This is a genomic window from Methylobacterium sp. 092160098-2 (assembly GCF_028920805.1).
Taxonomy (GTDB): Bacteria; Pseudomonadota; Alphaproteobacteria; order Rhizobiales; family Beijerinckiaceae; genus Methylobacterium; species Methylobacterium fujisawaense.
This window is the reverse complement of the sequence record NZ_JAQPZJ010000007.1, coordinates 1-53400: the sequence shown is the minus strand read 5'-3', so window position 1 is coordinate 53400 and position 53400 is coordinate 1. Positions and strand designations below refer to the sequence as shown.

53 protein-coding genes and 4 pseudogenes are annotated in these 53400 nt (G+C 67.3%); 32 read left to right on the top strand and 25 right to left on the bottom strand.

The window, feature by feature from the left end; genetic code table 11:
- Positions 1-34 precede the first annotated feature (34 nt).
- On the bottom strand, positions 35-3028 hold the full coding sequence (locus PQI07_RS37015) for a Tn3 family transposase (RefSeq protein WP_043075339.1): 2994 nt from the start codon (positions 3026-3028) through the stop codon (positions 35-37).
- 95 nt (positions 3029-3123) lie between these two features.
- Here PQI07_RS37015 and PQI07_RS37010 point away from each other — a divergent pair, with 95 nt between their 5' ends.
- From PQI07_RS37010 to PQI07_RS37000, 3 genes are read left to right on the top strand one after another with little or no spacing between them, the layout of a single operon-like run.
- Positions 3124-3744: a recombinase family protein gene (locus tag PQI07_RS37010; RefSeq protein WP_043075338.1), complete on the top strand. Its 621-nt coding sequence runs from the start codon at positions 3124-3126 to the stop codon at positions 3742-3744.
- Positions 3741-4292 carry a hypothetical protein gene (locus PQI07_RS37005; protein WP_043075337.1) on the top strand — a complete coding sequence of 184 codons (552 nt, stop codon included), beginning with the start codon at positions 3741-3743 and terminating at the stop codon, positions 4290-4292. The genes PQI07_RS37010 and PQI07_RS37005 overlap by 4 nt, the downstream gene beginning before the upstream one ends.
- A 52-nt stretch (positions 4293-4344) precedes the next feature.
- Positions 4345-4770: a hypothetical protein gene (locus tag PQI07_RS37000; protein WP_230368544.1), complete on the top strand. Its 426-nt coding sequence runs from the start codon at positions 4345-4347 to the stop codon at positions 4768-4770.
- Positions 4771-4821: 51 nt separating this feature from the next.
- Here the strand turns inward: PQI07_RS37000 and PQI07_RS36995 are convergent, their stop codons facing one another.
- A complete protein-coding gene (locus PQI07_RS36995) occupies positions 4822-5472 on the bottom strand; it encodes a SprT-like domain-containing protein (protein WP_127993405.1) in 651 nt (216 codons plus the stop codon).
- 334 nt (positions 5473-5806) lie between these two features.
- On the opposite strand from PQI07_RS36995, the gene PQI07_RS36990 reads away from it, so the two are divergent.
- Positions 5807-6022, top strand: a complete 216-nt coding sequence (locus PQI07_RS36990) for a hypothetical protein (protein WP_043075365.1) — start codon at positions 5807-5809, stop codon at positions 6020-6022.
- Between the two features lie 158 nt (positions 6023-6180).
- Here PQI07_RS36990 and PQI07_RS36985 read toward each other — a convergent pair whose 3' ends face one another.
- The 5 genes from PQI07_RS36985 to PQI07_RS36965 all read right to left on the bottom strand — a co-directional run bounded on the left by PQI07_RS36985 (position 6181) and on the right by PQI07_RS36965 (position 9498).
- The gene (locus tag PQI07_RS36985) at positions 6181-6480 is read right to left on the bottom strand and encodes a type II toxin-antitoxin system RelE/ParE family toxin (protein ID WP_043075364.1); all 300 of its coding nucleotides are present in this window, start codon (positions 6478-6480) and stop codon (positions 6181-6183) included.
- A complete protein-coding gene (locus tag PQI07_RS36980) occupies positions 6477-6740 on the bottom strand; it encodes a type II toxin-antitoxin system ParD family antitoxin (RefSeq protein WP_043075363.1) in 264 nt (87 codons plus the stop codon). Before PQI07_RS36980 ends, PQI07_RS36985 begins: the two co-directional genes overlap by 4 nt.
- Before the next feature lie 246 nt (positions 6741-6986).
- On the bottom strand, positions 6987-7805 hold the full coding sequence (locus tag PQI07_RS36975; RefSeq protein ID WP_043075362.1) for a helix-turn-helix domain-containing protein: 819 nt from the start codon (positions 7803-7805) through the stop codon (positions 6987-6989).
- 730 nt (positions 7806-8535) lie between these two features.
- Positions 8536-8832, bottom strand: a complete 297-nt coding sequence (locus tag PQI07_RS36970; RefSeq protein ID WP_127993403.1) for a ribbon-helix-helix domain-containing protein — start codon at positions 8830-8832, stop codon at positions 8536-8538.
- Positions 8833-8838: 6 nt separating this feature from the next.
- Positions 8839-9498 carry a ParA family protein gene (locus tag PQI07_RS36965; RefSeq protein ID WP_043075369.1) on the bottom strand — a complete coding sequence of 220 codons (660 nt, stop codon included), beginning with the start codon at positions 9496-9498 and terminating at the stop codon, positions 8839-8841.
- A 92-nt stretch (positions 9499-9590) separates the two neighbouring features.
- On the opposite strand from PQI07_RS36965, the pseudogene PQI07_RS36960 reads away from it, so the two are divergent.
- A pseudogene (locus tag PQI07_RS36960) lies at positions 9591-9764 on the top strand (IS66 family transposase); the annotation flags it as partial.
- 262 nt (positions 9765-10026) lie between these two features.
- On the opposite strand, the gene PQI07_RS36955 reads toward PQI07_RS36960, so the two are convergent.
- On the bottom strand, positions 10027-10353 hold the full coding sequence (locus PQI07_RS36955; RefSeq protein WP_043075367.1) for a metal/formaldehyde-sensitive transcriptional repressor: 327 nt from the start codon (positions 10351-10353) through the stop codon (positions 10027-10029).
- Between the two features lie 344 nt (positions 10354-10697).
- Here PQI07_RS36955 and PQI07_RS36950 point away from each other — a divergent pair, with 344 nt between their 5' ends.
- From PQI07_RS36950 to PQI07_RS36915, 8 genes and pseudogenes are all read left to right on the top strand, one after another.
- Entirely contained in the window at positions 10698-10922 is a 225-nt protein-coding gene (locus PQI07_RS36950; protein ID WP_043075366.1) for a hypothetical protein, read from the top strand.
- A 258-nt stretch (positions 10923-11180) separates the two neighbouring features.
- Positions 11181-11666, top strand: a complete 486-nt coding sequence (gene hisE / locus PQI07_RS36945) for a phosphoribosyl-ATP diphosphatase (protein WP_127993401.1) — start codon at positions 11181-11183, stop codon at positions 11664-11666.
- A gap of 22 nt (positions 11667-11688) precedes the next feature.
- Positions 11689-13365: an NRAMP family divalent metal transporter gene (locus tag PQI07_RS36940; RefSeq protein ID WP_127993400.1), complete on the top strand. Its 1677-nt coding sequence runs from the start codon at positions 11689-11691 to the stop codon at positions 13363-13365.
- 4 nt (positions 13366-13369) lie between these two features.
- Positions 13370-13627: a hypothetical protein gene (locus PQI07_RS36935; RefSeq protein WP_043075316.1), complete on the top strand. Its 258-nt coding sequence runs from the start codon at positions 13370-13372 to the stop codon at positions 13625-13627.
- A complete protein-coding gene (locus PQI07_RS36930; RefSeq protein ID WP_043075320.1) occupies positions 13624-15396 on the top strand; it encodes a Na/Pi cotransporter family protein in 1773 nt (590 codons plus the stop codon). Before PQI07_RS36935 ends, PQI07_RS36930 begins: the two co-directional genes overlap by 4 nt.
- 13 nt (positions 15397-15409) lie before the next feature.
- Complete coding sequence (locus PQI07_RS36925; protein WP_230368545.1) at positions 15410-15859, top strand: SLOG family protein; 450 nt, start codon at positions 15410-15412, stop codon at positions 15857-15859.
- A gap of 26 nt (positions 15860-15885) precedes the next feature.
- Positions 15886-16290 (top strand): hypothetical protein, encoded by a 405-nt coding sequence (locus PQI07_RS36920; RefSeq protein ID WP_043075315.1) that lies wholly within the window; start codon positions 15886-15888, stop codon positions 16288-16290.
- A gap of 99 nt (positions 16291-16389) precedes the next feature.
- Positions 16390-17928, top strand: a pseudogene (locus PQI07_RS36915) (outer membrane protein); the annotation flags it as partial.
- Between the two features lie 119 nt (positions 17929-18047).
- Here PQI07_RS36915 and PQI07_RS36910 read toward each other — a convergent pair.
- Positions 18048-18299 carry a hypothetical protein gene (locus PQI07_RS36910; protein ID WP_053609012.1) on the bottom strand — a complete coding sequence of 84 codons (252 nt, stop codon included), beginning with the start codon at positions 18297-18299 and terminating at the stop codon, positions 18048-18050.
- A 207-nt stretch (positions 18300-18506) separates the two neighbouring features.
- On the opposite strand from PQI07_RS36910, the gene PQI07_RS36905 reads away from it, so the two are divergent.
- From PQI07_RS36905 to PQI07_RS36890, 4 genes are all read left to right on the top strand, one after another.
- Positions 18507-19184 carry a recombinase family protein gene (locus PQI07_RS36905; protein WP_053609013.1) on the top strand — a complete coding sequence of 226 codons (678 nt, stop codon included), beginning with the start codon at positions 18507-18509 and terminating at the stop codon, positions 19182-19184.
- A gap of 17 nt (positions 19185-19201) precedes the next feature.
- Positions 19202-20848: a DDE-type integrase/transposase/recombinase gene (locus tag PQI07_RS36900; protein WP_164891434.1), complete on the top strand. Its 1647-nt coding sequence runs from the start codon at positions 19202-19204 to the stop codon at positions 20846-20848.
- The gene (locus PQI07_RS36895) at positions 20848-21819 is read left to right on the top strand and encodes an ExeA family protein (RefSeq protein WP_127993251.1); all 972 of its coding nucleotides are present in this window, start codon (positions 20848-20850) and stop codon (positions 21817-21819) included. Before PQI07_RS36900 ends, PQI07_RS36895 begins: the two co-directional genes overlap by 1 nt.
- A 672-nt stretch (positions 21820-22491) precedes the next feature.
- Entirely contained in the window at positions 22492-23037 is a 546-nt protein-coding gene (locus tag PQI07_RS36890) for a Ros/MucR family transcriptional regulator (protein WP_446721023.1), read from the top strand.
- Positions 23038-23079: 42 nt separating this feature from the next.
- Here the strand turns inward: PQI07_RS36890 and PQI07_RS36885 are convergent, their stop codons facing one another.
- From PQI07_RS36885 to PQI07_RS36870, 4 genes are all read right to left on the bottom strand, one after another.
- Positions 23080-24252: a YihY/virulence factor BrkB family protein gene (locus tag PQI07_RS36885; protein WP_144765841.1), complete on the bottom strand. Its 1173-nt coding sequence runs from the start codon at positions 24250-24252 to the stop codon at positions 23080-23082.
- Between the two features lie 229 nt (positions 24253-24481).
- Positions 24482-24730: a hypothetical protein gene (locus tag PQI07_RS36880; protein ID WP_144765838.1), complete on the bottom strand. Its 249-nt coding sequence runs from the start codon at positions 24728-24730 to the stop codon at positions 24482-24484.
- A gap of 3 nt (positions 24731-24733) precedes the next feature.
- Positions 24734-24985, bottom strand: a complete 252-nt coding sequence (locus PQI07_RS36875; RefSeq protein ID WP_144765836.1) for a hypothetical protein — start codon at positions 24983-24985, stop codon at positions 24734-24736.
- Positions 24986-25055: 70 nt separating this feature from the next.
- Positions 25056-25661 carry a recombinase family protein gene (locus PQI07_RS36870; RefSeq protein WP_144765834.1) on the bottom strand — a complete coding sequence of 202 codons (606 nt, stop codon included), beginning with the start codon at positions 25659-25661 and terminating at the stop codon, positions 25056-25058.
- Here PQI07_RS36870 and PQI07_RS36865 point away from each other — a divergent pair.
- From PQI07_RS36865 to PQI07_RS36855, 3 genes are all read left to right on the top strand, one after another.
- Positions 25660-27294, top strand: coding sequence for a TnsB C-terminal domain-containing protein (locus PQI07_RS36865; protein WP_274929353.1), 1635 nt, complete (start codon positions 25660-25662; stop codon positions 27292-27294). The genes PQI07_RS36870 and PQI07_RS36865 overlap by 2 nt on opposite strands.
- On the top strand, positions 27291-28103 hold the full coding sequence (locus PQI07_RS36860; protein ID WP_053608594.1) for an AAA family ATPase: 813 nt from the start codon (positions 27291-27293) through the stop codon (positions 28101-28103). The genes PQI07_RS36865 and PQI07_RS36860 overlap by 4 nt, the downstream gene beginning before the upstream one ends.
- 126 nt (positions 28104-28229) lie before the next feature.
- Positions 28230-28811 carry a recombinase family protein gene (locus PQI07_RS36855; protein ID WP_274929352.1) on the top strand — a complete coding sequence of 194 codons (582 nt, stop codon included), beginning with the start codon at positions 28230-28232 and terminating at the stop codon, positions 28809-28811.
- A 101-nt stretch (positions 28812-28912) separates the two neighbouring features.
- On the opposite strand, the gene PQI07_RS36850 is transcribed toward PQI07_RS36855, so the two are convergent.
- The 3 genes from PQI07_RS36850 to PQI07_RS36840 form a co-directional block, all read right to left on the bottom strand.
- On the bottom strand, positions 28913-29617 hold the full coding sequence (locus PQI07_RS36850; RefSeq protein ID WP_274929351.1) for a hypothetical protein: 705 nt from the start codon (positions 29615-29617) through the stop codon (positions 28913-28915).
- 336 nt (positions 29618-29953) lie between these two features.
- Positions 29954-33811, bottom strand: a complete 3858-nt coding sequence (gene mobF, locus PQI07_RS36845; RefSeq protein ID WP_274929350.1) for a MobF family relaxase — start codon at positions 33809-33811, stop codon at positions 29954-29956.
- Positions 33812-33833: 22 nt separating this feature from the next.
- A complete protein-coding gene (locus PQI07_RS36840) occupies positions 33834-34133 on the bottom strand; it encodes a hypothetical protein (protein ID WP_274929349.1) in 300 nt (99 codons plus the stop codon).
- Positions 34134-34412: 279 nt separating this feature from the next.
- On the opposite strand from PQI07_RS36840, the gene PQI07_RS36835 reads away from it, so the two are divergent.
- Both PQI07_RS36835 and PQI07_RS37825 read left to right on the top strand, forming a co-directional pair.
- On the top strand, positions 34413-34856 hold the full coding sequence (locus PQI07_RS36835) for a hypothetical protein (protein ID WP_274929348.1): 444 nt from the start codon (positions 34413-34415) through the stop codon (positions 34854-34856).
- Between the two features lie 41 nt (positions 34857-34897).
- Positions 34898-35104 (top strand): annotated as a pseudogene (locus PQI07_RS37825) (nucleotide-binding protein); the annotation flags it as partial.
- Between the two features lie 233 nt (positions 35105-35337).
- Here PQI07_RS37825 and PQI07_RS36825 read toward each other — a convergent pair.
- The 3 genes from PQI07_RS36825 to istA form a co-directional block, all read right to left on the bottom strand.
- Positions 35338-35967: a plasmid pRiA4b ORF-3 family protein gene (locus tag PQI07_RS36825; RefSeq protein ID WP_144765874.1), complete on the bottom strand. Its 630-nt coding sequence runs from the start codon at positions 35965-35967 to the stop codon at positions 35338-35340.
- A 61-nt stretch (positions 35968-36028) separates the two neighbouring features.
- Entirely contained in the window at positions 36029-36802 is a 774-nt protein-coding gene (gene istB / locus PQI07_RS36820) for an IS21-like element helper ATPase IstB (protein ID WP_274928827.1), read from the bottom strand.
- Positions 36799-38319, bottom strand: coding sequence for an IS21 family transposase (istA, locus tag PQI07_RS36815; RefSeq protein ID WP_274928828.1), 1521 nt, complete (start codon positions 38317-38319; stop codon positions 36799-36801). Before istA ends, istB begins: the two co-directional genes overlap by 4 nt.
- Positions 38320-38332: 13 nt before the next feature.
- Here istA and PQI07_RS36810 point away from each other — a divergent pair, with 13 nt between their 5' ends.
- Both PQI07_RS36810 and PQI07_RS36805 read left to right on the top strand, forming a co-directional pair.
- Entirely contained in the window at positions 38333-38851 is a 519-nt protein-coding gene (locus tag PQI07_RS36810; RefSeq protein WP_274929347.1) for a hypothetical protein, read from the top strand.
- A gap of 20 nt (positions 38852-38871) precedes the next feature.
- A complete protein-coding gene (locus tag PQI07_RS36805; RefSeq protein WP_274929346.1) occupies positions 38872-39675 on the top strand; it encodes a hypothetical protein in 804 nt (267 codons plus the stop codon).
- A gap of 51 nt (positions 39676-39726) precedes the next feature.
- Here PQI07_RS36805 and PQI07_RS36800 read toward each other — a convergent pair whose 3' ends face one another.
- On the bottom strand, positions 39727-40377 hold the full coding sequence (locus PQI07_RS36800) for a SprT-like domain-containing protein (protein ID WP_274929345.1): 651 nt from the start codon (positions 40375-40377) through the stop codon (positions 39727-39729).
- Between the two features lie 137 nt (positions 40378-40514).
- Between PQI07_RS36800 and PQI07_RS36795 the strand changes: the two genes are divergently transcribed.
- Entirely contained in the window at positions 40515-40979 is a 465-nt protein-coding gene (locus PQI07_RS36795; RefSeq protein ID WP_274929344.1) for a hypothetical protein, read from the top strand.
- A gap of 137 nt (positions 40980-41116) precedes the next feature.
- On the opposite strand, the gene PQI07_RS36790 is transcribed toward PQI07_RS36795, so the two are convergent.
- From PQI07_RS36790 to PQI07_RS36780, 3 genes are all read right to left on the bottom strand, one after another.
- On the bottom strand, positions 41117-41416 hold the full coding sequence (locus tag PQI07_RS36790; RefSeq protein WP_274929343.1) for a type II toxin-antitoxin system RelE/ParE family toxin: 300 nt from the start codon (positions 41414-41416) through the stop codon (positions 41117-41119).
- Positions 41413-41676, bottom strand: coding sequence for a type II toxin-antitoxin system ParD family antitoxin (locus PQI07_RS36785; RefSeq protein WP_274929342.1), 264 nt, complete (start codon positions 41674-41676; stop codon positions 41413-41415). Before PQI07_RS36785 ends, PQI07_RS36790 begins: the two co-directional genes overlap by 4 nt.
- A gap of 249 nt (positions 41677-41925) precedes the next feature.
- On the bottom strand, positions 41926-42756 hold the full coding sequence (locus PQI07_RS36780; protein WP_274929341.1) for a helix-turn-helix domain-containing protein: 831 nt from the start codon (positions 42754-42756) through the stop codon (positions 41926-41928).
- A 713-nt stretch (positions 42757-43469) separates the two neighbouring features.
- On the opposite strand from PQI07_RS36780, the gene PQI07_RS36775 reads away from it, so the two are divergent.
- The 3 genes from PQI07_RS36775 (at position 43470) to PQI07_RS36765 (ending at position 47799) form a co-directional block, all read left to right on the top strand.
- Positions 43470-44120 carry a ParA family protein gene (locus PQI07_RS36775; protein WP_053608721.1) on the top strand — a complete coding sequence of 217 codons (651 nt, stop codon included), beginning with the start codon at positions 43470-43472 and terminating at the stop codon, positions 44118-44120.
- A complete protein-coding gene (locus PQI07_RS36770) occupies positions 44120-44452 on the top strand; it encodes a ribbon-helix-helix domain-containing protein (RefSeq protein WP_053608720.1) in 333 nt (110 codons plus the stop codon). Before PQI07_RS36775 ends, PQI07_RS36770 begins: the two co-directional genes overlap by 1 nt.
- Positions 44453-45033: 581 nt before the next feature.
- Positions 45034-47799, top strand: coding sequence for an EAL domain-containing protein (locus tag PQI07_RS36765; RefSeq protein WP_274929340.1), 2766 nt, complete (start codon positions 45034-45036; stop codon positions 47797-47799).
- Positions 47800-47864: 65 nt separating this feature from the next.
- On the opposite strand, the gene PQI07_RS36760 is transcribed toward PQI07_RS36765, so the two are convergent.
- A complete protein-coding gene (locus tag PQI07_RS36760; RefSeq protein WP_274929339.1) occupies positions 47865-49544 on the bottom strand; it encodes a methyl-accepting chemotaxis protein in 1680 nt (559 codons plus the stop codon).
- A gap of 534 nt (positions 49545-50078) precedes the next feature.
- On the opposite strand from PQI07_RS36760, the gene PQI07_RS36755 reads away from it, so the two are divergent.
- From PQI07_RS36755 to PQI07_RS36740, 4 genes and pseudogenes are all read left to right on the top strand, one after another.
- Positions 50079-50624 (top strand): CYTH domain-containing protein, encoded by a 546-nt coding sequence (locus tag PQI07_RS36755; RefSeq protein ID WP_274929338.1) that lies wholly within the window; start codon positions 50079-50081, stop codon positions 50622-50624.
- Positions 50625-50928: 304 nt separating this feature from the next.
- The gene (locus PQI07_RS36750) at positions 50929-51225 is read left to right on the top strand and encodes a hypothetical protein (RefSeq protein ID WP_024827226.1); all 297 of its coding nucleotides are present in this window, start codon (positions 50929-50931) and stop codon (positions 51223-51225) included.
- A gap of 887 nt (positions 51226-52112) precedes the next feature.
- Complete coding sequence (locus PQI07_RS36745) at positions 52113-52502, top strand: transposase (protein WP_274929337.1); 390 nt, start codon at positions 52113-52115, stop codon at positions 52500-52502.
- A pseudogene (locus tag PQI07_RS36740) lies at positions 52463-53089 on the top strand (IS3 family transposase); the annotation flags it as partial. The gene PQI07_RS36745 and the pseudogene PQI07_RS36740, both read left to right, overlap by 40 nt.
- A gap of 56 nt (positions 53090-53145) precedes the next feature.
- Here the strand turns inward: PQI07_RS36740 and PQI07_RS36735 are convergent.
- Positions 53146-53400: transposase (locus PQI07_RS36735; RefSeq protein WP_274929336.1), on the bottom strand; the 255-nt coding region annotated here is incomplete at its 5' end.

The following is a 53400-nucleotide window of genomic DNA, read 5'->3' as shown; positions in this document are numbered from 1 at the left end:
CGGGGGGCCGACATAGGACGGGCACAAAACCACGCTAAGCGGACAGAGCAAGAACATCGGACCTGTCAGTGTGCTTGCGGTTGAGGGGTCTGAAGCCATCGAGCCCGATCGCCGCTTCTCCGGTCCAGATGTAATCGCCGGTGAGGTTGATGTGCTGCCAGCCGAGCGGTGCCAGGTGAGCGAGCAAATCGTCCGGAACGGGCTCGCCCTGGCGGCGCAACTGACGGATGGCGCGGTCCATGTAGACCGTGTTCCAGAGGATGATCGCGGCCACAACCAGGTTCAGGCCGCTGGCGCGATGTTGACGGCTCTCCGCGTCGCGATCCCGTATGCGCCCGAGGCGATGGAAGCAGACCGCCCGAGCGAGCGCGTTGCGGGACTCGCCCTTGTTCAGTTCCGCGCTCGCCTGTCGGCGCAGGCCGGGATCCTCCAGCCAGTCGAGGGTGAACAGGGTGCGCTCGATCCGCCCCAGCTCCCGCAGCGCCAGGGCCAGCCCGTTTTGGCGCGGATAGGATCCGAGGCGCCGCAACATCAGCGAGGCGGGCACGCTGCCCACGCGCACGGAGGTCGCCAAGCGCAGGAGGTCGTCCCAATGGCGCGTGATCAACGCTTCGTCGATCCGGCCGGCCAGGAACGGTTCGAGCGTCGGCCATCGCCCGGCCGGGGCAAAGGCATGGAGCCTGCGATCGGAGAGGTTCGGGATGCGCGGCGCGAAGCGGAAGCCGAGCAGATGGCAGAGCCCGAACACATGGTCCGAGACGCCACCGCCATCGGTGTGGTGGATCGCGATGTCGACGCCGCCGCCATGGTAGAGAAGGCCATCGATGACGTGGGCGGCTTCGCCCTCGGTCGCCGAGATGACCTTCGTGTGGAACGGGGCATAGCGGCCGGAGATGAATGTGTAGAACGAGACGGCGGGGTGAGATCCCTTGTGCGGATTGATCGTCCCGGCGCCCTCGGCGTGCCCACCGAGCGGGAAGTGCTGCCCGTCGGAACTCGACACGACCGCAGCCCCGAACGCGGCGGCCAGGGGATGAGCGTGTTGAGCGGCGACGACCGCGGCCAGCGCCCGGCCATAGTTGTCCTCGTTCAGATGCCATCCGGCCGTCCAGGCGAGCTGGCGGTAGCTGGCCACCGCGCAGGCGTCGGCCATGCGGGTGAGACCGAGATTGGTGGCGTCGGCCAGCACCGCCGTCAGGACGATGCGCCGATCGGACGTCGGCAAGCCCGTCCGGAGATGGGTGAAGTGGTCGCAAAGACCGGTCCAGCCGTCGACTTCGGCGACGAGATCCGTGATCCGGATCCGCGGCATCAGGGCCTGGATGCGGGCGGCCAGATCTTCGGCGGCCTCGGGGGTGATCGCCTGTGGCGCGGTGATCCGCAAGGCGGTCGCGGAGATGCGGACGTCGGCGAGGAGGTTGCGGTCGGCACGCCGTTCCACTTGGTCCAGGCGCTCTCCGAGGAGCGTCTTGCGCATTTGCAGATAGACGGACGGATCGTCCGGAACGGCGAGCGGCAGCGGTCCTGCCTGCCGCATCGTGGTGAACAGTGCCTGCGGGATCATCTGGTCTTCGATGGCACGGTACTGCCGGCTGCCGGCGACCCAGACATCCCCGGCGCGCAGCCTGTCGCGCAACTCTGCGAAGAGGCAGAGTTCGTAAGCGGCGGCATCGAGGTGACCGCCGCGCAGGACCGCGCTCCGCCAGCCATGCCGAACGAACCCGGTCGGTAGGTCGCCTGGGAGCGTGCGGCGCGTCCCGCGATAGAAGACGCGCATGCGCTCGACCGCCCGCAGGAGGCCATCCGTGCTGGCGATCCCATGGAACGCGAAGCTGTCGAGGAACAGGGGGCCGATCCGGCGCACGAGCCCGTGACTGGCGGCGGCAAGGGCGGCATGGTCGGCTCCGTCCGGACGGGACAGGCGATCCGCTTCGGCGACCGCACGCATGAAGCCGTCCCAGGAGATGACGCTCTCGATCGCCGCGAAGGCGTCGCCTCGTGCGTCGCGCACCGCGATCAACGCATGCCCGACGCGGGCGAGGAGCCGGATCTTGTCGTTGACGGCCCGCGCGTTGGCCTGCAACTCGGAGGCGGCGCGTCGCTCGGCCCGCCGGAACAGCCCTCCCACGAGCCGGTCGAACAGGCCGACGGCTTCGTCGGTAAGGCGGGTCATGGCGTCCAGCGCGGTGACGGCGAGGACGGCGTGCCGCCGGAGGGGCGACAGGCTCTTCAGGTGTTGTGCGGACAGGCGCATTCCTTCGCGGGCCAGGGCTTGGCGGCGATCGGTTTGGATCGCCTCGACGAGCGTAGCGTCGAGCCCGAGGGATCGAAGCCGCCCGAGCTGGCCGAGAAGGCGCACCAACGCGCGATGTCCTGCCGCTCCCGGTGGCTGACGCGCCCAGGCGAGCGGGCTCAGCACAGCCTCGGCGGGAACGTCCAGAAGGGCGTCCAATGCGGCACGCCGGCGATTGTCGAGCCGGGCATCGATCTGACGGTCCACATACCGGTCCGCCTGAGACAAGGCGTCGGCGGTCAGACGCTCGATCACCGTGGGACCCGGTGCGGCGATGGCCCGGCGGCGAAGCTCCTCCATGAGAAGCCGGGCGAGCGTTGTGCCACTCGTCGTGGCCAGGGCCTGGGGCAGCAGCCATCGGGCCATCGCGATGCGATCGGGCCGGGCAAAGGTCCTGAACCCGAACGCGGTGTAGAGGGCCTGGAGTTGGTCGTAGCGGGTCTGGGACCGGATGGCGTAGTCGACCAGAGCGTCCGAGGGCAGATCGAGCTGGTCGGCGATGAACGTCAGAACCTCCCGCGGCACGACTTCACCGCGATGGAGCAGACGCCCCGGATAGCGCAGTGCGCAGAGCTGGACGGCAAAGCCGAGGCGATTGTGAGCCCGCCGCCGCCGGGCGATGACCGCGAGGTCGGCTGGAGACAGGGTATAGTAACGGACGAGGTCGGCTTCGTCCGTCGCCAGGGCGAGCAACGCGTCGAGTTGGGTTCGGGTCACGGCTCGGCGGCGTGGCATGGCGGCTCTGTCCCAATTGGAGTAATGGCTATTTGCGATGCCGGCAGGCCAAGCTGGAACAAGGACTTGGCGGGCGCAGGGCCGGGAGGGTTCAATTGGGACAGAGCGCGGCGATCTATTGCCGGGTCTCGACCGCGGACCAATCCTGCGAGCGTCAGGAGCGCGATCTGCGTGCCTTCGCCGAGCGCGCCGGCTACGCGGTGGTCGGCGTGTTCAGGGAAACCGGCTCGGGGGTGAAGCTCGACCGTATCGAGCGCCGCAAGGTCATGGCGCTGGCGCAAGCCCGCCGGATCGACGTGGTGCTGGTGACGGAGCTGTCGCGCTGGGGCCGCTCGACCCTCGACCTTCTCGAAACCCTGCGTGAACTCGAAGCCCGGCGCGTCTCTGTCGTGGCGATGAGCGGCATGACCTTCGACCTGGCGAGCGCGACCGGCCGCATGATGGCCACGGTGCTGGCCGGGATCGCCGAGTTCGAGCGCGAACTCCTGCGCGAGCGTGTCCGCTCGGGCCTGGCGGCGGCCCGGGCACGGGGCCGGGTGCTCGGGCGGCAGACCGGCCAGAGGCCGAAATCCGACCGTCTCGCCCCGAAGGTTTTGGCCCTGATCGAGGCCGGGCGGAGCTACCGGCTGATCGGCCGCGAACTCGGGCTCAGCAAGAACACAGTGGCGGAGATCGTCAAACGCCATCGCAAACCGGTGGCCGGAGTCCGCCCGTGAGCCGGCCGCCGCGCAAGCCCCCGGCCAACGCCTACCGCAAGGTCGACTTCCGCGAGGAGGCTCGGGCGATCGTCTTCAAGGATCGGTACGATCGGAAATACGGCCGGGCCGTCGATACCGCCGGCACGATCGCCCGAGCCCTGGAGCGCGCCTACAAGCAAGGCTTCGCCGATGCCCAGGACCCGCACCGATCGGCCTCGCCGGTGACCGAGCCGACGGCTGGCCCGCTCGAATGGGGGTTCATTCCGCCGCGTCCTAGGAACGCATTCTGGTCCTGCTGCCTGTTCATCCTTGGCCGTCAGGGCAATCGCCTGCGCCTCGGGCATCTCGAACCCGCTCTGACCGAACGGGGAACCCAGGGCTGGCGGCTCGTCGTCGAGGGTTACGAACCCGAGCTCAAGGATGTGATCAGCGCCAGTTCGATCCGACCGTTGGTCAAATTGGGCCTGCTGGAGAGCGCCCCGAGCAGTCCCGAGAGGTTGACCATCAGCGCCCGGGGCCGCGCCACATGGGAGCTGTACCTTCTCTCAGGTGAACTGGGCCCCTGAGCATCGCTCCAACCCAAACTTCGTTCCTCGTTTGTCTCCTTAGCGTGGTTTTGTGCCCGTCCTATGTCGGCACCCCATCCTGTGCGGCGGCGCGGGCTACTGGCTCGGGCGCAGGGACACGCTCGGCCTGGACGCCAAGTGGGCGGGCCTGACCCAGCGCTCCGACGGCCCGGCGTGGCTCGCCCTGGTCGCGGCCAACCCCGACCTGCGCAGCCAGATGAGCCAGTCCTGCACCCCGTCGCAGCTCAAGACGGATGCGGCGTCGAATCGGCGGTACTGCGAGCTCCCGCTCTGGACGGAGGGGACGGTCGCGCCGGTCGGGGGTGTTCCCGCGGTGATCTACCTGACGCTGCGCGACAGGCTCATCGCCTGGGGCCCGGCCTGGCTCATGCTCGGGGCCGGGCTCGCGGCCCTCCTCGGCCGCCGCCTGCTGCGCCGGGTGTTCGCGTGGCGGCCCGTGGCTTGGCTGCTGGAGTGATCGCCCCGACGCGCTATCGATCGTACGAAACAAACAGAGCGCCATCGCGCGTCAACGCCGTCGCACCTCCATCGATCGATGACAGACCTCGCAGGCGAGCCGGGTCCCCGGCTTGGCCCAGGCGTTCGCCCCGCAGCTCGGGCAGGTGTACCGGGTCTTGCTCGCCGCCTTCCGCTCCCGCGCCTCGCGCTCGGCCTCGTTCCGGAGCTCGACGTAGGGCACGCTGAAGCCTTGCGCCTCGATCAGCTCGGCGCAGGCCAGGGCGAACCGGCCGCCCGGCTCGATCGTGTGACCCACTTGCTGCCCGGTCTGCTTGCCGCCCGGTTCGCCGGTCGCGGTCGGGATCAGCCCGACCGTGCGCATCAGTTCGGCCCATTCTCGGTTGTGGTAGCCGGGACGGGACGGCGTGCCGAAATGCGCTTGCTGCAGGTGGACCATCTCGCGCACCAGGGTGGCGAGCGTCGCCTCGGTCGAGCGCTCGGCGAAGTGCCGGGGGTTGAGCGCGATCTCGTCGGTGACCTCGACGCCGTCGGGCGTGGTGAAGCGGCGGCCGGCGAAATATCCGTAGGCCTTGGACTTGCGCTGCATGGTGATCAGGCACGCAGGCAGCCGGCCGGTGAACAGCCGGGCATTGAAGAACGCGTAGGCGTCGGTCAGCCCGGAATAGGTCCGGGTGGTCGGGTCGGTCGGCGATCTGGACATATCGTACGAAACAATATGGTCCGGTCCGCTTGGGGACCATCGGTAGTTGGATCGTACGAAACAACCACGGACGAGTTCGAGGGTTCGACGTCGGTCAGCCTCCCGCCAGCTCGGTCCATCCAGGCGGACCGGACGCGGTGACCAGCCAGCGGCTCGGCCTCGGCCCGTCATGCGTCACGCTCGGCCTGGAGCGCTTCGATGCGGCCAACGCCGCCGCGTTGCCGGCCGTGCCGGTCGACGCCGCAGGCCTCAGCCGCGAAGACCGGATCACCGTCCTGTTCGGCTATGCTAGAGAGCTCTGCCTGTACGACCGGGACGACATCGCGGAAAAGGCGTGTTCTTCACGCGCCTCACCCGCAGCGCCGACGATGCCGCGGGCGTCGCCCGCATCCTCGGCCGGCCGCGACCGAACACGGTCCCGGAGGTCGAGCGGCTGCTGGTCGAGGCCCTGATCGGCGGCCGCCACAGGCCCTACGCCCTGCTCGCACGCTCCCCGGCGGCATGCCGCCGGGGAGCGTGCGGGCTTCCGCAGGATCGGCCTGCGCGCTGACTCGCTTCCCGATGTCGCCCGATCGTACGCACTGACGTTCGTGAACGCGCCTGGGTCGTGGGGTTGTGAGTGACTGATCCGCTACGCGCTGTTTGCGGTGTCCATCGCGAGGGAGACCGGGGCGGCTCAGCCATACCGGCCGGGTGCGAAGGCGCCGCTCAATCACCCGGGAACAGGATCGCCTCGTAATCCTGGGCCCCGTGGAGGACGTGCAGGATATCGATGCGGTCCGCGCCGACCCGATAGAACACCAGGTATCGGCCATAGGAGCGGCGGCGCACGCCGCTGTGCCGGTAGCGCGGGACCAGCGGGTATCCTTGCGGGGCCTCGGCCAGCCGCTGGCAGCAGTCGACCAGCTCGTCGACGAAGCTCACCGCACGGCGGGGATTCGCCTCGGCGATGTAGTTCGCGATGTGCTCAAGATCGACCTCCGCCTCTTCGGTAAAGACGACGATCATGCCTCCCCGGCTTCCGCCCGGGCCCGATACTTGGCCGTCAGGCGCTCAGCGACTCGCTCGGCCGGCGTGACCCGCCCCTCGTCGGCGTCGGCCAAGCCGCGGGCGATCGCGGCATCGAGCGCGACGAGGCGCTTTTCCCGTTCCTCGACCAAGCGCACGCCCTCGCGCAGCACTTCGCTGCGCGAGTTGTAGCGTCCGGTCGTCACCAGGCTGGTCACGTACCGTTCGAGCCGGGGACCGAGATCGGCGCTGCTGGGCATGACGGCTCCTCCTCCGAGCATTCTGGCATGGATGGATAACTGTTATCAACGCCGTGAGGCGCAACCGGCGGGCGCCGCCTCACGGCTCTCCACCGTATTCGGTTCAGAATCTCCGACCCGCGCGGAAGGTGATGTTTCCGGCACGACGGAAGCGTTCGGGTCCTGAGCGCCATCCTGAGCCACCCGGGCTCGCTCGGTCGGACGGTGCGTTCGGCAGGACGGACGTCGCGGCCCTGTCGCATGCGATCACCGCATGGCTCTGGCCCCGCCACGATCCGCGCGGATTCCTGCGCGCGCGCTCCGGTCGAGGTCGCCCGCTGCCCTCCGGCAGCATTGCGACGGTTCTGTTTTCCTCGATTCTGACAGGTCTAGAACTTGAGTATCCGTGCTGGTCACGCTTTTGACCCCTCCCCCTTGAGAGAAGACGGGAGCCGCCTGACCTCTCCGGTTCGGGAGGGTGTCGCCGCGCCGCGCCAGCCGCAGCCACGCCAGCCACTCGGCCGAGATAACGCGGACGATGTTGGTGTCGTTGCGGAAGCCGGTGATCGCCCGCTCCTCGACGGTCAGCAGTCCGAGCCGGCATGCCTCACGGATCGCGTTCTTCACGGTCGAGCGGCACACGCCGGCCACCGCGGCCATGTTCTCGATCGACAGCCGGCAGTCCTTCCGCCGTACGGTCTCGGCCGCCACGAGGGCGAGGACCGCCTGCTCGGCCAGCGTGAACCGGGCCGCGAGCCCCGGCGGGAGCCGCCCCGAGGCAGCCCAGCGGCGACGGCGCTCCAGCGAAGCGTCCGTGCGCGGGCGCGAGCCGACGGCCCTCCTGGGTGATCCTGCACGATCCTGGGTCGTGGGTGGGAATTCAGCCTCGGGACTGAGTCGCAAATCTGCCGGTAGACGGCGAGCTGCAGGCGCGTCTGTGCGCGTCTCGATTAGCCCTGACAGCGCTTCGGCCTCGGCTTCCGTGACCTTTCCTTCCCCATAGGCGCGCCAGAGCAGCGCTGTGACCTGGGGCAGGGTGATTCGGCTCGCAGCCTCGATGGCGCGGCGGATTTCGTCTGCAAACACGTCTCTCGACCCTCATCGGGCCGCAACAGGTCGTTCCGGGCCACCGCGATGGCGTCCGGTCCACAAGGCAAAGCCTCATCATCGCGGGAATTATCATTCCCGCTTGACGCCCAGGGGCGTCTCATGGCTTGTGAGGGATGGTTGAGGGCCCTCGCGGCCACTTTTTCGATTTTGACGGGCTCTCGGTTTGGCGACCGGGGGCCCGTTGCCTTTTCAGGGGTCGACTTGCGGCGGCGTGGTCTCCTTATGGTGCCAGCGACTCGCGCGAGGCGCGTCAGCCGGATTGCGCATGTCGGCCGGACGCCACGCTTAAGTCAACGTTGGCGTCTCCGCGGCCGTCATCGATTTAAGCCGACGTAAGGTGTTGGCGTAGGCGAACGGCAGCGGAGCCAGATTGTTGAGCGCTGCTGCTGGAGGTTCGTGGCGACTCGCGACCTTCCTCGTTGGTCTGTGTCTTGGAACCGCACTGCCGTGCGCCGCGCTGGCTTAAGCGGCTCCGGAGAAGTCCGCAGCCTTTCCTGGGCCGCCAGCCCTGAAGGCAGTCCACGATGCATTCGCCTCGATGTAGGGCGACCGGACCGCGGCGAAGGAGGCAGAAAGGCAAAACGGCGAGCCGCTATCCGGCGGCACAAATTGGTATTAATCTTTTTGCAAAGTTATGCCTTTCCAAATTTTTGCAAATCTACAAATCTTGCGTTGCGCAAAAGCACCTTGGCGTCCGGGTCCCCGATTAGTCGTAGGAAACGGCGTCCATATCGTATTTTTCGAATAGGAGATTCATCGCCTCTCTGAATAGATCCTGCTTGTCTCGGCGGGTCCGATAGGCGAGGTCGCGTAGCTGTTCGCGCGCCTTTTCGTTCACGTAATAGCCAGTGAACGACAGGCCCTGACGGCTTAACTGCTCCTTTCTGGAAAGAGCCGCAGTGCGATCTGGCCGATGAGCAGGCGGATCGATGCGCTGGGGCTCAACGGGTCTGGTCTTCGCTTCCAGTCGTTTTGCGAAATCATCCCCGGAAATGCGTGCCATAAGCTATCACTTTTTCGAAGCGGATTTTTCCGCCTTTGCACCTTTCTGATTTAACTGCTTTGTGACCCAGGTGTAAAGCTGGCGCATCTCGTCGGCCGCCACGCTGTTGGGATCCGTTTCTAAAACGGTTCGGCCTTGATCCTGGCTCTCGCCGTAGGCGATCCGCGAATGGATCACCACCGGCGCCGTCTCAATCCCCTTCATGGCCAGTACGGTGTTTGTCTCGTCCACGATCGATTTTCTTCGCTGCGGGCTCTCATCGTTGAATACGACAACCGCACGCCGGTCCTGACCTCTCGCGCTGTCGTAGGACCGCAAGACAGCCGCAAGGTCGGCAGCCTGGATGCGGCAAGGGATAAGGACGAGGTTGGCCGCCTCGATTGCCGCTGCACCGGCGTCGCCGGCTGCTGGCGGCGTGTCGAGATAGACGATGTCTGTGTCCTCGCGAATTGCCTCCAGAATCTTTGATAGGCGATTGCTTTGAGCTGAGATCACGTCGGGAGCGTCATCACCTCGGGCGTCCGCCCATTCAGACGCTGTGGTCTGCGGGTCTAGATCAATCACTTTTGTCCTCAAGCCGGCCTGCCACGAAGCTACCGAGAGATGGGTGACAAGGGTCGTCTTGCCGACGCCGCCTTTGCGCGCGGCCACCGCGATGATTTGCACCCGAGTCACTCCAGCTTTCTGCAACGCGTACTTTGAAGCTTGATCGAACTACGTCAAGAAAAATTTACACAAATCTGCAAATCTGGCCTCCCAAGCGCCGGTCGCTCGAGCGGCGACTGCCCGAGATCCTGTTTGCATCGAGCCGTTGCGACCTGACGCGTGATTTGCAGGCTAAAATCGGTTACGCCCGCAACCAGCTCTTGGTCGTCCTCGATCATCCCGGCACGGTCGAGATCATCAACAACGGATGTGAGCGCTTGCTGCGTTCTCCTGCGTGACCAAGACCATGACGCTACTACTTCGTCTGGCCGAGCAGCGCCCGTGGGAAACCCTGCAGATGGCGGCCGAGCTAGAGGCTGCCGGACAGTGCACTCGGCAGGCGTAACCGGTATCGAACGAATCAAGCGATCGGCTCGGGCTCAACACACCAAGACTAAGAATCATAGTTTTACATATCTTGAAAAGATTATTACTATAATTTATTTATTTAGATCTAATAAAAAAATCTATACATATTATTAACGTGATCTAAGTCAAATATGAGTGAATAATCTCGATCAGTTCCTCGCCGGCGTCCTCGCGCGTCCCCTCGGGCAAGTCGGCCTGCGGGATCAGATACTCGCGGACATGCTCCTCCAGAACCTCGGCCATCAGACCATTGATCGCACCCCGCGCGGCGGTGATGCGCTGCAGAAGATCGGAGCAGCTCGACTCGCCCTGCAAGGCGCGCTCGATGGCGTCGACCTGACCGCGCAGGCGCCGCACCCGGTTCACCAGCCCGCGCTTGTCCCGCAGTACGTGCGTGTCACTCCGAGCCTGTGCTCCCGCGTCGACGCCGTCATCCCGTCTCGCCATCGAACTCGTCCAACCTTTCAATTTTAGAACTTTTCTAAAGAACTCGGCTTGACAGCCGTCAGCCCCGTCACCATACCCGGTCAGGTATCCGGCCGCGCGCCGGGTCCGATGTCAACGCCTCGGGACCGATGAACCCTCGATCTAGACCCTCGTCCTCCATCGGTGAAGGCCGCGCACCGTCCGGTGCGGGCTCGCGCCGGCGGGGGATGGTCGACCCGCGCGGAGCGGGGCGCCATCATCTGACGGTCTGAGCCGGCAAGACCTCGTCTCGCCAGCTCCGTCAGCTGGCGCTCCAACCTCCTCTCGGGTCGCATCCGCAACCACCCGACGAACAGGAGGTGACCATGGCTTTCGTCCACGCCCTCGCGCCCGCGCTGCCCTACGCGCTGCGGTCCGGGCTCTTCCCTCAGCGGCGCAGCGGCGCCAGCCCGGCCGCTCCCACATCGACGCGTCCCGTCACCGGTGACACGTTGGCACCGGCCAAGTGGGCGGCCGATCACGTCGTCGCCGTCTGGCGACGCGACGAAGCGGATCGTCTCGTCTGCGCCTGGCAACTCGCACCCCGCTGATCCGACAAGCCGCCGATACCCGCTCAGGTATCGGCGGCTCCGCGCCGTGAAAGCACCATGACAGGCCGATCTTCATCCACCGTGGAGCCTCCTAGTCGCGCGCGCGACCGACGGATCTACCACACCCGCCCCGGCTCGGATCGCGAGCACGGCGTCACCTGGCGCGACAACCTCTCCTCGCGAGCGGCCTGAACCGCACCGGAATGCCCTGCCCGAGTCCAGCCGGTCGCACGCGACCCAAGCTCGGAGTCATCAGGCATGGTTTCTCTCGTCCGCGATCCCCTGCCGCCGCGTCGCGGCGTGCCGTCCTTTGCGGCGGCGGATGGCGATGCCGGCCCGGGAGGCCGGCTTGCCCCGTCCTGTCCCGGCGAGCTCGAGGGTGCCCGCGCGACAGGGCCCGATGAGATCGCCAGGCTCTACGCCGCGCTCGATCTGGTCTCCCCGCAGACCAACCCACGCACCGCGCGACTGCTCGCGGCCGGCGCCAAGCGCATGGCGCAGAAGCTGATCGAGGAGGCGGGCGAGGTCGCACTCGAGGCGTCGCGCCAGCACGCTCGCGCCACCGTGCGCGAGAGCGCCGATCTGCTCTACCACCTCGTCGTGCTCTGGCGCGAGTGCGGCATCGCCCCGGACGAGATCTGGGCCGAGATGCACCGGCGCGCCGAGCGCTTCGGCATCGCCGAGAAGCTGCCCAAGGGCAGCTCTGAAGCGGGCGGCGTTCGCACCGCCGACGATTTCACCTGATCCTCGGCGTCGGACGACACCTATGATCTCTCACACCTCGGCGCTCGACGCGTCCAGCCTTCCCGCCACGGCCGTCTTGGACGAGGCCCATCGCGGCGACATTCGCGGCGCGCTCGGCACCATCGCCGAGGGCGATCACGCCCCCCGGCTCGGCTGGGGGGCGCACCTCAAGACGCTCCTGGCGATCCTCGGTCCCGGGCTCATCGTCATGGTCGGCGACAACGATGCCGGCGCCTTCGGCACCTACACCCAGGCCGGCCAGAACTACGGCACGGCGCTGCTGTGGACGCTGGCGCTGCTGATCCCGGTCCTGTTCGTCAACCAGGAGATGGTGCTGCGCCTCGGCGCGGTCACGGGCGTCGGGCACGCCCGCCTCATCCTGGAGCGGTTCGGCCGGTTCTGGGGCGCGTTCAGCGTCATCGACCTGTTCCTCCTCAACGCCCTGACGCTCGTCACCGAGTTCATCGGCATCAGCCTCGGCCTCGACTATCTCGGTGTGCCAAAGCTCTGGGGCGTGCTCGGAGCTGCAATCCTCGTGATCGCGGCCGCGAGCACCGGCGACTTCCGCCGCTTCGAACGCTTCGCGCTGGCGCTCGTCGCCGGCAGCCTCCTGCTCATGCCCGTGGTGCTGATCGTGCACCCGCCGGTGGGCCAGATCGCCCGGGACTTCCTCGTGCCGCGGCTCCCCGCGGGCGCCAAGCTCTCGGAGGTGATGCTGCTGATCATCGCCATCGTCGGCACCACGGTGGCGCCCTGGCAGCTGTTCTTCCAGCAGAGCTACGTCATCGACAAGCGGATCACGCCGCGCTTCATGCGCTACGAGAAGGCCGATCTCTGCCTCGGCATCGTGCTCGTCATCGTCGGCGCGGTAGCGATGATGGCCTTCTGCGCCGCGACCTTCGCCGGAAGGCCCGAGTTCGGCAATTTCGGCGACGCGGGTGGGGTCGCGGCGGGGCTGGAGCGGTATGTCGGCCCGGTGCCGGCGGTGCTGTTCGCGCTCGCGCTCATCGACGCCAGCATCATCGGCGCGGCCGCCGTGTCGCTGGCTACCGCCTACGCCATCGGCGACGTCCTCGCCCTGCGGCACTCGCTGCATCGCAAGCCCGGCGAGGCCAAGGGCTTCTTCCTGGTCTACGCCGGACTGATTGCACTGGCCGCAGGGTTGGTGCTGACGCCCGGCACGCCGCTCGGCCTGCTCACCAACGCCGTGCAGACGCTGGCCGGCGTGCTCCTGCCCAGCGCCAGCGTGTTCCTGCTCCTGCTGTGCAACGACAGCGCCGTGCTCGGGCCGTGGGTGAACGGGCGCGCGATGAACCTGTTCACCGGCGCGGTGATCTCCGTGCTTGTGATGCTCTCGCTGATCCTGACCGCGTCCGTCCTGTTCCCGGACGCCACGAACGAGACCGTCATCGTCGGCGTGCTCGTCGGCGGCAGCCTCGTCGCGCTGGTCACCGCGGGCGCGCTCGCGCTCCTGCGTCGGCGCACGCGCGCCGATGGGTTGGCCGTCGATCCCGCGGCCGGCGACCTGGCAACCGTGCCGCGCGAGCGCTGGCGGATGCCGCCGCTGGATCAGCTCCCGCCCGCCAAGCTGTCGCTGCCGGCGCGCGTGTGGATGGTGGTGCTGCGCGCCTACCTCGTCGTCGCTGGCGGCCTCGTCCTGGTGCGCATCGTCGGCCTCGCCCTCGGCGGCGAGGGCTAGACCGGTGCAGCGGCGCTTCATCCCGGCCGCCGTCCGAGCCGGCCTGCTCCGACGGCTCGGGTCGGACCTGGCCGCGCTCCACCTCAGCCTGCGCGACCCGGCTGTGTGGCGGCGCGCGGCGATCCTCGCGTGCCTGCACGATCGCCGGCCGGATCTGCTGACGGCCGACTCGCAGGGTTCGGCTGCCCTCGCGGACCGGATCCTGAGCGACGCCCTGGGCGACTTCACTGCGGCCTCGAGTCGATGCGGACGGGCGCCATGACCGGCACGCTCACCCTCCTGCACATTGCCGGCGCCGTCGCGCTGCTCCTGTGGGGCACGCACATGGTCACGACCGGCCTCGCCCGCGGATTCGGGCCGGAGCTGCACGACCTGATCGGGCGCGGGCTCAAGGGCCGAGCACGCGCCTGCCTCGCGGGTCTGCTCGTCACGGCGGTGCTCCAGAGCAGCACCGCCACCGCGCTCATGGCGACCGCCTTCGCCGCGAGCGGCGCCCTCGACCTCTCGGCCGGCCTCGCCCTCATGCTCGGCGCCAACGTCGGCACGGCACTGATCGTGCAGATGCTGTCCTTTGACGTGGCCGCGGCTGCCCCCGTCCTGATCCTGTTCGGGTTCCTGTTGTTCCGCATGCGCGCGGATCGGTCCAAGCCGCGCAATCTCGGTCGGGCGCTGATCGGCCTCGGCTTGATGCTGACGGCGCTCGCGTTGCTTGGGCAGTGCCTCACCGCCGTCGAGGCCGCGCCGGTCCTGCGCAGCCTCGTGGGGGCGCTCGCGACCGAGCCGTTCCTGGCCGTGCTGGCGGCGGCGGTGCTCGCCTGGGCGGCTCATTCGAGCGTGGCGGCGATCCTGTTCATCGTCTCGCTCGGGGCCGCCGGCGTGATCACCCTCGAGGGTGCCCTCGCCCTCGTGCTCGGCGCCAACCTCGGCGCGGCACTGCCGCCCTATCTCGAAGCGGCCGGTGCGCCGGCAGCGCGCCGGCTTCCCCTGGGTAACCTGCTCGTGCGAGCGGCCGGCTGCGCCGCCGCGCTGCCGCTCCTCGACCCGATCACCGCGGGCCTCGCCGAGTTTGGCGTCGCTGATCCTGCGCGCGGAGCCGTGGCGTTCCATCTCGCGCTCAACCTCGCGCTCGCCATCCTCGTACTGCCCTGGACGGCCGCGCTTGGCCGCCTCACCAAGCGTCTCTTGCCCGCGCCGATCGTGCCCGAGAGTTCACGGCAAGACGCGCCGATCGCGGAGCTGTCGCACCACCTCGACCTCACCGCCCTGGCGACCCCGAGCCTGGCCCTCGCGAACGCCGCCCTCGAAGCCCTGCACATGGCGGATCTGGCCGGCGCAGCCCTTCGCGATGCCCTTCAGGCGTTCCGCACCGGAGATCGGACCCTGGCCGGCGCGGCCGGGCGGCGGGACGCGACCATCGACCGGATCGGGCTCGCGATCCGGCGTTACCTGGCTGACCTCGGCGGCGAGGAGGTCGGCACCGTCTCGGCGGATGCACAGGCGCGAGCCCAGGAGATTCTGACCTTCGTGCTCAACCTTGAGCACGTCGGCGACATCATCGCCAACAACCTCGTCGCGTTCGCCAGCCGGCGGCTGAAGCGGACCGGCGAGCCGTTCTCGGTCGAGGAACTCGCCGACATCGAACGGCTCCACGCTGAGGCGCTCACCAGCCTGCAGCTCGCGCTCGCCGCGTTCCTGCGCGACGACCTCGATGTTGCGCGGACGGTGGCCCTGCGCAAGGGTCTCCTGCGCGCGCTGGAGTGCGCGGCCATCGACCGGCACGTCGAGCGCCTGCGCGATGCGCCGCACGACGCCGATCCGGCCGCGATGGCGGAGGCGAATGCGCTGTTCCTGCGGACTCTGCGCGATCTGCGCCGGGTGCACTCGCACGTCGCCGCCCTGTGCGCCCCCCTGCTCGAACGGCGGCACGAGGCGGTGCTCGGCGGCGAGGATGAGACCGTCTCGGCCGGCGGTCCGGGCGGCGACGGCGAGGATCCGGTTCAGGAGGCGTCGAGCCTCCGGCCGGCAGCTTGAGCGGGAGGCGACCATGCGGCTTGTCGTTGGGGGTAGCGGTCATCTGGAATACCGGGATCTCGTGAGCTTCGAGTTGGCGAAGCTGCACCGCCACTGCCGGGTCACGGTCCTGATCCACGGCGGTCTGGGCGGCGTCTGCGCGGCGGCCGAGGACTGGGCGCGGCGGGCCGGCGTGCACGTGGTGCGCTACCCGCCGAACTGGGTTCGCTACGGCAAGACGGCGGAGGCGGTGCGCAACCGCTTCATGCTGGAGGACGCCCGACCCGATCTGGTGACGGCCTTCCCCGGCGGCCCGCACACTCTGGATCTCGTGCGATGCGCCCTTCGGGCACGGCTCGCCGTCTACGAGGTGCCCGAACGTGACGTGCCGGCTCAGACGATCCTCGACAGTGCGGACGGGCCGCCGGGTCGAGATCACCCGAACGGGCTTCGGAGCCAGCGCGCGATCGTGCTGCACATCTAAGCATCGAACGACACAGGGAGATCATCATGGTTCGGCATCCCAACCTCGCGAGGCTGCTCTCAGGCCTCGGTCGATCGGCGTTCGGGCTGACGATGCAGGCCTACCGCGCCGGCCTGATCGGGCGGCGCGGCGCCCTGACCGGGACTCAGGTCGCGCATCGGCTGAGCCGAATGGGCTTGCAGGTCGCGCTCGACCGCCGGCCGCTCGCGCTACCGTCCAGCGCAGGGCCGGGGACGGAGCGACGCTCGATCGCGCGGCCAGCCGAGCGTCCGGTGCTGGTGCGTATCCACGAGCGCGCACTGCACGTCCTCTCGATCCTGCTGCGGATCATGCGCTCGCGCCGTTTCGGGACGGCTCTGTTGATCCGCCTCGCCGTCGCCGGTCTGGGTGACGTGGGTTTTGCCATGCTCCGTCATGAACTTATCGCGTGATCCAAGCCCCCGAATGGATCCGAGATTTCATCAAACATTCGTTTTATCGTAGATGCATAAAAAGATGAAATTTATACATTAAGAAATCGAGGCTATACCATGAGATCTCTGCAAACTCGGATCCTATCGCCGACCGAGAAGCTTTTACCGCTTCTGGGTGGCGCCATCGCGATCCTATGCTTGGACCAAGCGCGGGCCGCCGACTGGAGAGGTTCATCGTCGGATCGCTCGACCGTCGCAGATTGGTCCGGCGGGTATCTGGGCGTCGAGGGCAGCGCCGGAGACGCCTACGGCAGCTTCAACTTCGACGCGGGCTCGGTCGAGCGTCGCTCCGTGCCGGCGTTTCGAAGCGGGGATAGCACTGGCCGCAGCGATCAGGGACGCAATGCCACGACGGTGCTGGGCGGTGTCGTCGGCGGCTACAACTGGCAGACCGGTCCGTACGTCTACGGCCTGGAGGCGGACCTCTACGGCGCAAACCTGAAGCGGCCCGTGTCGTCGACCGTGCCGGGGTTCGGCTTCGAGAACGGCGACGCCTCCTTCAGTATCATCCGCGCTCAGGCAGATCTGTTCGGCGCTGCCCGCGCCCGTATCGGCTACGCGTTCGAACGCAACCTGGTTTACGCCACCTTCGGCCTCGCGGGCGCCGAGACACGCTTCCGCTCCACGTTTCCCGACCTGGATACCGGCTTCGCCGGGATCGCAAGGCGTGACCACTCCTATCTCGGCTTCACACTCGGGGCCGGCGTGCAGTTCGCGATCGCTGAGAACCTCGCCCTGGGCATCGACTATCGCTATGCCGATTACGGCCGGAGTGCTCGCTTCGGTCTCGGCAGCGTTATGGGTCCGGACGGCAGGGCGTTCTCGACCCAGGCCTCGTTCACCTCGAACCAGGTGATGGCGCGGCTCCTCTGGGTTCCCGGAGGACTGCGACTACCTCCCGAACCCGACGAGCTCGCCCCCCACGATCCGGACAACGGCGACACCGGCCGCTTCTCGCTGCACGGCCAGACGACGTTCATCGACCAGGGGGTGACGGGCTTCCATTCGCCTTACCGCGGCGACAACAGCCTCGTGCCGCATCAGGCGCGCGGCACGCTCACCGCCACCGCCTTCCTCGGGTTCAAGCTGACCGACAGCACCGAGCTGTATTACAATCCTGAGTTCGACCAAGGCTTCGGTCTGAGCCGCACGCTCGGCGTGGCCGGCTTTCCCAACGGCGAGGCGCAGAAGGCCGGCTCGTCGTCCCCGAAGCTGCGCTCGCAGCGCTACTTCGTGCGTCAGACCTTCGGGCTCGGCGGCGAGACCGAGACCGTGCCGGACGGGCCGAACCAGGTCGCGACCACACGGGATATCGAGCGGATCACCGTGGTGGCGGGCAAATTCGCGCTGGGCGACTTCTTCGACGGCAACATCTACGCCCACGATCCGCGCGTCGACTTCATGAACTGGTCGCTTTGGGAGTCTGCGGCCTACGATTTCCCCGCTAACCTGCCGGGCTACACGCAGGGCATCGTGGTCGAGTACAACCGTCGCGAGTTCGCGCTGCGCGCCGCCTATACCTGTAGCGGCGCGCAATCGAACTGTGGCGGAGGCGCAATCGAGGGCGTTTTCCGGCGCACGATCGGTGAGACTGGAGACGGTCTCCGACGCACATTCCGTGAGACTGGGCGCACGATCGGTGAGACCGACGCGAGATCATCCGAGCCGACGCACGCTGCGTGAGACGGATCAGGTCGGCAGGCAAGATGAGCCTGTTATCCGACGCGTGTAGGTCCCTTCCTGTTGCCTGACTTGGCCGTGCTGCCGGCAGCCGCCAGGGCGGCGATCAACGCCTCACGTGGGACCGTGACGGTCACGAAGCGGTTCTTCTCGGGATCGCGATCCTCGGTTGCGGTCATCGTGATCTGGATCGTGGTCGCGCTCATGGCGACATCGAGCAGGACGGGATCGTCTTCGAAGTCCACCTCATACCGCCGGCCGCCGGCTTGTCGGAGAATGGCGAACATGGGCGATCTCTTTTCCGGACCAGGCGCCGTTCATCCGGCCCCTGGCCGTAGCGCCTCACGCACCACGACGACAAGGAAAACGGCCGGTTTTCTTGTGAGGCTCGGGTGCCGCTGAACAAAGCTCGGGGAGCGTCAGAAAACTCGTTGCGGAAATGAGCGCGAGATTGCAGGATGGACAGTATCTTTCCTGGCGGCCTCGGGGAGCTCATGCTGATCGGCTACGTCCGGGTCTCGAAGAGCGACGGCAGCCAGACGCTCGCTCCGCAACGCGACGCGCTTCTCGCCGCCGGCGTCGCCGATGAACGCATCTACCAGGATCTCGCCTCCGGCCGGCATGATGCCCGCCCCGGCTTGCTGGCCTGCCTGAAAGCCCTTCAGCCGGGTAACACCCTGGTGTTGTGGAAGCTCGATCGTCTTGGCCGCGACCTTCGGCATCTCGTCACCACGGCCGAGGACCTCCGCCTTCGTGGCGTCGGCCTCAAGGTTCTGGCCGGGGCCGGAGCGCAGATCGACACCACCACCGCCAACGGCCGTCTCGCCTTCGGCATCTTCGCGGCCTTCGCCGAGTTCGAGCGGGCGCTCATCACCGAGCGCACGACGGCGGGGCTCGCCGCGGCCCGGGCCCGTGGGCGCATGGGCGGGCGGCCACGCAAGATGGACCATGCAACGCTGACCATGGCCATGGCCGCCATGGCCGACCCGAAGGCTGTCGCGGCGGACGTCGCCAAACGCCTCGGCGTCACCACCACGACACTCTACGCCTATGTGAACGGCGACGGCACACCCAAGGCGGCCGGGCAGGTGCTGCTGGACGGCGCGGCCACGATCCGCAAGGGTGCGAAGCCGAGCGCACCTTCACCATCCAGCCAGACCGGTCTGGCGTGATGCCGGCCGGGGGCGCCGTGCCGACCGAGGCCCTGGTGACCCTCCGGCAGCGGCTTGCCGCACTCCCCGCCCGTCATCCGGAACGGACCACCCTGATCCGGTCGACCGCCGCGCTTTATGCCGTCAGCCGGGCGACCTTGTACCGCCTGCTGCGTGGCGGACGTCGCCCCCATGCCGCTCACCGCGCCGACCAGGGGCGGCCGAGGTCGATGTCGGCCTCCGAGATCGAACGCTGGTGCGAGATCGTCGCGGCCATGAAGGTCCGCACCACGAACCGCAAGGGCCGCCACCTGTCGACGGTGCGTATCCTCGGCCTGCTTGTCGAGCACGGGGTCGACACGCCCGATGGCTTCATGAAGCTGGCACCAGGCCGCCTGACCGCATCCACCCTCAACCGACACCTGCGGCGTCTCGGCTACGATCATGCCCGCATGGTCCGCGAGCCGCCCGCCGTCCGCTTCCAGGCCGCGCAAGCCAACGCGCTCTGGCACTTCGACATGAGCCCCTCGGATCTCAAGCAGATCGAAGTTCCGCCCTGGCTCGATCATGACCGCTCGGGCGCGCCCATGCTGATGCTGTTCAGCGTCGTCGACGACCGCTCCGGCGTCGCCTACCAGGAATATCGGTGCGTCTACGGCGAGGACGTCGAGAGCGCGCTGCGCTTCCTGTTCAACGCCATGGCCCGCAAGGAGACCGACGAGAACGGGAGCCCGTTCGGCGGCATTCCGGCGGCTCTCTACCTCGACAACGGCCCGGTCGCGAAGTCGGCTGTGTTCGGACGCGTGATGGAGAGCTTGGGTGTCGCGGTGACGACGCACAGGCCGGCCGGGTCGGATGGTCGGCGCACCACGGCACGCTCCAAGGGCAAGGTCGAGCGGCCCTTCCGCACCGTGAAGGAGGCCCACGAGACCCTGTACCACTTCCACCGGCCCGAGACGGAGGCGGAGGCCAATCGGTGGCTGGCGCGCTTCATCGACAGCTACAACCGTGGCGATCATCGCATCGAACCGCACAGCCGTATCGAGGACTGGCTGGCGCACCTGCCCGACGACGGTCTGCGGGAGATGTGCGGCTGGGATCGGTTCTGCGCCTTTGCCCGGGAACCGGAACGACGGGTCGTGGCGCTCGACTGCCGGATGACGATCGCCGGCGTGACCTACGAGATCGATCCCGAGTTCGCCGGCGAGACGGTCGTGGTGTGGTGGGGCCTCTTCGACCAGGAACTCTGGGTGGAATGCGAGGATCGGCGGTCCGGCCCCTTTCTTCCGGTCGGAGGCCCGATCCCGCTGCATCGCTATCGCAAGCACCGCAAATCCAGGCGTGAGGTCAAGGCCGAGCGGGTCGAGGACCTGGCGCGCCGGCTCGCGCTGCCGCGTGCGGCGCTGTCGGGCGAGGCCGACGTCGTCATGGCCGAGGCGCGACCGCCTCTGTCCGTCCCGGTGCGTCCCTTCCGCGATCCCGACCCATTCGGACAGCTGAGCTTCGCCAATCTGCTCGTCGCCCGGCGCGCCATCGCCGAGGCCATCAGGCTGCCCCTCGCCACCCTCCCGGCTGAGGATCGCGCCTTCATCGACGCCTTGCTGGCGCGGACCTTGGCCCGTCCCGAGGTCCTGGCCGCCGTCCGAGAGCGCTTCCCGCCCGGGCAGAGGGGAGGCGTCGGCTGATGCTCACCGAAGTGATGCGCTTCTACGACCTGTTGCGACCGCCGACCGACGTCGGCTTCTTCGAGACAGAGCACCATACCCAGGTCGCCCGCGATATCCGCGCCGCCATCGCGGGTGGTCGCCTGATCGCTGTCACGGCCGTCATCGGCTCGGGCAAGACACTGCTGTCGCGCCGCCTGCGTGCCGACCTCGAGCGAGAAGGCCGGGTGATCGTGTCGCGCTCGCTGTCGGTCGACAAGGCCAAGATCACCGTGCCGCTCCTGCTGGCTGCCTTGTTCTATGACCTGTCGCCGGAAAAGACGGTGACGATCTCCAGCCAGTCGGAACGCCGCGAGCGAGACCTGCAGGAGCTGTTCCGGCGCGCCAGGAAGCCCGTGGCGCTCTTCATCGACGACGCGCACGACCTCCACCCCAAGACGCTGACGGCGCTCAAGCGCCTCATCGAGCTGGTGGCGGAGGGCGGAGGGCAGCTCTCGATCGTGCTGATCGGCCATCCCAAGCTGAAGAACGACCTGCGGCGTCCCAAGATGGAGGAAATCGGCGACCGCACGACGGTGTTCGAGTTCGGAGGGCTGCGTGATCGGCAACGCGACTATATCGACTGGGTGATGAAGGCCTCGCTCCAGGATGGCATCGCGCAGGCCGACGTACTGACCGACGGCGCCGCCACCTTGCTCGCCGCCAAGCTGAAGACGCCGCTCCAGATCGGGCAGCATCTCGTGCGCGCCTTCGAAGCCGCCTTCGAGATCGGGGCCAAGCCGGTCGATGCCGACATGATCGATGCTGTGCTATCGCGCCAGCTCGACGAGTTGGAGCCCCGGCTGACGCGGAACGGCTACGACCTTCGCAGTCTGGCCGAGCAGTTCGACGCCAAGCCCGGCGAGGTCCGACGGCTCCTCCGCGGCGAACTCGAAGCGGCCCGGGCCGCCGAACTCCTGGACGAGATGCGGGCCGCCGGCCTGCCGACCTGATCCGTCTCACGCAGCGTGCGTCGGCTCGGATGATCTCGCGTCGGTCTCACCGATCGTGCGCCCAGTCTCACGGAATGTGCGTCGGAGACCGTCTCCAGTCTCACCGATCGTGCGCCGGAAAACGCCCTCGATTGCGCCTCCGCCACAGTTCGATTGCGCGCCGCTACACCTATGAGCCGTTGCTTATCGAGTTGTGCACCCGCAGTTCCGGGACGATCGAGGAGATCGCCAGACTCCGCGCGACGTGTTCGGCCGTCCGAACAACACGTGGACCGCATTTGAAAGCGCGCTGAAGGCAAGGGAGGCCTCACAGCCAGACATCCGTGGAGTCTACCAGCGTCGTTGCCGAACGACTATGGTACCGCAAGAGCTGCCTGCTGCCCCAACGGGCATATCAGCGCATCGATCGACTGAGGCCGGAGATCGACGAAGCCGATCGGCGCAGCAACCCGCGGCCGATCCCGCCTCATTCCATGGGGGAATGAGGCTCACGTAGCGAGCACTGCCTAGCGATGCCAGCGCGGACAAGCTAATTGGTTTGTAAAATGATCACAAGTCTATCGCGGTTTAGCATCTTGACTTCATAGCGTAGATAGTAATGTACAGATCGCCCTCCGCACGTTCGCGAGAGAGAGATAGGATTGAGGCAGGAATAAAGTGACGGAAGAATCCATGGGGCCTGCCCCCAATTTGATCGAACTCGCCAGCGGTATCGTGGCCGCTTACGTCTCTAACAATTCCGTATCCACATCTGAGCTTCCGAACCTACTTGGGAGCGTACACAGCGCGATTTGCGGGTTGACCTCTGGCGGCACTGCAGTTGCAAGGAAACCAGCCACGGGTGTCGAGAAGCCGAGCGCGACTCAGATCCGCAAGTCGGTCCGGCACGACGGGATCGTCAGCTTCATCGACGGCAAGACTTACAAGACGCTCAAGCGCCACCTGACCAGCCACGGGCTCGACCCGCGCAGCTACCGGGAGCATTACGGCCTGCCGGCGGACTACCCGATGGTCGCTCCGAGCTACGCCGAGCAGCGCTCCACCTTGGCCAAGTCATTCGGTCTCGGCGTACCGGGCACGCACGTCAAGCGTCGCAAGACCGAGACGAACCGCTTACCGGTAGTTCGACACCCGACGCGCGATCGCTCCGAGGGATCGAACAATCCCGGCGAGTTCGATGCCGGTCGGCCAAAATTTCGGGACCGCTCATCCAAGTGAGGCGTGTCTAGAACGAGTCACGTCCGGATCGGCGAGATGCTTCTATTCTGGGGCGGTGCCCACCGTGTCGGCCATGCGAGCCCGGCGCGCGCCTAGGGGTTGCGGTTTGCCGACGGTGGTGTCCTCGGCGGTCTGGTGCTCCGTCTCGGCGTTCACCTGGGCGCCGGCCAGCACGATCATGGTCGAGAGCCAGATCCAGGTCATGAAGCCGATCGCCGCCCCGAGCGAGCCGTAGGTCTTGTTGTAGCTGCCGAAATGGGCGACGTACCAGGAGAACAGGGCCGAGGCGACGAGCCAGAACACGGCCGCCAGGGCGCCCCCCGGCGTCACCCAGCGCCAGCGCGGCGCGTCCCGGCTGGGCCCGTAGCGGTAGAGGACCGCCAAGCCACCGAGCACGGCGAGCAGGAGCACAGGCCAGCGAAGCAGGTTCAGCCACAATGCTTCCTTGCCGATGCCGACATACGCGAGCACCATCGGCAGGACCACGATCGCCGCCAGCGCTAGAACGAGGAACAGCAGCGCGCCTGCCGTGAAGGCGAGGGAGATGAGGTTGAGCACGAAGAAATTGCGCTTCTCGCGCTCATTGTAGACGAGGTTGAGCGCGTCGAAGACGTGCTTCACGCCGCCGTTGGCGCTCCAGACCGACAGGGCGACACCGATGATCAGGCTGAGGCCGAGGGTGGTGTTGCCATTCTCGTTGAGCCGCTTGACCTGGTCGCCGATGATCTCGATGGCCCCTTGGGGCAGGATGCCTTGAAGGCTGGTGAGCTGTTCGTTGATGGTCGCGGCGTCGGCGATGAGCCCGTAGCAGGACACGAGAGCCGCCACCGCCGGGAAGATCGCCAGCAGTGTGAAGAAGGTGACGCCCGCCGCGATCAGCGACAGCCGGTTCTCGCCGATGTCGTGATAGGTACGTAGAGCGATGTCCTTCCAGCCCTTGACGGGGATCTCGGTCGGCTTCGATGCTCGTCGGCCGCGGTCGGCCTGCGTGCGCGCCACCTCCTGAGCCGCGGTGCCGGTGTGAGACGGGGAAGGCTTCCGTGCCGCTTTAGCCTGATCGTCTCCGCGCCGCGGGAGCTCGGCGGGGCTTGTACGGGCTCCACGCCGCGGCAGGGCCACGACGCCGAGAAGAGCGGTGGCCAGCCCTACCGTCCATATGAGAGCGTTCGTTTGCTCCCGGCTCGGCGGGGTGCGATCAAGCTTCGAAGATGTCATCGGCGAACCCCGCACGTCAGGCTGCGCGGTAGCAGCCCGCGCAACAACGGGAAGCCATCTTAAACGTTGCAGAGGATTGGTCGCGAGGCAGGATCAAGACGCCCGTACATAGCACTGGCTTTTCCACGGGCGGCCTGCTCCTGCAGCCTCATCATTCCCCCGAAATTACGGCTGTCGGGACAAGTATCGAACCGGTCCTCCGGTGCTATGGTATGGCCGCCGACCGGGTTCAGCTATCGTCCTCGTAGTTGCTGCACTTCGCCTCTTGGCGCGCGAGGTCAAGAACGCGCCGCCGACCCACGGGATCGGTGATCGTTCCCCACAAGCGCAGCAGCTCGAGCAGCGCGATATCCTCGTCAGGCTGCGACCCGAGGAACGCCCCTACGGGTTTGCCGAGCAGATCGGCGATCTCACGAAGCCGCCGGTAGGTTTGGGATCCTGGCGGGTTGGAGTTCTCATCCTCATCAGAAGACAGCACGGTTCAGATCTCCGCGTGGAAGCGTCGGGTGTAGTCGCCGCTCAGCGTCGCCAGCCGACCTTGCAGCTCCAAGACCTCGATGCGGTAGCGGCGACCGTGATCCTGCATCGCTGCGGCGAGGGAGGGATCGGCACTCTCGTGGGCAGCCTGGACCAACTCGTCCGCCCGCGCGTTCGTGGCGACGATCTGCGTGAGCGTGGTGCTCATCATCGCGAGCATCATCTCGCGCACGCTCTCAAACTTCGGCTCGCGCATGACGTGAATCCTCCGCTGCAGCCGACGCCAGTATGTCATCGCAGCGATCAGCGGGCCATCCGGTCGCCGTTTAGCCAGATCGCTCCTGAGTCTCGCGTGCGCGCAGCCCCTCCTGCACGCGCCGGATCGTGGTCCGGCTGACCTTGAGCTCGCGCGCCACGGCCGAGGCGCCCCGGCCCTCGCGCAGGAACCGCTCGGCCTCGCGCCGCCGCTCCGGCGTCAGGCTCGCCGGCCGGCCGAGCGTCTTGCCCTCGGCGCGCGCCCGGGCGAGACCCGCCTGGGTGCGCTCGATCAAGAGGTCGCGCTCGAACTCGGCAACCGCGTTGATCACGCCCATCGTCAGCTTTCCGGTCGAGCTGGTCAGGTCGACGCCGCCGAGAGCGAGGCAGTGCACCCGCACCCCGAGGGCGTCGAGGCGCTTGATCGTGCCGCCGACGTCCATGGCGTTGCGGCCCAATCGGTCGAGCTTGGTCACGACGAGGACGTCGTCCCGCTCGAGCCGGTCGAGCAGGCGGACGAAGCCCTTACGCTGGTCGGTGGCGACGCTGCCCGACACCGTCTCGGTGATCACCCGCTGCTGCTCGACCTGGAAGCCCGCGGCCGCGATCTCCTGCCGCTGATTGTCGGTGGTCTGTCCGAGAGTCGACACACGGAGGTAGGCGAAGGTGCGGGGCATGATCGAGATTCGGCCGAAAACAGTGGCCGAAACTAGACCGTGGCCGAAACCACCGCAAGGCTATATTTCGGCCAATCACATACGGCATGGCCGAAACCGGTCGGTTTCGGACAGGTCTCGTCGTCAGGTCTCGTCCTGTAGCTTGCGGGTCAGGAACGGCCTCATGCGCAACGACACCGCCGCAGCATCCCTCGCGGAACTCACCGAGCCTCAACGTCAGCAGGCCATGGCCCGCTTCGCCGTGCTCCGACCAACCCTAGAGGAAGGCGTGCCTCTGATCCGGGCCGCCGCGGACGCCGACGTCCCGCTGCGAACCGTCCGGCGTTGGCTGACCCGATTTCGACGCGACGGGCTGATGGGCTTGGCTCGTGCCAGCCGGTGCGATGTCGGCCGTCGCCGCCTGCCCGCTGACTTGGTCAGCCTAATCGAGGGGATGGGGCTGAGGCGACCGCGATCCTCGGTCGCTGCCATCCACCGCAGGGTTGCGGCCGTCGCCGAGGCGAAGGGGTGGCCTGCCCCCTCCTACAGCACGACCTGCGCCATCCTCGCCCGGCTCGACCCGGCCATGGTGAGCTTGGCCCTGGACGGACCCGCCGTCTTTCGAGAGCGCTACGAGCTGATCTACCGGCATCGGGCCAGCGCGCCCAACGCGCTCTGGCAGGCCGATCACACCCTGCTCGACATCCTTGTCCTCGACGAGGGCGGTCGGCCGGTCCGGCCCTGGCTCACGACGGTGATCGACGACCACTCGCGAGCGGTCGCCGGCACCATGCTGTTCCTAGGGGCGCCCTCGGCACTCAACACCAGCCTTGCCCTTCGTCACGCCATCTGGCGGAAGGCCGACGCAGCCTGGCCGGTCTGCGGCATCCCGGACGTGCTCTACGTCGACCACGGAAGCGACTTCACGAGCCGGCATCTCGATCAGGTCGCCGCGAGCCTGCACATGCAGATCGTTCATTCCGGCGTCGCGCGACCGCAGGGCCGAGGCAAGATCGAGCGCTTGTTCGGAACGATCAATACCGAACTCCTACCCGAGCTGCCCGGTCACCTCGTTGCGGGCGCGCCGGTCAGCCCACCTGCCTTGTCGCTGGCGGATCTGGATCGAGCGACCGTCGCCTTCATCCGCGATACGTATCATCGGCGCACGCACGGCGAGATCGGGCAAACGCCTCTCGATGCCTGGCGAGCGAACGGCTTCCTGCCTCGCCTGCCCGACAGCCTGGAGGCGCTCGACCTCCTCCTGGTGATGGTCGCCAAGCCACGCTGCGTGCGCCGCGACGGCATTCACTTTCAGGGCCTGCGTTACGTCGCTTCGACCTTGGCGGCCTATGTCGGTGAGACGGTCACGATCCGCTACGACCCACGCGACGTGTCGGAGATCCGTGTCTTCCACCGTGAGCGCTTCCTGTGCCGGGCGGTGAACGAGGAGCATGCCGGCGAAGCCCTCAGCCTCAAGGATGTCGAGGCGGCGCGCCGTCTGCACCGCCGTACTCTACGCAGAGCGATCAACGAGCGCGTGACCCGCATCTCGGACTTCTTACCCGATCCCAGCCCCCGCACCCGTCAGATCACCTCGATCCCTTCCACGTCTCGGCCCAAGCTGCGCGTCTACGAAGTGGAGGACGAGGGATGACCGCCCGATCCGGCGCCTTCATCACCACCAAGGAGCATCGTCGCTTCGTCGAGTTCGCCGATGCTGTGCGAACGCACCGCTACATCGGCCTCTGCTATGGGGCGGCCGGCGTCGGCAAGACGCTTTCGGCGCGTCGCTATGCGCACTGGGACGTGGCCGAGCCCTTCCTGGATGCCTGGGGGCCACGACAGCCATCGGACGCCAAGGTCTACGGCGTGCTCGCCCGAAGCCGGAGTGTTCTCTACACCCCGGCGGTCGCCTGCTCGTTGCGGCTTCTGCGCGGCGACGTGGGTTTTCTGATCGTGAGGATGGATGCCTGCATCGGCGAACACCTGTCGTTCGGGGAAGCGAAGCCGACAGGCTTTAAGAGCGGGCTGACCGAACTCCTGATCGTCGACGAGGCCGAGCGGCTCTCTACCACCGGCCTAGAGCACGTGCGCGACGTGTTCGATCGGACGGGCATCGGCGTGATCTTGATCGGCATGCCGGGCATCGAGAAACGTCTGTCGCGTTATCCGCAGCTCTACAGCCGTGTCGGGTTCGCCCATCACTACCGCCCCTTGCGAGGCGACGAGCTTACCTTCGTGCTGACGCGCCACTGGCGCCAGCTCGGGCTTGCCTTGGACGAGGCGGACTTCACCGACGTGCAGGCGGTTGCCTCGATCGCGCGGATCACGGGTGGCAACTTCCGGCTGCTTCAGCGCCTGTTCGTGCAAATCGCACGCATCCTCAAGATCAACGAACTCAAGGTGATCACGGATGACATCGTCGAAGCGGCGCGGAGCACTCTGGTCATCGGTGCCACATAGCGCCGTGCGAAAGAGGCCATTTATCGCTGGAGGTCACAGAATGCGACCAAAATCGCCTCTGCAGTGGTAGAAAAATGTGGTAGGAAAACTTCTGACAGATAAACCCTTTTGGAGCACTATCCTGACATGCTCGTCGGATATGCACGCGTCTCGACCCTCGACCAGAACCTCGACCTACAGCGTGACGCGCTCACAAAGGCTGGGTGCGAGCGCCTGTTCGAGGAGAAGCGCTCTGGTAAGGCCGGGACCAAGCGGCCCGAGTTCGAGGCGGCGCTGGCCTATCTGCGGCCCGAAGACGTGCTCGTCGTGTGGAAGCTCGATCGCCTCGGCCGTTCGCTGATCGAGATGATGCGCACCATCGACGGGCTGCGGGTGAAGGACGTGCACTTCCGCTCACTCACCGAGCAGTTCGACAGCGCCACTGCCCACGGACGCTTCGCCCTGCAGATGCATGGGGCCATGGCCGAGTACTTCCTCGACCTCAACCGCGAGCGCACCATGGAAGGCCTGAAGGCCGCTCTGGCCCGTGGCAGAAAGGGCGGTCGGCCGAGGAAGCTCACGGATGCCGATATCGCCGCCGGACGCGCGATGCTTACCGCCGGGGACATCCCCGTCGCTGCCATCGCCAAACGCTTGGGCGTCAGCCGCTACACCTTCTATAGCTACTTCCCGCGCGCCCGCAGCAACGCCAGTGCCAGTCGCAGGTGAGCGTCCTCGCATTTGACAGGAGTTGTCGAATGTACAAGCCGTGATACGGTGAGACCGGGCCGGCGAGATCAGTCGTTGACCGATCTCGCGACAGTGAACGGCTAGAGCCCGAAGTCGTCTCCGCTCCGCCTGCTGTTCGAAGGGCGTTGCCCCTGCACCGGTGTACGCGCCTTACCTTTGAGCGGCAGCTTGGGCACCAACGGCGATGGAATATCTGGCTGTTGCATCGGAGCGCCTACCACAGACGCAGCCTTTTCCTCCTCATCGCTCTCCTGATTGCCAAAGGTGGATATTTCCCTCTCGAGTCCATCCAGATCAGCATCAACTTCACCGGTTTTTTTGTTTGGTTCATCACAGCCGACAATTATCCGATAAAGTTTGCTGTCTTCGCGTTTTTCATTCTTATTCAAGCTACCTCGAACATAGAGTGCACGTCTTAGGTGTTCGAGATAGTCAATTTGCGAGAAGGAAAGTCGTTTGTGGACACTACGCGGTGAGAATTTCTGCGTCCTTGCCGCAAGATGATTATTAAGTGTTTCGACGTTTCGCGCTTGCTCAGGATTGATAGCAAATGACTCTTCGTCACTCTCAGCATGAATGGCGCATTGAGCATATTTAGCACAGCATTCTGCCGCGAAATTGAGTCTTTCGCCAGCAGTCTTATCTGATGATAATTGCTCACAATGCAATATAATTTCTTCCAACTCTTCAATTTTTATATAATATTCCCGATCTTGTTCAAAATAGAAGGACTGCAAGAAAGCCCTGGAAAGGAGCTGTAGCTTAATATTCTGAAAAGGCGACATTATACCCTCTAGATAACCTCAGAGTCTATAATGTCAAAAACTATTGTATTGTCAAACGCGCCTAATTTCGATCAATACTTCAAGTATACAGTAAAGATACGCGCGGCCGAAGGCAGCGCCATAAAGGCGCAGGCGCAGTAACACAAAAAACTGCGGATGTCAATCAGGGAGGACTTTGCTTAAACAAAAGAGCTGTGTAAAAATAATTTTTACGAACAATTCGCCATAGTTATGACAATGTATACGAGCTGCTTACTAATTGTAATACTGCAAAACTATAGAGAGTAGCGCCACGCTGACCGGCTTCATAAAGCTCGTATCAGGAGGCTGCTTTTACTATCGCCCGCGAGACCCACGTCCTGGTCGCACTGGAAAGATCCGACCCTCCGCTTCACGTTTCGGTCCCGTCCGCTCACCGCGTCGCCGGCTACGCCCCTCGTCGTGCGAGATCAGTTCGATCGATACGCCATGGCGTCCGTCCGGTGACAGCTCCAGGGGCACGGAACGGCGCAGCGCCACGCGAGCCTCGGGCGCCCTCACATCGCGTAAGGCCGCGAGGATCCGCGCCTCGAACGCCTGGGCTGCTCCTTCGTTCTGCCGTTCATCGATCGCGAGATGCACGGCCGCAGCCGGATGCCGGGCGACGATGCGGGTGAGGGTGTTATCGCTCCCCGGGCCATCGTCTCCCAAGACGCAGAGCAAGGTACGGTCTGGCAGCGCGTCCTGCTGGTAGAGGCCGAGAGCCTCTCTCTCCGTTCGTCCTACGTAGATCCGCTTTGGTGCGCGGCGGTCACCCAGTTGGATCAGACCCGTTGGGCATGATGGCATAGAGACTGCCGTTCCGGCCCGATCCTCACGCCCGCGCTCGATCCCGACGATGCGGCCGAGCGGATCCCGGCGCGCCAGCACCAGCCGACCGCTCGGATCGAGCAGAATGTCGGCGGAGAGCCGCTCCACCAACCTCGGCAACGCGCCGTGGACGACGCCTACGGTGATCCGGGCTTGGCGCTTGAGCCCCTGCCACAGGATCGCGGCGAGCCGACCGATCCGGTTCCGCTGCCTTCCGTCATAGGACGCGAGCGGGATCGTCCGGTCCGCATGTCCGGAGCCCAGGACTGGGTAGGCCGCGGGCGCGTGCAAGCGCTCGTCCATACGCTGCCTCAGCGCCTGAGCAGCCCGCGATGGCTCGCTTTCGGGGGTCGGGGCGATCCCGGCGATGGCCTCCCTCCAAGGTCCCTCTCCCTCCAGGCCCATCCTGCCGCCGGGCCGCACAGGTATGTCGCGCGACCGGAGCGGCGCACCGCACCAGGCGCGTAGGTCGGGCCCGGCGAAGTCGGCCACGTTGGCCTTGCCCCCGCTGCTCGCGCTGTCCGTCAGGTAGGCCTTCCGGATTTCGCTGTGGCCGACCGGGGCGAGATCCGGGTGCGCAGCGCCTCGGCTACCTGGCAGCCCGCGCTCTTCCAGTCGGATGCCGGAGCGCGCCGCCTCCAGCCGCTCCCGGATCCGGTCCGTGTCGACGAAGAGCCGCGCCGTCCGGCGATGGCGGGTCATCGCCACGTAGGTCGCCTCCGCCCCTGTGCCGCGCAGGTCGGCCACGAACGACTCATCCACGGTGACGCCCTGAGCCGCGTGCGTGCTCATCGCGTAGCTGTGCTGCAGGCGCGGGACCCGCGCCTCACCCCGCTCGCGGAACCCGACCAGCGCGCTCGCCCGGGCGCTCAACCGCGTCCCGTTCTTGGCCAACCGCAACGTCAGCACCGGGTCGCCCGGATCACCCGAGAGCGCCTCGACGCGCGCCAGGTCAGCATTGCGGATCTTCTGGCCATCGACCTCGACGCTCTCTCCAAAGATGACCTCGTCGCCGACCGTCAGCGCCAGCGTCTCGGCCCGGTTTCCGCCGCGTAGGATCGCGGCGATCTCGACTTCCTCCCCCTCCGGCAGCAGCCCGTCGTGCTTGAGCCGGTCGCGGATCCGCGCGTTGAGCGCGCGCACGTCCTTGTTCCAGCCGGTCAGCACAGCTCGCGTCCGCTCCGCCCCCTCGGGGTCGAGGCGGCTCTCGGCGTAGGCGTCGACCAGCGCCGCGATCGTGGCCTCGCGGTCCACGCCCCAGATGATCGCACCGCCGCGGTCGTAGGCTTCGAGCGCGCTCGCGGTCCGGCCGGCGGCGAAGTCCATGCTCGCCGCCCGCATCCAAGCCCCCTCCGCCTCGCTGCGCCCGCGCTGCCGCTGGATCTCGTCCATCCGGCTCGCGCCAAGCGCCCGGACCAGCAGCCTCATCGGCGCGCCCGCCACCACCGGGGCGAGCTGGCGCGTGTCGCCGCTGAGCACCAGTTTCGCCCCGGCCGCGCCTGTGGCTTCGACCAGCGCGGCGAGATCCCGCGTGCCGATCATGCCGGCCTCGTCGGCGATCACGGTCGCCCGCGGCCCCAGCGCGATCTCGCCCTTGTCGATCCGGTTGAGGAACCCGGTCACCGCCCGCGCCATCGCTTCAGCCGTGTCCGTGTCGGTCCGGATCACGTCGACCGCCTTCCACGATGGCGCGATCACCCACACCTCGCCACCGCTGGCGCGCACTGCCTCGGCGACGCTGGCCATCGCGTACGACTTGCCCGAGCCGGCGCTGCCCTCGACCACGCTCAGTCCATCGCGGTTCAGCGCGTGTCGTACCGCCGCCCGCTGCTCCGGGCGCAGGCTCGGCCGTTCCGCCAGCACCCGCGTGACCACCGCCTCCGGGACGAAGTCGCGCTCGTCCTGCCTGGCGTAGGCCCGACGCAGCATCCCCTGCTCGGCCTCGATCATCTCCGGGCTCGCGTACACCCGCTCGCCAGCAGCCGAGCGCCCGACCTCGACCACGCCTCCGTCCCGGCGCAGCCGCTCGACCTCTTCCAGGACCGCGTCGGCATCGGCCTCGCATTGCAGAGACTCGGCGATCTGGCGCATGAGCGCACGCTCCTCCACCACCGCCTGCATCGCCAGCGCCTCGGAGAGGCCGACCTCGGCCAAGTTCTGCAGCCGCTCCGGTGCCGCTCCCGTCCGCTCTTGGCGGATCCCGTCCGCGGCGATCCGCACGCCCTCGAACAGGGCCCCGCGCGCCCAGCCTGCTTGACCCAGCTGACGCTCCCACTCCGCCTCCAGGGTGGCGAGCGGCGTCTCCCGATCCTTGCGCGCCCGGGTGCCGTGGGCGGCCGCCTGCGCCGCGATCCGGTCGTCGGCGGTGTCGAACCCGCGCTCTCGCGCCGCCTGCTCGATCGCCGCCCGCCGCTTGGAGAACAGCTCCAGCACCGGCTCGGCCACCCCGGCGATCTCGAAGTTGCGCCCGGCCCGGACCGCCTCGTAGCCCAGCTCCGCCCGAAGGCCGCTCGCCAGCTCGCTCCGGTACAGCGCCGCGATCCCGCCGGCGTTGCGCAGGATCGCGCGGTTGTCGAGGCTTCCGGTCGAGCCGTCGGACCGCACGCACAGGTTGAGCAGTACCGCGTGGCTGTGCAACTGTGGATCCTGCGCCCGCGAGGTGAAGTGCCGGTACACGGCCGCACTCACCCCAGCCACCGGCGCCCGGTCCCGGCCCTGCGCCCCGGTCCGGGTCACGATCAGGCCGGCCGCGTGCGCGTAGTCCAGCGCCCGGCGCACCGCCCGATCGTGCACCGCCAGGATCCGCGCCCGATCCTCCGGCCCGGCGAAGGCGGCCAGCACGCTCACGCTCTTCGGCGCGGCGAACTGCAGGTCGTAGCCGACGCTGCGCCGACCGTTGGCGGCCGCCCGCACCAGCGGCTCCAGGCTTCCCGGGTCGCGCCCGGCCGCGAGATCGCGCAGCACCCGCCCGTCGACCTCGGCCCCGTCCGGGCAGAGCCGGAACGGATCGCCGGATGGGCCCGGATCGGGGCTCGCCCCTGAGCCGCGCGTCCACCACACCCCGTTGGCCTCGCCCGCGCCGTTGTCGGTGTAGTACGCGACCTGGTCGCGGCCCTCACTGTGGCCCCGGCGCAGCGTCGCCAGCGCCCGGTCGAACGCCGCCGCGTAGGCCGTCTCGAATGCCGCGCTGCCCTCCGCTGCGACCTCGGCCGCCGCCTTGCGGGCGTACGCCGCGGCCGTGTCGTCGAGCGGGGTGTCGGGCGTGCTCAGCCCGGCCTCGCGCCGGATCTGGCGCGCCATCGACTCGTAGTACTCGACGCTGGTGATCCGCGTGCAGGTCATCATCGCTGAGACCTCGCTTCTGCCCTCAAGCCGGACCGGCCGCGTCGCTCGCCCGGGCCTCCGCCCGGTACAGATCGACGATGAAGTCCGAGATCACCTGGATCTGGTCGCGCATCTCCGCCGCGCTCGCCCGGGCCTCGCGGGCGCTGGCAGCCGCGACCTCTGCGAGTTCGGCCACGCGCGCCACCGTCTCGGAAGGCCCGAGCACGGCTTTGAGCGCCTCCTCGACGAACAGGTACGGCGCGATCCCGCGCGCCCGGGCCGCCGCCTCCACCGCCGCCCAGAGCGCTTCGTCCAGGGCGACGCGGATGGGACGACGGGTCATGCGCGGGCTCCGGGCAGCGGGGCTATGAGATCTGGCAACAGCTTAGCGGCAAGCCAGGCCGCCGCCCAGCACCATCGGTGCGTGATGTGTCTCCGTTTCCCTCGGGATGGCTCCGGTTATCCACAGGGTTGGACGACGTGGTCGCAGGCGGAAGCGTGGCCGTGATACCATAGCGGCCTCCGGGGATGGCCGGTTCGAACGGGTGGCAGCCCTGCTCGGGCACGGTCCTCGTCCGCGACGCGGCGGGGTCCCGAGGTCCGGTGACGAGGCGTGAGGGCGATGAGCGAGGCCGCCGAACCCGATCCCCACGACGCGCTGCGCACCTTCCTGCGCGAGCAGGTCCGGCTCGCCCCGAACCGCAAGCCCACCGGCTACGCCTCGGTCAAGGCCGTGCTCCCGGAGATCAAGGCGCTCAAGGCCAAGTGCCGGACCGACGCCGAGATCCGCGCGCTGCTCATCGAGAGGGGCGTCACGCTCAGCCTCGCCACCCTGCAGCACTACATCAAGACCGCCACCCGCGAGCTCGCCGGCCACAAGCCCGTGCGGCGACGCGGCAAGGCCGTCGCACACGCACCCGCCGAGCCCCCGCGGACGCCTGCACGACACGCGCCCGCCCCGGTGGCGCAGCCGGCGGCTGCCGCACCCGACCCGCTGCCGGCGCGGGGACACGCGCCGGCCTCGAACGCGGTCGTCGGGCACCGGCTGAGCACCAGGCACCTGTAGGCCCCGCGAGCGGGCCGGAAGCGTCGGATCGAAGGAGCACCATGGCACGGGCACAGCAGACGCGCACGCCGACCACCTCGCGGCAGAAGCGCGTCGTCCTGATCACCTCGGAGAAGGGTGGGGTCGGCAAGAGCGTCACCGCCCGCACCCTGGTCGAGTATCTGCGCGGGGGCGGCACCCGCGTCGCCGCCTACGACGCCGACGGCGGCGTCGGCTCGCTCCTGCGAGTCCTGGGCACCCGGGACGCGACCGGCGAGCTCCGGGAGGAGCAGGATCCGGCCGTGGGCGTCGGGTACTACAACATCCGCGCCGACGACGAGCGCGCCACCCTGCTCAACTGCGTCGCCTCGGGCGAGCCGCTCATCGTCCACGACCTCGCCGGCGGCAGCCTCGCCGACCTCGCCCGGATCTCCGACATGGGCGAGGGCCTCGACGACCTGCTCGCTGTGCAACGACAATTTCGTTGTCCTGAGGGCGTCGACTACGATGGCCGCTCGGGACGTATCGGTTTGGGCTGGTGCAGGCGTCGGCGGACGTTGGGCTTGAGCGCGCTCTTCAGGTCCTTGTCGACGACGGCGCGGTCGAACCAGTCGGGGTCGAAGTGGCCACCGCACCAGCGCCGGATCTCGGCATGCTCGGGGTCGTCGGCATCGGCCATGATGGCCAGGAAGTTCGCGTAGCCACCGAGCCCGCCGACGTCCTCCGGCGGCCGGGCCCGGGCTCCGTCGAGACAGGTGGCGTGGCGCGGCCGGGCTTCGAGGACCAGGGGCCGTTCCAGCGTGACGGTGTGGTACCAGTCGTCGCCGAAGTCGTAGAGATAGGTGAAGCCCAGCCCAGGCTCGCGATCGAAGTCGAGCAGGCGCACCTCGCGCTCGTCGAACACGCGCGGATCATCGGCGCTGCCCCACTCATCCGCATCGGGATCGCCGTAGCGCAGGCCGCCGATCCGGAACTCGTGCAGGTGGGAGTTCCACCAGTTGAAGGCCGCCTGGATGGCCAGGTGCAGCTCGCCCAGATGCCACGTGTAGGGGACCACGAGCCGACGCCAGACCGCGGGCTCGATCCCGTCGATCGCGACGTGGATCTGCAAGGCATTGGGAGGCTCGAACATCATGGCCCCCAGAGCAGACCGGCTCGGAGGCGGCGTCAACTATCCCGGACCTCGGCGACGATTAGGCTGCCGTCGAGGCCTCTGCCCCGGCTCTGGCTGCCGCGCGACGACGGTAGCTCTCGGTGTTGAGTTCCAGGATGGTGGCATGGTGGACGAGCCGATCAATGGCCGCCACGGTCATAGCTGGGTCGGGGAAGATCTGGTCCCATGCGCTGAAGGGCTGGTTGCAGGTGGTGATCAGCGAGCGCCGCTCGTAGCGCTCGGCGATGAGCTCGAACAGCACGCTGGTCTCCGCCTGATCCTTCCGCACGTAGCCGAGATCGTCGAGGATCAGGCAGTCGTAGCGGTCGAGCTTGGACAGAAGGCTCGGCAGCGAGAGATCCCGTCGGGCCGCCTGCAGCTTCTGGACGAGGTCGGTGGTGCGGGTGAACAGGACGCGGTGGCCGTTCTCGACCAGCGCCGTGCCGAGGGCCGCCGCCAGATGAGACTTGCCGGTGCCGGAGGGGCCGAAGAGCAAAATGTTCGCCCCCTGGTCGAGCCAGGCATCGCCGCCGGCGAGGGCGAGCACGTGGGCTTTGCGCAGGCTCGGCACGGAGGCGAACTCGAAGCTCTGCAGCGTCTTGCCCATAGGCAGGTCCGCCTCGGCGAGGTGGCGAGCGATGCGGCGGGTGTGACGCTCCTGGACTTCGTGCTCGCACAGGGTGGCGAGGTAGCGGGCCGCGCCCCAGCCCTCGCGATCGGCGCAGGCCCCGAGTTCCTGCCAGAGACGGGCGATGGTCGGCAGGCGCAGGCTGGTGAGCATCACCGGCAGCTTGGCGGCGTCGGTCTTGGTCATGGCGTGGGATCCGGGGTGGCGCTGAGGGACGGCAGCAGGCGGTCGTAGGGGGCCGGATCCGGCGCGCTGACGCGCACGAGCGGGGTGCTCGAGGCACGCGGGGCGACGGTGGCGCGCGCGGTATCGAGGTCGGGCAGGCGACCGGCATCGATGACGGCCTCGAGATGATCGGCGAGCTGGCCCTCGCAGGCATGGGTGGCGGCCAGGTGCAGGAGCCCGACGTAGACGCGGCAGGCCTGACGTGGGTCGAGGTGGGCGTCGAGGACGTCCCAGGCGCGTCGGAAGGCCGTGCGGGGGAACAGGTCCTCGCGGAAGACCGAGTGCCGGAAGGCCTGCGGCTTGCGCACCAGGGCGTGGACGAGGTGGCGGTAGTCGACGACGCGCAGGAGCGGGCCGCCGCGCTTGAAGTGCCGGCGCGCCAGCGTCAGCACGGGTGTGAGCCCCAGGTGGCAGACGAGGCGGTCGTCGTAGACGTGCACCGTGAGGCGGCAACCCACGAGGCGCGAGGGGACGGTGTAGAGGACGTTGCGCACCGAGATGGTGCCGAAGCGCGTCACGCCCGCGCTGGCGACGCTGTAGTCGCTGGTGCGGTAGATGGGCAGCGGCGCGAGGGCGGCACGCTCCACCGCCAGGGCGTCGCGCACGGCGGCGTTCCTGCGCAGGGCATAGTCCTGCAGGAAGGCCTGGTAGGCGGCCAGATCGGCGAAGTCCTTCGAGCCGCGCAGCTCCAGCGCCTCGCTCAGGCCGAGCTTGAGATGGCCATGGGCCGCCTCCACGGAGCCGTTCTCATGGGCGAGGCCGGCATTGTTGCGGGTCGGCTCCAGGCCGTAGTGCCGGCAGAAGGCGGCGTAGCCCTCGGCTTCGTCGTCACGGGTGGCGAGATTGCGGTAGGCGGCCGAGAGCCGGTCGGTACGGTGTTCGCGGGGCACGCCGCCGAGCTGCCAGAGGGCGTCCTGCAGGCCCTCGGTCAGCGCGGTGAAGCTCTCGCCGCCGCAGATCGCTTTGAGGAAGCGCCAGCCCGAGTAGGCGAGCCAGAAGTGGTAGAGCAGATGCGGGAAGGGTCGGCCCGCTACGGTGACGCCGAGTTTGGATCCGTCGGTGAAGTCCGAGAGCGCCTGTCGCCCGGGCGGATGCTCCTGACGGAAGATCAGCTCGCGCTCGGGCCCCTGGGTGGCGCGCCAGTGGGCGACGCGCCGCTGCAGGGAGCGCAGCACGCCCTCACCGAAGCGCCCGGGATGGCGGCGGTCGAGTTCTTCGAGCAGGCTGGTGGCCCGGATGTGGGGCACGGCCTCTAGCAGAGGGACCAGTTCCTCACGCCAGACCTCGGCGAAGGGATCGGCGCGGGTGCGATAGGCGCGCGGCGGCTTCTGGCTCGGCAGTGTCGGACCGGCCTCGATGCGCCGCCCGGTACGCTCGCTGAAGCCGGCCTGGGCTGCCGCGACAGCCTGCGTCTGGCCTTCCCGTCGTGAGGTCATGTAGCGCCGGACCTGTCGGTCGGTGACGTGCAAGCCCGGCATCAGACCTCTCCCCGTGATTACGGGGGAAGGCTGCGCGCCCTCACGTCGAACCGGCCATCCCAATCGTCGTCAGGCGGCAATCGTAATTGGCGTCACACAGCTCGCCGCGTTCAACGGCCAGGGCTACCGCCCGGTCGTCCTGCACCTGATCTCCTCGGAGGTCGCCGCGACCCAGTCGGTCGACCGCTGGATCGAGCTCGCCGGCGACAGGGTCGACCACGTCGCGATCCGCAACACCCGTTGGGGCAAGGCCGAGGCCGACTTCCCGTTCTGGCACGGCTACGTCGACGGCAACGGCGAGAAGCGCGGCGGCAACGTCCGCCGCCGCCTGCTCGAGGAGTTCGGCGGCCTGGAGATCAGCCTTCCGCCCCTGCCGGCCGGGACCTTCGCCAAGATCGACGCCGATGCCCTGCCCTTCGCGGTCGCCGCCGCCGCGCCGCGCCTGACCATCGCCGAGCGCTCGCACGTGGCGCGCTACCTGCGCGAGTCGGCGGTCGCCTTCGAGCAGCTGCGCCCGATCCTCGGCCTCTGAGGGGCTGGGGCCAGGCCGCGATGCACCCCGACGCCAAGCTCAACTTCGACCGGGCCGCCCAGGCGCTGGGCCTCGATCCGGCGACCCGGGATCTGGCCTGGCGGCGGATGATGGACATCGGCCTGACGCCCGACGATCCCACCGTGGTGTATCTCGCGGTCGGCGGATTGCTGGAGCAGGCCGCCAAAACCATCCCGGAGGCGATCAACGCGGTGCCCGAGCGGGTCGAGCGGGCAGCGGCCCGGGCGGTCGGCCCGGTGGCGCGGGCCGCCACCGCCCGGGTCGAGGCCGCCCACGCCGCGCTCGCCGAGCGCACCGGCGCGGCGGTGGCGGAGGCCGCGGCTGGTCACTTCACCGAGCTGGAGCGCTCCCGTGCACGCAAGGTCGGCCTCTGGGCGGCCGCGATCGTCCTGACCAGCGGCATCCTGTGCGGCGGCGCGGGCTACTGGCTCGGGCGCAGGGATACGCTCGGCCTGGATGCCAAGTGGGCGGGCCTGACCCAGCGCCCCGACGGCCCGGCGTGGCTCGCCCTGGTCGCGGCCAACCCCGACCTGCGCAGCCAGATGAGCCAGTCCTGCACCCCGTCGCAGCTCAAGACGAATACCGCGTCGAATCGGCGGTACTGCGAGCTCCCGCTCTGGACCGAGGGCACAGTCGCGCCGGTCGGGGGTGTTCCCGCGGTGATCTACCTGACGCTGCGCGACGGGCTCATCGCCTGGGGCCCTGCCTGGCTCATGCTCGGAGCCGGGCTCGCGGCCCTCCTCGTCCGCCGCCTGCTGCGCCGAGCGTTCGCGTGGCGGCCCGTTGCGTGGCTGCTGGAGTGATCGCCCCGACGCGTTGTCGATCGTACGAAACAAACAGGACGCCATCGCGCGTCATCGCCGTCGCACCTCCATCGATCGATGACAGACGTCGCAGGCGAGCCGGGTTCCCGGCTTGGCCCAGGCGTTCGCCCCGCAGCTCGGGCAGGTGTACCGGGTCTTGCTCGCCGCTTTGCGCTCCCGGGCTTCGCGCTCGGCCGCGTCCCGGAGCTCGACGTAGGGCACGCTGAAGCCCTGCTCCTCGATCAGCTCGGCGCAGGCCAGCGCGAACCGGCCGCCCGGCTCGATCGTGTGACCCATTTGCTGCCCGGTCTGCTTGCCGCCCGGCTCGCCGGTCGCGGTCGGGATCAGCCCGACGGCGCGCATCAGCCCAGCCCATTCTCGGTTGTGGTAGCCGGGCCGGGACGGCGTGCCGAAATGCGCTTGCTGCAGGTGGACCATCTCCCGCACCAGGGTGGCGAGCGTCGCCTCGGTCGAGCGCTCGGCGAAGTGCCGCGGGTTGAGCGCGATCTCGTCGGTGACCTCGACGCCGTCGGGCGTGGTGAAGCGGCGGCCGGCGAAGTAGCCGTAGGCCTTGGACTTGCGCTGCATGGTGATCAGGCAGCCCGGCAGCCGACCCGCGAACAGCCGGGCGTTGAAGAACCGGTAGGCCTCCGTCAGCCCGGTATAGGTCCGGGTGGTCGGGTCGGTCGGCGATCGGAACATATCGTACGAAACAATATGGTCCGATCCGCTGGGGGGCCATCGGTAGTTAGATCGTACGAAACAAAAACAGACGGGTTTGAGGGTTCGACGTCGGCCGGCTTCCCGCCGGCTCGGTCCATCCAGGCGGACCGAACGCGGTGACCCGCCAGCTGCTCGGCCTCGGCCCGTCATGCGTCACGCTCGGCCTGGAGCGTCTCGATGCGGCCAACGCCGCCACGTTGCCGGCCGTGCTGGTCAACGCCGCAGGCCTCAGCCGCGAAGACCGGATCACCATCCTGCTCGGCGGCTATGCCAAAGAGCTCTGCCTGTACGACCGGGACAACATCGCGGGAAAGGGCGTGTTCTTCACGCGCCTCACCCGCAGCGCCGACGATGCCGCGGGCGTCGCCCGCATCCTCGGCCGGCCGCAACCGAACACGGTCCCGGAGGTCGAGCGGCTGCTGGTCGAGGCCCTGATCGGCGTCCGCCACAGGCCCTACGCCCTGCTCGCACGCGACCTCGTGGGGTTCCGCTGCCGGGTGTCCCGGCTGCATGCCGCCTGGGAGCGCGCCGGCTTCCGCAGCATGGGCCTGCACGCTGACCTGCTTCCCGATGTCGCCTGATCAGACGCCCTGGCGTTCGTGAACGCGCCTGGGTCGTGGAGTTGTGAGCGACTGATCCGCTGCGCGCTGGTTGCTGTGTCCACCGCGAGGGAGACCGGGGCAGCCTCAGCCATACCGTCCGGGTGCGAAGGCGCCGCTCAATCGGCCGGGAACAGGATCGCCTCGTAATCCTGTGCCCCGTGGAGGACGTGCAGGATATCGATGCGGTCCGCGCCGACCCGATAGAACACGAGGTATCGGCCATAGGGGCGGCGGCGCACGCCGCTGTGCCGGTAGCGCGCGACCAGCGGGTATCCTTGCGGGGCCTCGGCCAGCCGCTGGCAGCACTCGATCAGCTCGTCGACGAAGGTCACAGCGCGGCGGGGATTCGCCTCGGCGATGTAGTCCGCGATATGCTCAAGATCGGCCTCCGCCTCTTCGGTGAAGACGACGATCATGCCTCCCCGGCTTCCGCCCGGGCCCGATACTTGGCCGTCAGGCGCTCGGCGACCCGCTCGGCCGGCGTGACCCGCCCCTCGTCGGCGTCGGCCAAGCCGCGGGCAATCGCGGCATCGAGTGCGGCGAGGCGCTTTTCCCGTTCCTCGACCAGGCGCACGCCCTCGCGCAGCACCTCGCTGCGCGAGTTGTAGCGCCCGGTCGTCACCAGACTGGTCACGTACCGTTCGAGCCGGGGACCGAGATCGGCGCTGCTGGGCATGACGGCTCCTTCTCCGACCACTCTGACATGGATGGATAACTGTTATCAACGCCGTGAGACGGCGACCGCCGGCTGCGCCTCACGGCGTCTCCACCGCATACGGCTCAGATTCTACGATCCGCGCGGAAAGCGATGTTCTCGGCACGACGGAGTCATCGAGGTCCTGAGCGACATCCTGAGCCACCCCGGGCCCGCTCCAAGCGGACGGCGCGTTCGGCAGGACGGACGCCGCGGTCCTCTCGCATGCGCTCACCACATGGCTCTGGCCCTGCCACGATCCGCGCGGATTCCTGCGCGCGCGCTTTGGTCGAGGTCGCCCACTGTCCTCCGGCAGCTGTGCGACGGTTCTGTTTTCCTCGATTCTGACAGGTCTAGAACCTCAGTATCCGTGCTGGTCACGCTTTTGACCCCTCCCCCTTGAGAGAAGACGGGAGCCGCCTGACCTCTACGGTTCGGGGGGGTGTCGCCGCGCCGCGCCAACCGCAGCCACGCCAGCCACTCCGCCGAGAGGATGCGGACGATGTTGGTGTCGTTGCGGAAGCCGGTGATCGCCCGCTTCTCGACGGTGAGAAGCCCGAGCCGCACCGCCTCACGGATCGCGTTCTTCACGGTCGAGCGGCACACGCCGGCCACCGCAGCCAAGTTCTCGATCGCCAGCCGGCAGTCCTTCCGCCGGGTGATCTCAGCCGCGATGAGGGCCAGCACCGCTTGCTCGGCCAGCGTGAACCGGGCAGCTAAGCTCGGTGGGAGCCGCCCCGAGGCGGCCCAGCGGCGACGGCGCTCCAGCGAGGCATCCGTGCGCGGGCGCGAGCCAATGGCCCTCCTACTGCAGCCTGCACGATCCGGGCCCACACCAATTGCACTCCCCGAAATGGAGGAGTGCAATTGGTGTGGGCCACTTAGGTTTCTTCCGGATCTGGAAACAACCTGCCGCGCCTCGATCAAGGCGGACAGCGCCTCGGCTTCGACCTCCGTGACATTCCCATCGGCATAGGCGCGCCAGAGCGCGGCCGTGACGGCCGGCAGCGCAGCGCGCGGAGCCGCTTCCGCCTGTCGGCGGATCTCATCAGCGTAGTTCATGCTTCACGGTCCCTCACGGGCCGCGGCTAGGGTCCAGGCAAGCCTTTCCCGTTGACGAAAACAGGTTCCGTCTTGACTCCCGAGGGGGAGCTATGGCTTGTGAGGGGTTGAGAGACCGGCCTCACAGGCCCCAGGTTTTCGACGGCCTCACCCTTGCCGGGGTGGGGCCGTTGGCTTTTCAGGGTCTATCTCGCGGCGATCGTCTCCTGAATGGCGGCTGCGACTCGCCGAGGCGGATCGGGCCGGAACGGTCCATCTCGGCCGGGCGGCACAGTTAAGTCAACGTTGCAGGAAACCAAGCTCTGCTGTGGCGGTTGGTTTACCAGGGAGTAGCGTCGGGCACCGACGCCTTCCACATGGAGGCACTCCCATGAAAATCGCAGGCGAACTGCTCACAGTCGTCGCGGTCATGGCCCTCGTCGCAATGTTCCGGCTCATTGGCCTGCCGTTCCGGACGGTAGCCCGCCTGCTGCCGACACGGCCGGTATGACCGAACCCAGGAACGCGACCGCATTGAACGTGCCCTTTTGTGACGTGTCATCGCCGGGGTACGTCGCCGACCTGACATGTCAACACTCTGACGTATCAACATTTTGACACGTCACCGAAGTGACAGGTTGCCCCGTCATCGCGTCCGAGTGATGTCTCGTTAACAGGTTGCCGCGATGATGCGTCAGGCTGTCAGCCCGTCACCTTGTCAGGAGGTCAACGCGATGCACACACTGGCTCTAGTCTCGCAGAAGGGGGGTGCCGGAAAAACGACGCTGGCCCTGCATCTTGCCGTCACCGCGCACCGCGCTGGGCTCCAGGTCGCCATTGCCGACCTCGATCCACAGTCGTCGGCCTGGAAGTGGTCAGAGCGGCGGAAGGATCACCCCGAGGCGGTGGTAACTTCCGCCGAGCAGCTCGATTACGTGAAGGCCCAGGCTGCGGCTGGCGGCCTCGATCTACTGATCATCGATTCCGCGCCCCATGCCGACCGACCGGCTCTCGTGGCATGCAAGGCCGCTGACCTAATCCTGATCCCGTGCCGCGCCTCGATCCTTGATATCGATGCGATCGGGCAGACTCATGACCTGACGACCATCGCGCGCAAACCGTCGTGGGTGGTGTTCAACGCCTGCAACACGTCGACCGAATTTGACCTGGGGGAGGCGCGCGCCGGCCTGCGTGAGCGTGGCATCCCGGTCTATCCTGGAGCGGTCTATCAGCGAGTCTCGTACTCGCGCGGCTTCATTCCCGGCAGGACGGCGCAGGAGATCGAACCCGGGGGCAGGGCAGCTGCCGAAATCGATGAGCTGTTTCGGTGGACGGCTGACCTGATGGGCCTCGCTCTCCCGCAAACGAGCGTTGAGGCCGCCTGATGAACGCCGCGCCGCGCTTCAGCCTTCGGGCCGCCGTGACCGACAGCGTGTCGACGGGCCGCCGTGACGAGCTTCCCGCAGCTGCAGAGCCGGAAGCCGCTGCCGAACCGGCGCCGGTGGCGCCTCGGCGCGTCACCAAGGCCACCAAGACCGTGCGGCCGGCGACCCGCCAGGGCGCCCGCGGGATAACCGTATGGGTCGAGCCGGAAATCTATCGCATGATCAAGCTGGTCGGCCTCGATGCCGATATGACCACGCAAGATGTGATGCTGGAAGCAATTAACGACCTCCTATCAAAGAAGGGGAAGGGTCGCATTGCGAAGACGCGGTGACTCGGCACTGCGTTGACGTGTTGACATTCTGACGCGTACGAGGCCGCTGCGTCTGCCCGATGCATCATGTCTTTCTGCCTCCGGCCGCCCGGTTCGCCGCGGTGGGCTTTCCTTTGCTCTCTGGCAGCAAGATCGACCTGTTCGACGACCTCGCATGTGTCGGCTCGCAGCTTAGCCTGTCGGCATTCGCATAAGGGCGGAGTTACGGAACCACGTCTGGATGAGGGTAGGGCTGTTTACGGCTTGTCGCTCGTGCTGAGATGTTTTGACAGGCTTCAACAAACGCCTCCATGCGCCACCTTCATGTCGCTTGCGTCCCCAAACCAACGCTCCAGAAGCTAGGATTGAATCACTACAACGCTGTAGATTTCACGAGCTATAGTAACCGCTGATCGGTTTGCCGGCAATGAAATCTCCGTGTTTACGGCAAATTAAATAAACTCACCCCAAAATTGGTAGCGGACTCCGGTGAGGCTCTTCTTATTGTCATGTCAGACCCTCTGTCTGAAAAGGGCTTTGTAGCTTCGGACAACGCAGGCCATGTCCTGAGCCAGCGTTGGCATGCCGCTCGTAAGCCGGGCATGATCTTGGCACCCTACGAGGAGGTCGCCCTCGGCAGTCTCGGCCGCTTCGCAGAGGCCACCGTCCTGGTGCGACTCGACGGCGACGACCTCACCTATCTGCAGATGGCCCCCTTCGTCGCCGCGTGGCTCCAGGCAGCGCCCACCGGCGCGGTCGGAGTGGAGCGGAGCGACTGCGCGCGGCTGCTCGGTCAAATCGTGCGGCGCGCCCTACGGAGCTGCCAGCCGGAGCAGCAGATCGCCAGCCGGGTCGAGAACGGCATCGTCGAAGTCTACGAGATCACCGCATTACCGCTGCAAACGCACTGGGGCTTCCCGGTCACCCTCGTTCACGTCAGCCAACCCAAGACCCGGTCCAGCCTCGTCGAGCAGGTCTACCAGTCGACCCGCGAAGGGGTTCTCGCGCTCACGCCCGTGTGGGATGAGCAGGATCAGCTGTGCGACTTCCAAATCGTCACTTTGAACGCGGGCGCCGCCAGGCTGATCGGGTGGCCGACGGACGATCTGCTGTGGCAATCCCTATCCATCGTTCATTTGGGTAGGTACACCGGAGAGATCTTCAGTCGTCTCTCAGTCGTGGTGAAGATTGGCGGCGGCGATGAGTTCGAACTCGAGTATGTGAGGGACGGCCAGCAGGTCTACCTCAGGGTCGCCGTCTCCGCCCTCGCCGACTTGATCGTCGTCACCCTCGTCGACATCACCGAGCTGCGCACCCGCGAGGCGTCGTTCCGGATGATGTTCGAGGCCAATCCGCTTCCGATGTGGGTCCTGGACGCCGAGACCTTGCGCTATCTCGACGTCAACACTGCCGCCGTCGAGCACTACGGCTACAGCCGTGAGCGCTTCCTCGCGATGACCGCCCTCGACATCCGGCCGGAAGCGGACCGAGCCGCGCTGAAAGCCATTGTAACGAACCGGACCGAACCCTACGACGGCGAGCAGGTCTGGCGTCACATCAGGGCCGATGGATCCGTGATCCAGATCCTGCCGTACGTGCGTTCGCTCGTGCTGCGGGGACGGCCAGCCGTGCTCGTGGCGGCGATCGACGTCACCGAGCGTCAGCTGGCCGAGGCGGAGTTGCGACGCACGCGCAGCTTTCTCGACACGGTCGTCGAGAACATTCCGGCGATGCTCTACGTGCAGGACGCCGTCGAGAACCGCGTGCTGCTTCTGAACCGCGCCGGCGAGGAGTTGCTCGGCGTGCCGCGCGCCGACCTCATTGGGAGGCCCGCCCACACGCTATTCCCGGTCGCAGGGGCAGGATCGGCGGCGGATCACGAGCACGTCTCGCTGTTGTCGGACGATGGCGCTGCCCGCGTCGAAGAGCGCATGGTCGACACCCCCGCCCACGGCCAGCGCCTCTTGCACATCAAGAGGCTGGCCGTCGCCGACGAAGCGGGGCGACCGCAATACTTTCTCGGGATCGCCGAGGACGTGACCGAGCGGCGCGCCGTCGAGGCCCGCATCGCCCATATGGCGCACCATGATCCGCTGACTGACCTGCCGAACCGCGCCTACTTCCGCGAGCGGTTGTGCGCCGTCCTCGCACAACACCATCGCCGTGCCGAGAAGGCCGCGGTGCTCTGCCTCGATCTCGACGGGTTCAAGGGCGTCAACGACACGCTCGGACATGCGGCCGGCGACGCATTGCTGTCTGCGGTCGCCGATCGCCTCCGGCACACCGTGCGCGAGGACGACATGGTCGCCCGCTTCGGCGGCGACGAGTTCGCCATCCTGCAGGCGAGCGCACCGTCGCCGGACGCTGCCGGTCAACTCGCCGCGCGCCTCATCGAGCACTTGTCCAAGCCGTTCTCCATTCTCGGACAGGATGTGCTAATCGGCGCCAGCCTCGGCATCGCGATGCTGCCGGGCGACGGGACCACCCCCGACCCTCTCCTCAACAACGCCGATCTCGCGCTCTACCAGGCCAAGGCGGAGCGGCGCGGCACGTTCCGGTTCTTCGAGCCGGAGATGAACGCCCAGATCCAGGCGCGCCGTGCGCTGGAGCGCGACCTGCGCGCGGCCCTGAGCGCCGGTGCCCTGGAGTTGTACTACCAGCCGCTCCTGAACCTGCAGGAGAACCGCATCAACGCCTGCGAGGCGCTGCTGCGCTGGCGCCATCCCGAGCGCGGCTTCGTCTCACCGGCCGAGTTCATCCCGATCGCCGAGGAGACTGGGTTGATCGTGCCGATCGGCGAATGGGTCCTGCGCGAGGCCTGCCGGGAGGCGGCGACCTGGCCGGGCGAGATCAAGGTCGCGGTCAACCTCTCACCCGTGCAGTTCCGTCAACAGAGCCTCGTCCAGTCCGTCGTGTCGGCGCTGGCGAGCGCGGAGCTCGATCCCAGGCGCCTGGAACTGGAGATCACCGAGTCGGTGCTGCTCGCCGACAGCGACGCCAATCTCGCGGTCCTTCACCGTTTGCGCGATCTGGGTGTGCGCATCGCCATGGACGATTTCGGGACCGGGTACTCGTCCCTGAGCTACCTGCGCAGCTTCCCGTTCGACAAGATCAAGATCGACCAGTCCTTCGTGCGCGAACTCGGCATGAACCGGCATTGCGCCGCGATCGTGCGGGCGGTCGCTGGGCTCGGGGCCGATCTCGGGATCACGACGGTGGCCGAAGGCGTCGAGACCGCGGAGCAGCGTGATCGGTTGCAGCAGGAAGGTTGCGACGAGATGCAGGGCTACCTGTTCAGCCGCCCGCTCCCGGTCGCCGCCCTCCGCCAACTGATCGCCGAGACCGAGCGTACCGCGCAAGCGGCCTGACGAGCCCCGACACGATCCACGGGACGTGTCGGCGGCCACACAGCCGACACCGTCGCCGCGCGGTCTCAGGCTGCGCGGACTCGGTCGAGGAAGGTGGCGATCGCACTCTGCAAGGCGTGGGACCCCTGGCTCACCTGCATGGCGTTCACCCGCACCGCGCCGGCTTGAGCTGCGCCGGAGGCAGCTGCCACCTGCACCGTGCCGATGCTCTCAGCAACGGTCTGCGCGCCCGCAGCCGCGCTCGCGATGGCGCGCGCGATCTCCTGGCTGGCCTTGCCCTGGTCGTCGGCGGACGCCGCGACGGCCGTGGCCGTCGCGCTCATCTGCGCGATCGTCGCCGCGATCGCGCCGATCGCGGCCGTCGTGTCCTGGGCCGCGGCCTGAATCGCCTCGACTTGGCCGACGATCCGGTCGGTGGCGAGCGCCGTCTGGCCGGCCAAAGCCTTCACCTCGGCCGCGACCACCACGAAGCCGCGTCCGGCCTCACCGGCTCTGGCCGCCTCGATGGTGGCGTTGAGCGCGAGCAGGTTCGTCTGGCTGGCCACCGTGCGGATCACCGTTACCACAGCGCCGATCTCGGCCGCGGCCCGCGACAGCTCGGCGACCGTCGCCTCCAGGCCGTGCGTGTCCCGCAAGGCTACTGCGGCGATCGTGCTGGTGTGCTGGACGCGCTGCTCGATCTCGAAGGCGGAGCTCGACAGCTCCTCAGCGGCGCTGGCGATGCCGTTGACCACGTCGGCGGACTGTTCGGACGCCCTGGCGACCACCTCCGTGCGCGCCGTCGTGTCGCTCGCCACTCCTGAGAGCAGATCGGCGGCGCCCTCCATCTGCTCGGCCGAGGCGGCGAGCGCCGACATGGCGCTCGCGGTCTCGACCTTGAAGGCGCGTGTTGCCTCGGCCAGCTCCTGCGCGCGAGCGATGTCGCTGGTGGCGCGGTCCCGCGCCTGGGCACCCAGGGTCTGCTTCTCGATCAGCGACGTCCGGAAGCCCTCGATCGCACGCGCCATCTCGCCGACCTCATCGCGGCGCGTGGTGAACGGAACGGCGCTGGAGAGCTGATCGCCAGCCAGGCCGCGCATCGCGCCCCTGAGGCGCAGCAACGGGCCCTGGATCTGGGTCCGCACGATCCAGAACGCCAGGAGTAGTGCGATGCCGAGGGCCGCGGCGGGTACGGCTATCAAGGTTATCGTGGCGCGGCGTTGCGCCTGCGTGGCGGCGGCGCGCTGGGCGTCGAGGCGCGCCAGTACATCGTGGCCCAACGCGTTGATCTGCACGACCATGCGCTCGCGGTTCTTCACGGTCGCCTCGTCGCTCGCCTGGATGAGGGCGGCCTTCGGGGAGATCGTCAGGCCCATCTCGGCGGTGTCGCGCTGGTAGGCCAGGAACTCGGTGATGCCGAGGTCGAGCTTACGCTTCTGCTCGGGGGTGAGCTGTGCCTCCAACGCCGCGAAGAAGGACGTCTTCGCGTGCTCGACGTCGGTGAGGGCTGTCTGGAGCGCGCCTAAGCGGCCTTTGGCCTCGCTGGTGTCATCGGCGGTGTAGAGGGCGGTAGCCTGCACGACGGCGTGCTCGATCGCCTGAGCGAGGGCGTGGGCCTGGAGCCCCGTGTTCCAGATGACGTCCATCTGATCGCTGCGGCGCTGAGCTTCGCCGGCCTGCTGGATCGCGAAGACGGAGATGCCAAGGCCGACGAGAGCTAAGATCCCGACGACGCCAGCGAGTTTGCGCCCGAGGGTCATGCGCATGAGATGACGAATTCCAGCTATGAGAAACAGCTGTAACTTACTGGGAAATTGTTGCAGAGCGCGTTAAAGCTAGCCGCCTCACCATGATGAGAAAATAGGCAAATAAGTGCTGGATCTGCTTGCGCTATAGAAATGCCGAGAGCTGCAAGCGAAGGGGTTGTTTCGCGTTTCGATGCGCTGTGACACCAACTCGCGCGTAACTCATGCTGACTGCCTATGAACCTCACCGCATTCGCGTTTGCGACAGGCGTGCCGTGCGTACCCAAAGCGTGCTGGAAGAGACGGCTACCCCAGGTCGATGAGGCACCTGCCGCTCTCGACGATGATCGGAAAAGGATCACAAAAAAGGGCCCGCCCCTCGTAGAGGCGCGCCCGGAGTGCGTTCTGGTCTCGGGAAAGAACGTGGCGGCTCGATATGACCTTACGGCAGGGTGAACAAGAGGTCTGACATCAGAATTGCTGCGTGTGGCCATGTCATCGGAACGTCACATGTGTTAAGCGACCCCGAAGGGTGTCCAGACCAAGAGAGAAGGTATGGTCTCCGTCGAGGAAATCGCAGCAGTGCTGCACGAAGCTTCCCCTGCTTTGCGCAGCGTCCAGCAACGCGCGGCCATCGAAATCGAGCGCAAGTTCCTCGCCACGCCTACCGTGCTGCCCCTCTGCTGGTCCGGCACGCTTTTGGTCCAGGGCTACCTCTACACCGATGCCGGTAACACCCTCCGAGTTCGGTGCGCGGGTGAGCGAGCGTTCCTGACTTGGAAGGGACCGAAGAGCGGCGCCAGCCGTGAAGAGTTGGAGATTGAGGTGCCCTCGTCAATCGGTGAGGCGCTGCTCGCCAACGTGCCGTCGCATGCTCGTATCCAGAAGATCCGCTACCGGATCGAGCACGCCGGGGCGGTCTGGGACGTGGACGTGTTCGGGCGCGCCCTCGACGGGCTGATCCTGGCGGAGATCGAGATGGCGCGCGAGGACCAGTTCGTGGCGCTGCCGCCCTGGGTCGAGCAGGAGGTCACGGCGGACCAGCGCTACCGCAACTCGCGGCTGGCGGCGGGTAGGATGCCGGACCGGCGGGCGGCCTGACACGCACATCCCGGCCGTAACCCCATGGCATGTCCTAGAGCGTGTTACGCACCGACGCTAACTCATTGACCGGCAACGAGTTTCACGCACTGCTGGCAACCGGGTTTATGAGGAATTACAGATACTTAGCCCCAAGTCCGTAACACGCTCTAATCCGGCGCTTCGAGCTGTATGCCGATGCAGCAACGCACCTCGAAGAACGTGTTCCCCGACGCGACGACCAATGAACCTTGTTTTCAACCGATTGATTATGTGAGCCCCCGGCCGCAATGTGACCGGGAGCCCTATTTCGTCAGTGCGAGCCGTGCTGCTCCGCGTGGTGGCGAGCTGCCTCGGTGTGATGGTGAGCAGCATGTGTGGCATGGCCGTGCGCGGTATGGGCGTGGTGCGCGGCCTTCTCGTGATTGCCACTCTCGTGGTGCTTGGCAGCCTCACGATGATGATGAGCAGCCCTCTCGTGGTGCTCGGCGGCCTTGTGGTGATGCTCGGCTCCCTGATGGGCCATGGCTGTGTTTCTCCTCAAGCACTGCGCATTCAAGGTGATGCGCTTCCGTGCGTGAGGAACGTGAGCCGGCCACACGACAGGAGCATTACAGCCTGAAGCAAGATTGTGATGGGGGGCAACCTAAGTTGCGCTTCTGCGGACGATCTGCTCCGTCGGTAAAACGAGCGGACACCGTTGGCGAATTTGCGCTAGGGCCTGCCAAGGCTGCCGCCACGCTTCGGGATTGAGCAGCTTGCCCTCGCCACTCAGCGTTACGGGGCCGCTCTCAAGCCGCAGGCGGAGCTACAATCCTGAATTCGCCAACAGTGTCCGAACGTTTGACGCTTGCGGATTGGCTAAGGCTATCAATGGCGTAGTTCAGCAAGGGCTATGGCCGTCCTCACGCATAATAAGGGAGGGAGGGCGATCTATGTCTCGCCTATTTATGGTCCTCGCCACTCTATCCGTGCGCTTTGATTGAGCCTTCGTGCGCCTTGGTCGAATGACCGTGAGCGCGTCGCCCTTGGCCGAGAGTTCCTTCAGCCGCTCGTCGACATCGAAGAAACCGAGCGGACCGCGCATCGCAGCACCTCGCCGGTCGTCGAGGCCATCACACCACCAAACGCCTCAAACCGCGAGGTTTTTAGAGGCGTCCGGCTAGTTCAAAGCGAAATTTGTTAGCTGGCAAGATTAATCATTGTTGCAGAAACAACACCGCAATAACGAAAAGCAAATATGACTATATTGTGACGATGCCTCGGCCATCGTTTCTTTATATGTCTGATGCCGTCCGGCCAACGATCCGGCATGGGGGCATCTATGCAGTTCAGACACGGCCTTTCGCTCGCCGCGCTCACGCTCGCGATTTGTGGGCCGGCAGTCGCACAGGCACAGGCCGTCAACACGACACCCTCGGACGTCAATGTCCTCATGGAGTGGCCCCCAATTCGACCGGACACGAGGCGCAACCGTGAGGGCCTAGGTGGACGCCTAGGCATGCGCCTATGCCGAACGATACGCAGCGGATCGAGATCATCACCGGACGCGAGCGCCGGAGACGCTACACTGGCCAGGAGAAGGTACGCTTCGTCGAGGAGACGATGCAGCCGGGCATGACGGTGTCGGCTGTGGCGCGGATGCACGGCATCTCGCCCAGCCTTCTGTTCGGGTGGAGGCGTCGCATGGCCGAGGGCGGACAGGTGGCGGTGCAAGCCGACGAGGAGGTCGTCGCCGCCAGCCGGGTGCGGGAGTTGGAAACCCGGGTGCGCGATCTGGAGCGTCTGCTCGGCCGCAAGACGCTGGAAGTTGAGGTGCTGAAGGAGGCCTTGGCCGCCGCGCGAGTAAAAAAAGTCGCGTGGCCGTTGCCGTCGCCCTCCGGGAGCTCTTCCCGGTGAAGGTCGTGGCCGACGTGCTCGGCGTGGCCCGCTCCAACCTCGTCGAGCAGATACGGAGTAAGGCGCGCCCTCGCGGCTCTTATCGCCGCGCCGACGACGACGTCATCCTGACCGCCATCCGCGCCGTGACGGACGTGCGACCGACCTACGGCTATCGGCGGGTGACGGCGATCCTGAACCGGACGCGCCGCGCTACCGGCGAACCGCTCTTGAACCATAAGAGAGTGTTCCGCCTGATGAAGCAGAGCGGCCTGCTCCTCCAGCGTCACACCGGCGTGCGACCGGTGCGCGCTCACGAGGGGCGCGTCATCGCCTCCGCATCGAACCAACGCTGGTCCTCGGATGCGCTGGAGATCACCCGCTGGAACGGCGAGGTCGTCCGGGTCGCCTTCGCCATCGACACCCACGACCGCGAGGTCATCGCCTGGGTGGCTTCGACGGGCGGCATCACCGGCCAGATGGTGCGCGATCTGATGCTGGCCTGCGTCGAGGACCGCTTCGGCGGGGTGCGCGTGCCACACCTCGTGCAATGGCTCGCCGATAACGGCTCCGCGTACTCGGCGATCGAGACGCTGGCCTTCGCCGCAGCCCTGGGACTGCTCGGGACTGTCAGGAATTCCGTGTGCGGGCGGCGGATTGAACATCAGGCCGCCATGGCCCGGGTGAAGCGCTCGCCGAAGATGACGGCGAACTGCGCCTTGGCCATGATCCACTCACGCGGTCCCATTTTCCACGCCTTCTCGGAGCGGTTCAAGACCAGGTAGAGCAGCTTCAGCGCGGCCTCGTCGGTCGGGAAGTGTCCGCGGGCGCGCACAGCCCGGCGCAGCGTGGCGTTCAGGGCCTCGATGGCATTCGTGGTGTACAGGATCCGGCGAACCTCGCCGGGGAAGGCGTAGAA

Coding starts and splice junctions, on each gene's coding strand:
- PQI07_RS37015 (WP_043075339.1), bottom strand. CDS start 3,028: ATGCCACGCCGCCGAGCCGTGACCCGAACCCAACTCGACGCGTTGCTC.
- PQI07_RS36995 (WP_127993405.1), bottom strand. CDS start 5,472: ATGTCCAGATCGCCGACCGACCCGACCACCCGGACCTATTCCGGGCTG.
- PQI07_RS36985 (WP_043075364.1), bottom strand. CDS start 6,480: ATGATCGTCGTCTTTACCGAAGAGGCGGAGGTCGATCTTGAGCACATC.
- PQI07_RS36980 (WP_043075363.1), bottom strand. CDS start 6,740: ATGCCCAGCAGCGCCGATCTCGGTCCCCGGCTCGAACGGTACGTGACC.
- PQI07_RS36970 (WP_127993403.1), bottom strand. CDS start 8,832: ATGGCACGCATTTCCGGGGATGATTTCGCAAAACGACTGGAAGCGAAG.
- PQI07_RS36955 (WP_043075367.1), bottom strand. CDS start 10,353: ATGGCGAGACGGGATGACGGCGTCGACGCGGGAGCACAGGCTCGGAGT.
- PQI07_RS36950 (WP_043075366.1), top strand. CDS start 10,698: ATGGCTTTCGTCCACGCCCTCGCGCCCGCGCTGCCCTACGCGCTGCGG.
- hisE (WP_127993401.1), top strand. CDS start 11,181: ATGGTTTCTCTCGTCCGCGATCCCCTGCCGCCGCGTCGCGGCGTGCCG.
- PQI07_RS36940 (WP_127993400.1), top strand. CDS start 11,689: ATGATCTCTCACACCTCGGCGCTCGACGCGTCCAGCCTTCCCGCCACG.
- PQI07_RS36930 (WP_043075320.1), top strand. CDS start 13,624: ATGACCGGCACGCTCACCCTCCTGCACATTGCCGGCGCCGTCGCGCTG.
- PQI07_RS36925 (WP_230368545.1), top strand. CDS start 15,410: ATGCGGCTTGTCGTTGGGGGTAGCGGTCATCTGGAATACCGGGATCTC.
- PQI07_RS36920 (WP_043075315.1), top strand. CDS start 15,886: ATGGTTCGGCATCCCAACCTCGCGAGGCTGCTCTCAGGCCTCGGTCGA.
- PQI07_RS36910 (WP_053609012.1), bottom strand. CDS start 18,299: ATGTTCGCCATTCTCCGACAAGCCGGCGGCCGGCGGTATGAGGTGGAC.
- PQI07_RS36905 (WP_053609013.1), top strand. CDS start 18,507: ATGCTGATCGGCTACGTCCGGGTCTCGAAGAGCGACGGCAGCCAGACG.
- PQI07_RS36895 (WP_127993251.1), top strand. CDS start 20,848: ATGCTCACCGAAGTGATGCGCTTCTACGACCTGTTGCGACCGCCGACC.
- PQI07_RS36890 (WP_446721023.1), top strand. CDS start 22,492: ATGGGGCCTGCCCCCAATTTGATCGAACTCGCCAGCGGTATCGTGGCC.
- PQI07_RS36885 (WP_144765841.1), bottom strand. CDS start 24,252: ATGACATCTTCGAAGCTTGATCGCACCCCGCCGAGCCGGGAGCAAACG.
- PQI07_RS36875 (WP_144765836.1), bottom strand. CDS start 24,985: ATGCGCGAGCCGAAGTTTGAGAGCGTGCGCGAGATGATGCTCGCGATG.
- PQI07_RS36865 (WP_274929353.1), top strand. CDS start 25,660: ATGATCGAGATTCGGCCGAAAACAGTGGCCGAAACTAGACCGTGGCCG.
- PQI07_RS36870 (WP_144765834.1), bottom strand. CDS start 25,661: ATGCCCCGCACCTTCGCCTACCTCCGTGTGTCGACTCTCGGACAGACC.
- PQI07_RS36860 (WP_053608594.1), top strand. CDS start 27,291: ATGACCGCCCGATCCGGCGCCTTCATCACCACCAAGGAGCATCGTCGC.
- PQI07_RS36855 (WP_274929352.1), top strand. CDS start 28,230: ATGCTCGTCGGATATGCACGCGTCTCGACCCTCGACCAGAACCTCGAC.
- PQI07_RS36850 (WP_274929351.1), bottom strand. CDS start 29,617: ATGTCGCCTTTTCAGAATATTAAGCTACAGCTCCTTTCCAGGGCTTTC.
- mobF (WP_274929350.1), bottom strand. CDS start 33,811: ATGATGACCTGCACGCGGATCACCAGCGTCGAGTACTACGAGTCGATG.
- PQI07_RS36840 (WP_274929349.1), bottom strand. CDS start 34,133: ATGACCCGTCGTCCCATCCGCGTCGCCCTGGACGAAGCGCTCTGGGCG.
- PQI07_RS36835 (WP_274929348.1), top strand. CDS start 34,413: ATGAGCGAGGCCGCCGAACCCGATCCCCACGACGCGCTGCGCACCTTC.
- PQI07_RS36825 (WP_144765874.1), bottom strand. CDS start 35,967: ATGTTCGAGCCTCCCAATGCCTTGCAGATCCACGTCGCGATCGACGGG.
- istB (WP_274928827.1), bottom strand. CDS start 36,802: ATGACCAAGACCGACGCCGCCAAGCTGCCGGTGATGCTCACCAGCCTG.
- istA (WP_274928828.1), bottom strand. CDS start 38,319: ATGCCGGGCTTGCACGTCACCGACCGACAGGTCCGGCGCTACATGACC.
- PQI07_RS36805 (WP_274929346.1), top strand. CDS start 38,872: ATGCACCCCGACGCCAAGCTCAACTTCGACCGGGCCGCCCAGGCGCTG.
- PQI07_RS36800 (WP_274929345.1), bottom strand. CDS start 40,377: ATGTTCCGATCGCCGACCGACCCGACCACCCGGACCTATACCGGGCTG.
- PQI07_RS36790 (WP_274929343.1), bottom strand. CDS start 41,416: ATGATCGTCGTCTTCACCGAAGAGGCGGAGGCCGATCTTGAGCATATC.
- PQI07_RS36785 (WP_274929342.1), bottom strand. CDS start 41,676: ATGCCCAGCAGCGCCGATCTCGGTCCCCGGCTCGAACGGTACGTGACC.
- PQI07_RS36780 (WP_274929341.1), bottom strand. CDS start 42,756: ATGAACTACGCTGATGAGATCCGCCGACAGGCGGAAGCGGCTCCGCGC.
- PQI07_RS36775 (WP_053608721.1), top strand. CDS start 43,470: ATGCACACACTGGCTCTAGTCTCGCAGAAGGGGGGTGCCGGAAAAACG.
- PQI07_RS36770 (WP_053608720.1), top strand. CDS start 44,120: ATGAACGCCGCGCCGCGCTTCAGCCTTCGGGCCGCCGTGACCGACAGC.
- PQI07_RS36765 (WP_274929340.1), top strand. CDS start 45,034: ATGATCTTGGCACCCTACGAGGAGGTCGCCCTCGGCAGTCTCGGCCGC.
- PQI07_RS36760 (WP_274929339.1), bottom strand. CDS start 49,544: ATGCGCATGACCCTCGGGCGCAAACTCGCTGGCGTCGTCGGGATCTTA.
- PQI07_RS36755 (WP_274929338.1), top strand. CDS start 50,079: ATGGTCTCCGTCGAGGAAATCGCAGCAGTGCTGCACGAAGCTTCCCCT.
- PQI07_RS36745 (WP_274929337.1), top strand. CDS start 52,113: ATGCCGAACGATACGCAGCGGATCGAGATCATCACCGGACGCGAGCGC.